The organism is Photobacterium sp. DNB23_23_1 (assembly GCF_052873815.1).
On the sequence record NZ_JBNNXT010000004.1, the window covers coordinates 57672 to 115342 of the forward strand.

Annotated in this window: 54 protein-coding genes (2 of these 54 cut by a window edge); 17 read left to right on the forward strand and 37 right to left on the reverse strand. The window is 46.7% G+C overall.

Going from position 1 to position 57671, the window contains the following annotated elements; translation table 11 throughout:
- Together ACVA53_RS04125 and ACVA53_RS04130 are read left to right on the forward strand one after the other, a co-directional pair.
- Nucleotides 1-306, forward strand: the 3' portion of a protein-coding gene (locus ACVA53_RS04125; protein ID WP_255041762.1) for an EamA family transporter. The gene continues 126 nt to the left of window position 1, outside the view; only the last 306 of its 432 coding nucleotides appear in the window; its start codon lies off the left edge, out of view; the stop codon is at nt 304-306.
- A 159-nt stretch (nt 307-465) separates the two neighbouring features.
- Nucleotides 466-1785: a ferredoxin reductase family protein gene (locus ACVA53_RS04130; protein ID WP_446504550.1), complete on the forward strand. Its 1320-nt coding sequence runs from the start codon at nt 466-468 to the stop codon at nt 1783-1785.
- Between the two features lie 38 nt (nt 1786-1823).
- Here ACVA53_RS04130 and ACVA53_RS04135 read toward each other — a convergent pair whose 3' ends face one another.
- From ACVA53_RS04135 to ACVA53_RS04145, 3 genes are all read right to left on the reverse strand, one after another.
- Entirely contained in the window at nt 1824-2732 is a 909-nt protein-coding gene (locus ACVA53_RS04135) for a LysR family transcriptional regulator (protein WP_255041766.1), read from the reverse strand.
- A 29-nt stretch (nt 2733-2761) separates the two neighbouring features.
- The gene (locus tag ACVA53_RS04140) at nt 2762-4126 is read right to left on the reverse strand and encodes an MATE family efflux transporter (RefSeq protein WP_446504551.1); all 1365 of its coding nucleotides are present in this window, start codon (nt 4124-4126) and stop codon (nt 2762-2764) included.
- A 113-nt stretch (nt 4127-4239) separates the two neighbouring features.
- Nucleotides 4240-5229, reverse strand: a complete 990-nt coding sequence (locus tag ACVA53_RS04145; protein WP_255041768.1) for a zinc-dependent alcohol dehydrogenase family protein — start codon at nt 5227-5229, stop codon at nt 4240-4242.
- 266 nt (nt 5230-5495) lie between these two features.
- Between ACVA53_RS04145 and ACVA53_RS04150 the strand changes: the two genes are divergently transcribed.
- The gene (locus ACVA53_RS04150; RefSeq protein WP_255041769.1) at nt 5496-6371 is read left to right on the forward strand and encodes a radical SAM protein; all 876 of its coding nucleotides are present in this window, start codon (nt 5496-5498) and stop codon (nt 6369-6371) included.
- Nucleotides 6372-6444: 73 nt separating this feature from the next.
- Complete coding sequence (locus tag ACVA53_RS04155) at nt 6445-6684, forward strand: RNA recognition motif domain-containing protein (RefSeq protein WP_255041771.1); 240 nt, start codon at nt 6445-6447, stop codon at nt 6682-6684.
- Nucleotides 6685-6751: 67 nt separating this feature from the next.
- On the opposite strand, the gene ACVA53_RS04160 is transcribed toward ACVA53_RS04155, so the two are convergent.
- From ACVA53_RS04160 to helD, 8 genes are all read right to left on the reverse strand, one after another.
- The gene (locus ACVA53_RS04160) at nt 6752-7528 is read right to left on the reverse strand and encodes a ribonuclease H1 domain-containing protein (protein WP_255041772.1); all 777 of its coding nucleotides are present in this window, start codon (nt 7526-7528) and stop codon (nt 6752-6754) included.
- A 176-nt stretch (nt 7529-7704) separates the two neighbouring features.
- A complete protein-coding gene (locus ACVA53_RS04165) occupies nt 7705-8385 on the reverse strand; it encodes an ABC transporter ATP-binding protein (RefSeq protein ID WP_255041773.1) in 681 nt (226 codons plus the stop codon).
- A gap of 84 nt (nt 8386-8469) precedes the next feature.
- Nucleotides 8470-9699 carry an ABC transporter permease gene (locus ACVA53_RS04170; RefSeq protein WP_255041774.1) on the reverse strand — a complete coding sequence of 410 codons (1230 nt, stop codon included), beginning with the start codon at nt 9697-9699 and terminating at the stop codon, nt 8470-8472.
- Between the two features lie 23 nt (nt 9700-9722).
- Nucleotides 9723-10709, reverse strand: coding sequence for an efflux RND transporter periplasmic adaptor subunit (locus ACVA53_RS04175; protein WP_255041775.1), 987 nt, complete (start codon nt 10707-10709; stop codon nt 9723-9725).
- A gap of 832 nt (nt 10710-11541) precedes the next feature.
- A complete protein-coding gene (locus ACVA53_RS04180; RefSeq protein WP_255044188.1) occupies nt 11542-12231 on the reverse strand; it encodes a pseudouridine synthase in 690 nt (229 codons plus the stop codon).
- Nucleotides 12232-12343: 112 nt separating this feature from the next.
- Nucleotides 12344-12634, reverse strand: a complete 291-nt coding sequence (locus ACVA53_RS04185) for a YkgJ family cysteine cluster protein (protein ID WP_255044187.1) — start codon at nt 12632-12634, stop codon at nt 12344-12346.
- A 365-nt stretch (nt 12635-12999) separates the two neighbouring features.
- The gene (locus ACVA53_RS04190) at nt 13000-13386 is read right to left on the reverse strand and encodes a hypothetical protein (protein ID WP_255044186.1); all 387 of its coding nucleotides are present in this window, start codon (nt 13384-13386) and stop codon (nt 13000-13002) included.
- Nucleotides 13387-13638: 252 nt separating this feature from the next.
- On the reverse strand, nt 13639-15726 hold the full coding sequence (gene helD, locus ACVA53_RS04195; protein WP_446504552.1) for a DNA helicase IV: 2088 nt from the start codon (nt 15724-15726) through the stop codon (nt 13639-13641).
- Between the two features lie 526 nt (nt 15727-16252).
- On the opposite strand from helD, the gene yccS reads away from it, so the two are divergent.
- Nucleotides 16253-18451, forward strand: a complete 2199-nt coding sequence (gene yccS / locus ACVA53_RS04200) for a YccS family putative transporter (RefSeq protein WP_255044184.1) — start codon at nt 16253-16255, stop codon at nt 18449-18451.
- A gap of 60 nt (nt 18452-18511) precedes the next feature.
- Here the strand turns inward: yccS and ACVA53_RS04205 are convergent, their stop codons facing one another.
- The gene (locus tag ACVA53_RS04205; protein ID WP_255044191.1) at nt 18512-18907 is read right to left on the reverse strand and encodes a DUF2391 family protein; all 396 of its coding nucleotides are present in this window, start codon (nt 18905-18907) and stop codon (nt 18512-18514) included.
- A gap of 75 nt (nt 18908-18982) precedes the next feature.
- Nucleotides 18983-19837, reverse strand: coding sequence for a MaoC family dehydratase (locus ACVA53_RS04210; protein ID WP_255044183.1), 855 nt, complete (start codon nt 19835-19837; stop codon nt 18983-18985).
- Between the two features lie 253 nt (nt 19838-20090).
- Here ACVA53_RS04210 and ACVA53_RS04215 point away from each other — a divergent pair, with 253 nt between their 5' ends.
- Nucleotides 20091-20729 carry a LysE family translocator gene (locus ACVA53_RS04215; RefSeq protein WP_255044182.1) on the forward strand — a complete coding sequence of 213 codons (639 nt, stop codon included), beginning with the start codon at nt 20091-20093 and terminating at the stop codon, nt 20727-20729.
- A 141-nt stretch (nt 20730-20870) separates the two neighbouring features.
- Here the strand turns inward: ACVA53_RS04215 and treC are convergent, their stop codons facing one another.
- From treC to treR, 3 genes are all read right to left on the reverse strand, one after another.
- Nucleotides 20871-22553, reverse strand: coding sequence for an alpha,alpha-phosphotrehalase (gene treC, locus ACVA53_RS04220; RefSeq protein ID WP_255044181.1), 1683 nt, complete (start codon nt 22551-22553; stop codon nt 20871-20873).
- 114 nt (nt 22554-22667) lie between these two features.
- Nucleotides 22668-24092 (reverse strand): PTS trehalose transporter subunit IIBC, encoded by a 1425-nt coding sequence (gene treB, locus ACVA53_RS04225; RefSeq protein ID WP_255044180.1) that lies wholly within the window; start codon nt 24090-24092, stop codon nt 22668-22670.
- A 234-nt stretch (nt 24093-24326) separates the two neighbouring features.
- Complete coding sequence (treR, locus tag ACVA53_RS04230) at nt 24327-25271, reverse strand: trehalose operon repressor TreR (protein ID WP_255044179.1); 945 nt, start codon at nt 25269-25271, stop codon at nt 24327-24329.
- Nucleotides 25272-25743: 472 nt separating this feature from the next.
- Here treR and ACVA53_RS04235 point away from each other — a divergent pair, with 472 nt between their 5' ends.
- Together ACVA53_RS04235 and ACVA53_RS04240 are read left to right on the forward strand one after the other, a co-directional pair.
- On the forward strand, nt 25744-26910 hold the full coding sequence (locus ACVA53_RS04235) for a Card1-like endonuclease domain-containing protein (RefSeq protein ID WP_255044178.1): 1167 nt from the start codon (nt 25744-25746) through the stop codon (nt 26908-26910).
- 284 nt (nt 26911-27194) lie between these two features.
- On the forward strand, nt 27195-27500 hold the full coding sequence (locus tag ACVA53_RS04240) for an isoamylase early set domain-containing protein (protein WP_446504553.1): 306 nt from the start codon (nt 27195-27197) through the stop codon (nt 27498-27500).
- 117 nt (nt 27501-27617) lie between these two features.
- Here the strand turns inward: ACVA53_RS04240 and ACVA53_RS04245 are convergent, their stop codons facing one another.
- From ACVA53_RS04245 to ACVA53_RS04280, 8 genes are all read right to left on the reverse strand, one after another.
- A complete protein-coding gene (locus ACVA53_RS04245) occupies nt 27618-28589 on the reverse strand; it encodes a LysR substrate-binding domain-containing protein (RefSeq protein WP_446504554.1) in 972 nt (323 codons plus the stop codon).
- A gap of 69 nt (nt 28590-28658) precedes the next feature.
- Nucleotides 28659-29063 carry a VOC family protein gene (locus ACVA53_RS04250; RefSeq protein WP_255044175.1) on the reverse strand — a complete coding sequence of 135 codons (405 nt, stop codon included), beginning with the start codon at nt 29061-29063 and terminating at the stop codon, nt 28659-28661.
- A 130-nt stretch (nt 29064-29193) separates the two neighbouring features.
- Nucleotides 29194-30384, reverse strand: coding sequence for a hypothetical protein (locus ACVA53_RS04255; RefSeq protein WP_446504610.1), 1191 nt, complete (start codon nt 30382-30384; stop codon nt 29194-29196).
- 29 nt (nt 30385-30413) lie between these two features.
- Nucleotides 30414-31097, reverse strand: coding sequence for an ABC transporter ATP-binding protein (locus ACVA53_RS04260; protein WP_446504555.1), 684 nt, complete (start codon nt 31095-31097; stop codon nt 30414-30416).
- Between the two features lie 41 nt (nt 31098-31138).
- Nucleotides 31139-32395: an ABC transporter permease gene (locus ACVA53_RS04265; RefSeq protein ID WP_446504611.1), complete on the reverse strand. Its 1257-nt coding sequence runs from the start codon at nt 32393-32395 to the stop codon at nt 31139-31141.
- A 1-nt stretch (nt 32396) separates the two neighbouring features.
- Nucleotides 32397-33626, reverse strand: coding sequence for an ABC transporter permease (locus tag ACVA53_RS04270; RefSeq protein WP_446504556.1), 1230 nt, complete (start codon nt 33624-33626; stop codon nt 32397-32399).
- Between the two features lie 23 nt (nt 33627-33649).
- Complete coding sequence (locus ACVA53_RS04275; protein WP_446504557.1) at nt 33650-34399, reverse strand: outer membrane lipoprotein-sorting protein; 750 nt, start codon at nt 34397-34399, stop codon at nt 33650-33652.
- A 26-nt stretch (nt 34400-34425) separates the two neighbouring features.
- Nucleotides 34426-35106, reverse strand: a complete 681-nt coding sequence (locus tag ACVA53_RS04280) for a TetR/AcrR family transcriptional regulator (protein WP_446504558.1) — start codon at nt 35104-35106, stop codon at nt 34426-34428.
- Nucleotides 35107-35367: 261 nt separating this feature from the next.
- Between ACVA53_RS04280 and ACVA53_RS04285 the strand changes: the two genes are divergently transcribed.
- Together ACVA53_RS04285 and ACVA53_RS04290 are read left to right on the forward strand one after the other, a co-directional pair.
- Complete coding sequence (locus ACVA53_RS04285) at nt 35368-35640, forward strand: hypothetical protein (protein WP_255044170.1); 273 nt, start codon at nt 35368-35370, stop codon at nt 35638-35640.
- Between the two features lie 18 nt (nt 35641-35658).
- On the forward strand, nt 35659-35970 hold the full coding sequence (locus ACVA53_RS04290; protein ID WP_255044169.1) for a hypothetical protein: 312 nt from the start codon (nt 35659-35661) through the stop codon (nt 35968-35970).
- A 254-nt stretch (nt 35971-36224) separates the two neighbouring features.
- Here ACVA53_RS04290 and udp read toward each other — a convergent pair whose 3' ends face one another.
- The gene (gene udp, locus ACVA53_RS04295) at nt 36225-36992 is read right to left on the reverse strand and encodes a uridine phosphorylase (RefSeq protein WP_107349594.1); all 768 of its coding nucleotides are present in this window, start codon (nt 36990-36992) and stop codon (nt 36225-36227) included.
- Nucleotides 36993-37391: 399 nt separating this feature from the next.
- Between udp and ACVA53_RS04300 the strand changes: the two genes are divergently transcribed.
- A complete protein-coding gene (locus tag ACVA53_RS04300) occupies nt 37392-38015 on the forward strand; it encodes a LysE family translocator (protein ID WP_446504559.1) in 624 nt (207 codons plus the stop codon).
- A gap of 6 nt (nt 38016-38021) precedes the next feature.
- On the opposite strand, the gene ACVA53_RS04305 is transcribed toward ACVA53_RS04300, so the two are convergent.
- Both ACVA53_RS04305 and ACVA53_RS04310 read right to left on the reverse strand, forming a co-directional pair.
- Nucleotides 38022-38786, reverse strand: a complete 765-nt coding sequence (locus ACVA53_RS04305; RefSeq protein WP_446504560.1) for a GNAT family N-acetyltransferase — start codon at nt 38784-38786, stop codon at nt 38022-38024.
- 63 nt (nt 38787-38849) lie between these two features.
- Complete coding sequence (locus tag ACVA53_RS04310) at nt 38850-39293, reverse strand: CopD family protein (RefSeq protein WP_446504561.1); 444 nt, start codon at nt 39291-39293, stop codon at nt 38850-38852.
- Between the two features lie 107 nt (nt 39294-39400).
- On the opposite strand from ACVA53_RS04310, the gene ACVA53_RS04315 reads away from it, so the two are divergent.
- Nucleotides 39401-39562 carry a CCGSCS motif protein gene (locus tag ACVA53_RS04315; protein WP_446504562.1) on the forward strand — a complete coding sequence of 54 codons (162 nt, stop codon included), beginning with the start codon at nt 39401-39403 and terminating at the stop codon, nt 39560-39562.
- A gap of 58 nt (nt 39563-39620) precedes the next feature.
- Here the strand turns inward: ACVA53_RS04315 and ACVA53_RS04320 are convergent, their stop codons facing one another.
- The 3 genes from ACVA53_RS04320 to ACVA53_RS04330 all read right to left on the reverse strand — a co-directional run bounded on the left by ACVA53_RS04320 (nt 39621) and on the right by ACVA53_RS04330 (nt 45195).
- Entirely contained in the window at nt 39621-39881 is a 261-nt protein-coding gene (locus tag ACVA53_RS04320; protein WP_446504563.1) for a hypothetical protein, read from the reverse strand.
- A 545-nt stretch (nt 39882-40426) separates the two neighbouring features.
- On the reverse strand, nt 40427-42550 hold the full coding sequence (locus tag ACVA53_RS04325) for a methyl-accepting chemotaxis protein (protein WP_446504564.1): 2124 nt from the start codon (nt 42548-42550) through the stop codon (nt 40427-40429).
- Between the two features lie 206 nt (nt 42551-42756).
- Nucleotides 42757-45195: a zinc/cadmium/mercury/lead-transporting ATPase gene (locus ACVA53_RS04330; RefSeq protein WP_446504565.1), complete on the reverse strand. Its 2439-nt coding sequence runs from the start codon at nt 45193-45195 to the stop codon at nt 42757-42759.
- A 196-nt stretch (nt 45196-45391) separates the two neighbouring features.
- Between ACVA53_RS04330 and ACVA53_RS04335 the strand changes: the two genes are divergently transcribed.
- The gene (locus tag ACVA53_RS04335; RefSeq protein ID WP_255044741.1) at nt 45392-45673 is read left to right on the forward strand and encodes a hypothetical protein; all 282 of its coding nucleotides are present in this window, start codon (nt 45392-45394) and stop codon (nt 45671-45673) included.
- Between the two features lie 55 nt (nt 45674-45728).
- Here ACVA53_RS04335 and ACVA53_RS04340 read toward each other — a convergent pair whose 3' ends face one another.
- The 6 genes from ACVA53_RS04340 to ACVA53_RS04365 form a co-directional block, all read right to left on the reverse strand.
- Nucleotides 45729-46202, reverse strand: coding sequence for a response regulator (locus ACVA53_RS04340; protein WP_255044740.1), 474 nt, complete (start codon nt 46200-46202; stop codon nt 45729-45731).
- Nucleotides 46203-46213: 11 nt separating this feature from the next.
- Nucleotides 46214-47536 carry an ATP-binding protein gene (locus ACVA53_RS04345; protein WP_446504566.1) on the reverse strand — a complete coding sequence of 441 codons (1323 nt, stop codon included), beginning with the start codon at nt 47534-47536 and terminating at the stop codon, nt 46214-46216.
- A 10-nt stretch (nt 47537-47546) separates the two neighbouring features.
- Complete coding sequence (locus ACVA53_RS04350) at nt 47547-48962, reverse strand: SLC13 family permease (protein WP_446504567.1); 1416 nt, start codon at nt 48960-48962, stop codon at nt 47547-47549.
- Between the two features lie 232 nt (nt 48963-49194).
- The gene (locus ACVA53_RS04355) at nt 49195-50598 is read right to left on the reverse strand and encodes an MATE family efflux transporter (protein ID WP_446504612.1); all 1404 of its coding nucleotides are present in this window, start codon (nt 50596-50598) and stop codon (nt 49195-49197) included.
- A 354-nt stretch (nt 50599-50952) separates the two neighbouring features.
- Nucleotides 50953-51369 carry a CBS domain-containing protein gene (locus tag ACVA53_RS04360; protein ID WP_446504568.1) on the reverse strand — a complete coding sequence of 139 codons (417 nt, stop codon included), beginning with the start codon at nt 51367-51369 and terminating at the stop codon, nt 50953-50955.
- 279 nt (nt 51370-51648) lie between these two features.
- The gene (locus ACVA53_RS04365) at nt 51649-52962 is read right to left on the reverse strand and encodes a DUF945 family protein (protein WP_446504569.1); all 1314 of its coding nucleotides are present in this window, start codon (nt 52960-52962) and stop codon (nt 51649-51651) included.
- A 269-nt stretch (nt 52963-53231) separates the two neighbouring features.
- Between ACVA53_RS04365 and ACVA53_RS04370 the strand changes: the two genes are divergently transcribed.
- The 4 genes from ACVA53_RS04370 (at nt 53232) to ACVA53_RS04385 (ending at nt 57569) form a co-directional block, all read left to right on the forward strand.
- Entirely contained in the window at nt 53232-55184 is a 1953-nt protein-coding gene (locus ACVA53_RS04370) for an ATP-binding protein (protein WP_446504570.1), read from the forward strand.
- Nucleotides 55181-55687 carry a response regulator gene (locus tag ACVA53_RS04375; RefSeq protein ID WP_446504571.1) on the forward strand — a complete coding sequence of 169 codons (507 nt, stop codon included), beginning with the start codon at nt 55181-55183 and terminating at the stop codon, nt 55685-55687. Before ACVA53_RS04370 ends, ACVA53_RS04375 begins: the two co-directional genes overlap by 4 nt.
- 133 nt (nt 55688-55820) lie before the next feature.
- Nucleotides 55821-56810 (forward strand): 2-hydroxyacid dehydrogenase, encoded by a 990-nt coding sequence (locus tag ACVA53_RS04380; protein ID WP_255044733.1) that lies wholly within the window; start codon nt 55821-55823, stop codon nt 56808-56810.
- 210 nt (nt 56811-57020) lie between these two features.
- Nucleotides 57021-57569 (forward strand): hypothetical protein, encoded by a 549-nt coding sequence (locus ACVA53_RS04385; RefSeq protein WP_255044732.1) that lies wholly within the window; start codon nt 57021-57023, stop codon nt 57567-57569.
- Between the two features lie 84 nt (nt 57570-57653).
- On the opposite strand, the gene dsdC is transcribed toward ACVA53_RS04385, so the two are convergent.
- On the reverse strand, nt 57654-57671 hold the 3' end of the coding sequence (dsdC, locus tag ACVA53_RS04390; protein WP_446504572.1) for a DNA-binding transcriptional regulator DsdC. Its footprint extends 885 nt past the window's final position; the window shows 18 of its 903 coding nt (coding positions 886-903); its start codon lies off the right edge, out of view; the stop codon is at nt 57654-57656.

A 57671-nucleotide genomic window follows, 5' to 3' on the forward strand; every position in this document is an offset into this window, starting at 1 on the left:
GTCATTCTGGTCATGGTCGGTGGCATTGCATTTTTCACCAAACAATTTCAATCACTAGACACCTTATCGACAAAAGGGTTGGTATTCTTGGTGCTCTCTGGCCTCGCTACGGGTGCTTCTTGGTTATGTTATTTTCGAGCGATGAGCCTAGGCCAAGCCGCACAGGTTGCGCCGGTAGACAAGCTAAGTGTGGTTCTGGTCGCTGTATTTGGCGTGCTGTTACTTGGCGAAAACCTCAGTACCATAAACTGGCTTGGAGTTGCCTTGATTACCCTAGGGGTCATATTGGTTGCTTGGCAAGCATAGCAAGCACTTAATCGTCTGATGACCATAACCACTTACATATCCAGCCTTACACTTCATGCAAAGGCTGGATATATTCCCCGCCCTTTACACACCTTTACGCCAACTGGCGTTATATTACATTCAGCGCGGTAAAGTATAAGCTTAACAGGAGCTTGTACTATGAAGAAACTCTATCTAACCGCTGCAGGGCTTGTTGCCTTATGCGCCCTTATCTGGCTACAAGCTGAGCCTAATTTATTCGATAACTCCACGTTAATGCAATGGCGGAGCTCCCTTATCCAATTCACAGGGATCACTTCGATCCTGCTATTGACTATGGTCATGGTCCTGGCGTTACGCCTACCGTTTATTGAGCGGTTAACTTCTGGCCTCGATAAGTCATACCGTTTACACAAATGGTTAGCTATTTATGGTGTTATATTTGGTACAGTGCACTGGTTGTTAGCTATCGTCCCCAAACAACTCGTTCGATTTGGTTTGCTTGAGAGAGGCGCAAAGCCTCGTTCTACGATAGATCCAGATTCTTTTTACAACGTTATTCGTGGTCTTCGAGGCGGAGCAGAATCATTGGGCGAATGGGCGTTGTACCTATTTATCGCCTTAACACTTATTGCCCTATTTGTGCCAATCAAATACAAACGATTTAAGCTGACCCATAAGCTAATGGCCATCGCCTTTATTGCTATAGCCTACCATTCAGTGATATTGCTAAAGCATTCCTATTGGGATCACCTCATTACACCCGTTGTCGTGGCTATTGCTTTAATTGGCGTTATTTCTGCGTTGATAAGCTTAATTGGGCTCATCGGTAAACAACAAAAATATCAAGGTACGATAGCGCAGATCCATTACGACGAGCTAAACAAAACCACTCTTATCGATATTGATGTACCAAAATGGAAAGGTCATAACTCTGGGCAGTTTGCTTTCCTAACCATCAAAGGGGAGGAGCCGCACCCCTTTACCATCACATCTGCGGGGGGCAAAAACAAAACCGTGCAGTTTTTGGTAAAAGCCTTGGGTGACTTCACCTCGAATATCCACAACCAAATACAGGTCGGTGAGCAGGTTGACGTAGAAGGTCCTTATGGACACTTTCACTTCAATGATAACAAGCCGCAGATCTGGATTGCTGGCGGTATAGGCTGTGCCGCTTTCAAGGCAAGATTATCCGAGTTGAAATCACACAATAGCAATAAACGGGTGATCTTTTACTATTGTACTGAGCACCCATCACCTCAGCTCATTCACGACTTAGAATCAGCGACCTATGGGGCGAATGTTGAGTTTCATGTTATTGATAATCGCCTAAATAGCTTTTTGACCGTCGCCGATATACAGCAACGCACCGACGATTTATTGAATTCGAGCGTTTGGTTCTGCGGCCCTACCGCATTTGGTAAGGCCATTACCCAGCAGTTGAATGGTGAAGGTTTCGATATGGCACATTTCCATACAGAGTTATTTGATTTCCGCTAGTGACATCAATCATCGAGGGCGAAGCCATGTTCTTGGCCCTACCCCTTCAATTCCAGATCCCAATAAGGTGGTGCACCGAAGTGCTGGGCGAAATAGTCGACAAATGCCCGCACTTTTGGCGCAAGGAGCTGTGAGCTAGGGTAAATTGCCCAAATAGCAGCTTCATCCACCAACGGGTAGTCTTCGAGAATTTGAACAAGATCTCCCCGCGTCAAGTGTTCGTAGGCTATCCAAGTCGCACACATTGCAATACCCATCCCGTGAACACTGGCATCACGCACCGCTTCGCCATGGTCGACTCTGATAGTGCCTTTCACCTTGATATTCTGTACACCTTCAGGAGTATCAAAACGCCACCCTTCCAATCCAGTATGATTAATACAAAGGTGGTTATTGAGATCTTTCGGTGAAGATGGCTTACCATGCTCAGCAAGATATTGCGGCGAGGCACACATGATGCGCTTATCAACGGCGAGTTTGCGGGCGATCAGACTCGAATCCTGTAGCTCAGCATTTCTAATGGCAACATCAAAGCCCCCTTCAACCAGATCAATAATGGAGTCGGTCAGCCTTATATCAACCGAAAGATCGGGATATTTAGCCAAAAAGCCTTTAAGTGCGGGAATAAGGTGCATGCGACCAAAAGACGCCGGGGCGGTAATACGTAATGTCCCATGCGGCAATCCACCAGCGGCAGTACCCACCGACGCACGGGCTGAATCGACACTTCGTAGCACTTCTTCGGCATGGGGCAAAAAGGCCATCCCTTCCTCGGTCAATGACACCTTGCGCGTTGTACGATGTATCAAACGCGCGCCCAAACTTTCTTCCAACTTACTGATATGCATGCTAGCCACAGGGGGCGAGAGGCCAAGCTCCTGCCCAGCCTGACTAATGTTATGGGTAGACGCTATCCGGACAAACAGCCGAAGGTGTTCAATATTCATTAATAAGAACCCAATACACGAAGATTTTATTAGCTTACAACAACATCCCCTGATCGCGGAATATCTCTTTGGGTTTGCTTAGCCAGGGTACTCCAAATAGCCAGCCCCGCCATTACCCCAGCCAAGACATTGGCCACAGATGCAGCGATGACAATATGGCTGACACTGCCGCTTATTACCCCAATCCAAATTGCGGGTATATACAAAATAAACAGCCGAGTGAAAGTGACGAGCAGCGCCCGGTGTGACAATCCCAAGGCATTAAAAGCCGAGACAGCCACCATGCACAGGCCCAGCGGTCCATAACTGTAAGGTAATATCGTTAAAGCAATTTCAAACCACGATTGAATATTATCTTGCTGACTGATTAACGGAGACAACAACGGTATAGCCAACGACAACACTCCACCTATCACAATATGAAACACCACAACAAACTTGGCAGTTGCCATCAGTACATCTGAAATTTCATGCCATGCACCTTCCCCAAGATAGCGCCCAATAAGCGGTGGGACTGACATGGTCAATGCAAGGGTAAAGACAATCGCAAAACTTTCAAACCGAATGAGTAAGCTCCAAAAAGCCATGGTGTCAGTGCCCATGTTCGTGATCAGCAACATGGCCATAAAAGCACTGACTGACGGTAACACCTGGTTTGCAGTGGTCATCAACGCCGTTCTCACCAATTCACAAAACACTTTCCCTGTTTCGCTACTAATATCTATGGCTGAAAACCACTGCCGACGTCTAGCGTTAACTATCATGTATACTGCCGTTGTGCCGTACCCCAAGATGGTTGCTAACGCTGCACCTGTAATCCCCATCTCAAAGGTAAACATCAGCAGCGGGTCTAGGATCAGATTTATCAGACTTGCGATAACAAACATCATGCCCGTGATTTTACTGTCACCGTGAGAGCGATAGACACAGGTTACCAAATAAAGAGCCGCCACCGAAAAGGCACTCAATAGCCACACTGGCCAATAGCGATTAAAAATTTGCTGCAGCATTACAGCCTGCGCATGCGGTATTTCCTCATTAAAGAAAGCAGCAAAAACCCAGTTGCTAGATAACCACAGCAGCAAACACACCATCGCAATCAATAAGCTTCCAAAACACACCGTCATCGTTGAAACAACAGCAGACTTATCTTTTTTATTTGCCCCTAGAGCCCTTGCAATAATCGACGTCGCCGCCACACCAATGCCGACCTGCAGGCCAACAAAAACCGTTTGGAAAGGGAGTGTCATTCCATGAACCGCCAGTTGGTTTAAACCCAGCAACCCGATAAACACAGAATCCACCAGTTGCACCAGCATAATAGCAAACAGTCCAACAGTTAGGGGGAGCGTCCTGCTAATGATCAACTTAAGTGTCGGTGAGGCAGAGAGCATATATCAGTTACCTTATGAGCAAGGTTGAAGCAAACGAGGTTGATAGGGGTATGAAAGGATGAAAAGGCTTGCACTTAGGCAAGCCTTAAAATCAAGAGAAGAGCCGCAGTCCTTTAAGCTATATCAATCATAACCTTGCCAATCGCCTGACCACTCGCGAGGTGATTATGTGCCGCAGCAACATTTTCCAGAGCAAAACGCTGAGCATCAACAACTGGCTTCAGCTCTCCGGCTTCAGCAATTTTAGCCAGCGCTTCTAGAATTTTGCCGTGCTCTTCGCGGCCTTTGTTGTGGATCATCGGAATAAGCATGAAGATCACATGCAGCGATAAACCTTTCATGTGAACCATCGAAAGATCCAACTCCAGGAACGACAAGGTCGTCGCAATCTGGCCATTGAGCTTTGCCGCCTCAATAGAATTATTGAGATTTGCACCGCCGACCGAATCAAAAACCACATCAAAACCGTCGCCATCAGTATGCTTCGTCACATAATCCGCTACAGATTCAGCTTTGAAATCAATCGCGGTTGCACCGAGTTCTTCGATAAGGGCTGCTTGCTCACCAGCGCTACCCGTACCATACACTTCAGCACCAAAGTGACGGGCAAGCTGAACGGCAACGTGACCCACACCACCAGCAGCGCCATGTACCAATACCTTCTGACCTTGACCGATACCTGCACGCTGCAAGCCTTCGAAAGCGGTAATGCCAACCAATGGTAGGGCTGCTGCCTCTGTCATCGATAAATTCTTCGGCTTGTGCGCAATCAGCTTAGCGTCCGCCAATATATACTCAGCCAATGTGCCTGGTAAATCGCCCAAACCACCGGCACAACCAAAGACTTCATCGCCGACGTTATACTCTGTGACACCCTCACCAACGGCTTCAACAACCCCTGCAAAGTCCATCCCAAGCACAGCTGGTGCTTGAGGTGAAAACGGTAGGCCCTCACCCATTTCACGGATCATCATATCGATAGTGTTCACACTGGTTGAGGCAATGCGCACTAATACATTACCGGCGCTTACCTCTGGTTTAGGTAGCTCAGCCTGCTCAAAACCTTCAACACCACCAAATTCACGAATGACCATTGCTTTCATGGAAAATAACCTCTTTATAGAATGCGTGATAAATGGCCCAACACACTTCAGTCAGGCTCATCATTGACTGCTTGGTGACAAGTATATGTGGCGTGGCGAAAATGATAATTCCACTCAACGACGAATGAGTTTTAAGTAATAATTAATAATTACTTTATTATTAAATTCTCATTAAGTGTCATTTCACGTCCAGCCCAGTTATCAACGCCATTACGTCTCGCTAAACTGCACCGCATCAATTCCGATACATGTTCGAGGAGTGTGTTATGCACTATGAAGGTAAAATTTATCGCCCTTGGATGGAGGCCGAGAGCGTACTTATCCAAACAACGCTCGGTTGCAGTAACAACCAATGTACTTTCTGTACCATGTTTGACGATAAGCGGTTCAAAGTCAGGGATATTCAAGACATATTCAACGATATTGATGAGGCGCGAGTGATTTACCCTCGTGTAGAATCAATCTTCCTTATCGATGGCAATGTAATGGCAATGAGAACTGACATGCTGCTGAAGATTTTGGACAAGCTCAAAACCACATTTCCAGAGCTCAAGAACATCTCGCTTTATTCTGGCTTCAATGATTTTCGTCGCAAAAGCATTGCTGAGCTCAAAGAAATGAAATCGGCAGGCTTGAGCATGGCCTATTCCGGTTTGGAATCGGGTGATCCGATTGTCCTAGAACGGATCAAGAAGCGCATGACCCGTGAACACGCTATCGAAGGGATGGATATGGCAAGAGAGGCGGGAATAAAGGTACTGGCATCATTTATTTTCGGCCTTGGTGGAAAAGCACGCTCTGTGGAGCATGCGGTCAATACCACTAGCCTGCTCAATATCATGCAGCCGGATGCCATTGCGCCGATGGCGCTGGCAGTACAACCAGGTTCTGAGTTAGAAAGGGAAATTAATCGCGGTGAGTTCACCCTGCCGACTCCCTTGCAAATACTGGAAGAAGAAAAATACTTACTGGAGAACTTGGTTGATTTCCCGTGTTACTACTGGGGCGACCACGGCAATAATATCTCGCCAATGCGCGGTATGTTACCAGCGGTACGACAGCCATTCTTGGACAAAATCAATCAGGATATTGCCCATAATCCCATCACCAAACAGAACATGATTCAGACGTTTGCTTGGTAGGTATTATTTATCTTGGTTTGCGTAGGCGAACCTGCGACAATCCGCACGTAACTTATCATCCAGATGGATAATCATGAAACTATTAGTTCGCAACCTAGCGCGCACCACTGCTGAGCATGAAATTCGTGCTCTATTCTCTACTCATGGTTCAGTAGCAGAATGCACTCTGGTTTTAGACCAAGAAACAGGCCAGTCAAAAGGCTTTGCATTTGTTGAAATGCCAAATGACGATGAAGCGAAAGCAGCCATCTCAGCCCTGAATCTGACCAGTTTTGCTAAAAGCAAAATTCGAGTTAAGAACGCTGACGCATAATTCAGCTTTCAACACTAAAAAGCCAGCGAGTGACACGCTGGCTTTTGTTTTTCTGGGTCTAGCTTGATTAGCCTGCTCGCAATGCGAGAATTTTTGAAATATCAGAGGTCTCGCGATACAAACTCAGACCTTCTTCTTTAGTATCAATGGCAACAATCGACATACGATCAGCCAGTTCATTACCTTCAATCCCGACGTGGCCATTAACATGATGTATCGTTATTTTCTTCTCAAGTTCTTGGTATAGCTCATACATAGGTTTGATAAGATCTAAGTTCTTAATCTCACCTCCAGGCCTCACCCATCCTTTCGATTTCCAGCCTTTCGCCCACTGTGTGATACACTGGATCGAATAATTAGAGTCACAATAAATAGCCACGGTATAACCTTTAGCTATTTTCTCTTTTGCCAGTAAAAATGCCTGATTTAAACCATTGAGCTCCGCGGTATTATTGGTGCCTAATGATTGATACATGCCGTACCACAACTCGGTCAATGTATTGTTTTGGTAAACGGCGATCCCTGAGCCAGCTTCACCGGGATTAGGATCACAGCCGCCGTCAGTGAATATCTTTATCTCAAAGGGCATATCATCAATTTGGGCCTGAGTCAGCGGTGCTTTTTTAGGCTTACTTGTCTTAGATACGGATTTAGCACTGCTTGGTTTCTGAGCCGACGGGTTACCCGCTCGCTGTCCCCCAAATGCACTCTCTGCTTCTTCTCTCGTTGGAAACGACTTATATTTTGCGCCTGCAAATTTATCAACTTGCGCCTTACACTCAGCCCAAGATGTAAAAATGCCTGTTTGCCGCCCTTTCCAGACGACATAATACTTTTTAGCCAACCCAATGATCTCCTAAGCAAGCTCCTTAAATCGACAACCAGTATCTATGGCAAAGATCATCAAGGCAAGCGACCAAACTGAAAAGTATGCATTTATACTTACGCCACGTCGGCCAATAATCTTGTTTATTTAAAGCTTTATATTAGACATACTCGATGCGGTGATCACCGGTAGGGTCAAAGGATCCGGCCATCTTGCATTTCAATTCGGCGACGAGCACGCTGTGCTTTTTCGAGATCATGCGTCACCATAACCACCGTTACTCCCTCAGCGTTTAGTCTTTCAATAATATGCATGATCTCTTCACCGGTCTTATGATCCAGGTTACCCGTCGGCTCATCCGCTAACAGAAGTGACGGCGAGCCAACCAACGCTCTGGCTATCGCGACCCTTTGCCGCTCACCACCTGAAAGCTCATGGGGTTTATGAAGGCCACGTTTATTCAAACCGACCTTGCCCAGAGCTTCTTTGACTTTTTTCTCGCGCTGCTGGCTTGTTAGTTTTCGGTAAAGAAGAGGCAGTTCGATATTCTCGCAAACATTAAATTGCGGCAGCAGATGAAAAGCTTGAAAGACAAACCCAATTTGATGGTTGCGTACATGGGAAAGATCAAAGTCTGAGAGTTCGTCCACCCGGGTACCATTGAGGACATACCGCCCTGTTGTCGGTGTATCCAAACAGCCAATGATCTGCAACAAAGTAGATTTGCCAGAACCGGACGTACCGGTTATCGCAATGTATTCCCCGGCACATATGGAAAGAGAAACAGCACTTAGCGCAGTGACATCCGTTTGGCCCATGGCGTAAATTCGGCTAACTGTGTCCAACTGCACCAATGACGATACACTTTCTCCCATGTACTCTTCCTCATGCTTTTTCGTATCGACAAAATTTATACCAACCTACATAAATATTTAATCAACTACTTATCCAGATTGGTATTACTCTCGCTTCAACGCCCGAATAGGGTCAAGCCGAGAAGCAACTAGAGCAGGATATAGCCCCGAAACAAGTCCGACTAAACAGGCTGAGCCAAGCGCTAATACAAGGGCGCTTGGAGTAATCATCACCGGAAAGTTACGCATCGTTGCAACAACAGACACTAACACCACCCCCAAAACGAGACCAGAAAGCCCTCCAATTGTGGTAAGACACGTTGCCTCAATAATAAACTGATTTCTGATGTCTTTATGCGTTGCTCCCAATGCACGACGCAGGCCAATTTCCTCGGTCCTTTCACGAACCGCTACCAGCATCACATTCATGATGCTAATTCCACCCACGACCAGCGATATGGCCGCCACGCATGCCAACCAAAAGGTCATAGAGCGAGTGGCATCGGCCATGCTCTCCTGAAGCTCGGTTAAATCATTAATGATAAAATCATCGGGTTTATTCTCTGGAAGTCGGTGCTGGCGTCTTAAAACACGCTGGATATGAAAAATACTGTCTTTGATCTTATTTTGATCATCAATACGAATATGAGCATAGTGGATAGACCCAGGACGCGTTTTGCTCAAGCCGATAATGCGTAGTTTGGCCGTAGAAAGAGGAATAAGGACCCTGTCATCTTGATCCATTCCCCCAGGGGACTGCCCCTTACGTTGTAACACCCCAATCACCTTAAATGGGGTGTTTCCAATGCGTATTGTTTTACCAATAGCACTCTCCCCCTCAAATAATGCTTTCTCGACGCTTTCACCAAGCACTGCCACTTTTTTTGCCCGGCTTTGTTCAATATCATTAAACATACGCCCTTGAGCGACTTTCCACTTTCTCAGCAATAGATAGTCGCGTGTCGTACCCTGTATCCGGCTTATCCAGTTACGCGCCTGGTAAATAACCCGCCCCTCTGCATATACAGACGGAGACGTTGCCACTATATTTGGGACCAAATTTTGTATAGCTGTAATATCATCGACGGTCAGTGTTGATGAATGGCCTTTCATTTGCACGCCACCGCTTTCCATTACATCGGGTTCGATAAAAAGTAAATCGGCACCTAAGCTCTCAACTTGCTGCAACACCTGATGCTGACTACCAGCTCCCACCCCGATCACAGTCACAACGGCCGTGACACCAATCATAATACCCAAGATCGTCAATGCACTGCGAAGTCGGTGGCGATATATAACTCTCAGCGCATTAGAAAGATACAACCAGTAGCTCATTGCGTTAGAACCCTAATAACCATTTAGCGTATCCAGCCTGACGTCATTGACTCCTCAATGCGTGAAGTGTAACTCGCATTTGTGCTATCAGATGTCTCATCGGTGGTGATCTCGACAACGGCGGTCATACCCGGCAGTAACGAATCGCCATTGTTTTCAGCGGATAAAACAACGGTATAGGTTACAACATTATCCACCACTAACGGGGCAACCCGAATTTGTTCGACTATTGCTTTAAAACGTCGATCTCCATAGGCCGGTACGGTGAATTCAGCCTTCTGACCTGTGCGGATCTGGCCAATATCCGCTTCATCAATTCTGGCGTGAATTTCCATTTCATTTAAGGTGTGGGCGATTTTAAATAACTTAGGCGCTTCGAGACTCGCCGCAACGGTTTGTCCACTCATCACTTCACGGGATAGCACCACACCATCAATGGGAGCGAGAATTTCGGTGCGGGATAAGGTCACTCTTGCTTCTTCCAACTCGGCCTCATGGCTAATCACAACAGCCAGTGCCTGCTCCAATTCAGCCTCCGCAACCCATACATTCGTCTCAGCTTCTTCCAAGCTATTCTGCGACACGGCTTTACGCTTATTGAGGGCCTTTATTCTCTTCAAAGAGCGTATAGATTGACGTAATGATGCCTTCTTCATTGCGACCAACGCCTTTGCATTGAGCAAGGAGGCCTCGGCTTGACGAATCTGAGCTTCAAAAAATTTCGGGTCGATACGTGCGATCGTTTGTCCCTTTTGGACAACATCATTAAAATCAACCAGTAACTCAATTATCCTGCCCGATACTTCAGAACCCACTTCTACTTCGCCTACTGGCTTCAAGGTTCCCGAAGCAATAACCAAGGGCTCCGGTTCATAAATGGAATCAGACTCATCCGGTTGCGTTAACCCAAGTGGTGAGGAATATTCCGGCTCATGGTTTACATCATTACAAGCCACAAGCAAAGGAAATAGGAGGAAAGTTATTAAGCGAAACCAATAAACTGAATACATCGATATAATAACTCCGAAATAAAAAGCATATATCACCTTAAAGAAAAAAAACCTTGGTATACAAGACAATGAGTTAGCGACAGCTACTAGTGCTGCCGCTAACATATATTTAGTTAGTAACCATAGTAATGGTCACACTTGGAGTAGCTGTATTTTGTCTTAGAACCGTAATAGTTTTTGCTCGATTTACAGGTTTTAGACTTATACGTAGCTTTTTTATACTTAACTTGAGGCTTGTAATCGGATTTGTGATATGACTTATAATCATGTTTATAATAGGATTTATAACTATATGCATGAGCACCAGATGTTGCTACTGCCAATGCAAAAGCAGTGAAAACGCCAACTAATTTAATATTCATTGGAATAGTATCCTGATTAATAGTACCGAAGTGTATTCCTGTTTTATGTGTCTACTTTTACAAACACGGTAATATTTATAGATACATAGCAATAAACATGCAAAAGATAAGGATAAACAAGCATCCTATTTTTGAGACAACATCTATATATTACTACAATTACAATCGGTTAATTTAACTTACCAACCAATAGCGATAAAACACGTAGTAACTCCATTATTACTACTTCGGTATTAACTAATAAGTATTAAAAATTAGACATCAAAAATTACCCTTAATAAGCTACTGAATATAATAGTTCTTCTGTGGACACGTGATGAATGTTCATTAGAAATTAAAACACAATATTTTTTCTTGATTTAGGATCACACGATCTTCAAAACAATGCCATGTCTACAAGCTTATAAATTTTCGCTGAACCAGTAGCTTAGGTATATATTTTCATTATTCTTAGGCATTTTATAATTCAATTACTTAACAAATGACTGCACTTCACTGTCGGTTAAATAGCGCCACTGTCCAACCTCAACATCAACGCGAACATCTCCAATAGCTTCTCGGTGAAGGGAAACCACTCGGTTACCAACAGCAGAAAACATCCGTTTTACCTGATGAAATTTACCTTCGGTAATCGTTAAAAGAACCTCTTTGGCACTAAGAATTTCTAAAGCCGCAGGGCGTGTCAATTGTTTCTCACCTTGTAACTGGATGCCAGCTTTAAACTTCAACACCACATCGTCTGCAATCGCACGAGACAAACCGACACGATAAACCTTACTGCACTCTTTCGTTGGCGTAGTGATATTAAATGACCAGCGTCCATCATCGGTGATCAATACCATACCCGTAGTGTCTGCATCTAAACGGCCGGCTATGTGGAGCTCGGAAATATTATCAACGTTTAAATGATTGAATAAAGAAGGGTAAAACTCATCAATATTAGAGCAAATCGTGCCCGCAGGTTTATGCATGAGGATATATCGAAAATCGCGCGCTTTTAACTTCACGTCATTTAACAATACCGTATTATTTTCATGAACCTGAGTGGCTTCATCTGTTACAACCATGCCATTAACATCAACCTCACCCGAATTGATTCGTTTGACGGCTTCGGCTTTTGTTAACTCAGTACTTTTACAAACAAACTTATCAAGGCGCATTACAGGTATTTCTCAGAGTGAGGAACGGTCGCCCATTATCCTTTCTTACTGCTAATTATCAATCATTCACAGGAAATAGGAGACTGTTCATTATTCACGGCGAAGGGCTGTTTTATAAATATTTCACTCGCTCATCGATGCACTCATAAGAGCCCATTTCAAACTCGCGACATATCCAAGGCCGATTCTCGTATATTGTGCACATGAGTGTTTCTCTATCTAAAGCAGCACACCAGCCATCATCCAAACGCTTCATCGTCTCGCCACCGTACTGGTCGCGTAAGATAAACTCTTCTGGAACGCCTGTATCTGAAATAATCATGACCTCAAGACGGCAGCAACATGCTTTACAGTTTGAACACAAGACCTCTGAGGGGGAAGAGCTTTTAATCGGTATATTCATGAGTAACTACAATTTGGTCAATTGTACATTTTACCTCAAATCGACCAAAACTATCCTCAATTTCTTGAAAACACTTGCTTGTAAGCCATAACGGATACACATTCCCCTCATCAAACTTAGTCGTTTGAAGTTTATATCATTGATTTTCATGTGTTTTACTTCATACCTTCAAGGCACAGACCATTATAATAAGGTGATTTTCACTAGGCCAATAACGTGGTCATACACCAGAATAATAGCGTCTAACTATGTCACGCTTTTCATGAAGAAGGCTAAGGAAGGGCCTTAACGAGGAGAGCGCCAACGCCGCAACGGAATCAGTCTCGGTAACCTACTGAAGTAAACGCACTGTCTTCGCTTATTTATTAGATGATAGCCTGCTTGACAGCATCAACCTGTTTTTCAAATATGGTTTTTGACTCAGCCTTACTTGAACCCGCTACCGACACCCATTGAACACCAGTCTCATCATTATGCTCGAACTCAACCTGTAGCTCATACTTTTTAATAGTGAAGATAGTCATAATAACACCTAGGACAAATGCAATCGGTGCCATAAATCTCCCAAAGCCTTCAGGGAAAATTACCCATACAATGCTTGAAACAATAGCACCCATTAAAAACAGTTTTAAGCTGTGATCTTTCATTGTATTTGATTTAAGTCTGGCGTTTTTTATTTTCGATAAAGGAAATTCATCTCGCCTGTATCGAAACGTAGTATTGCTAATTTCAAAATCATCCGTTGATATCATCTTACCTCCATTTACCAAACAACTTTTCACAAAACAACTTTCACTAAAAAATCAATAGAAAGAATCGCGCTTCATTACAATTGTTAATATCACATTCATCATTTGTGATAATTGATGTTCCTCTCAATTATACAACCGACATAACTATTTGATCAGTTTTGCAGGTTAAAATCGAACGCTAGCGACAAAAAAGCGAGCCAGCTAACAGTCACTGACTCGCTTATTAGGGAGTGGCAGAAAATGAAAGAAATATTACTTCTGCTTCGTCTTCACTCGCTTTATTTTATTCATTACCGGATAACCATCATCAATCAGCTCATTGACGAACGTTGATGGCTTCTCTGGCTCGGCGCAAACCCATACGTGTTTCTTCGCACGGGTGATTGCAACGTAGAACAACCGGCGCTCTTCGGCGTCGGTGAAGCTTTCGCCACGGGCTTGCAGGCAGGCCGCCAATCCGGTGTCACGGTCTGGTGCCGGAAACACACCGCGGTTCACATCCAAGATAAACACAAAGTCGGCTTCGCGACCTTTACTGGCATGGCAGGTCATGAAGTTCAGACCAAGATGCGGCCACTTCTCCTGCCATTGCTTGAGCTTTTCAGGTCGCTGGTTGTTATTGCGCCCCAATAGCAAGGTGGTCACGTCGCCTTTTTGTTGTGTCGCCAGTTGCGCCAATTCTTGATCGATCAAATCCTGACACAGCAAGGTCACGGCTTTGCGCTTTTGCTTCTTGAAGCTGGTGAGCTCTTTTTTCAGCTGGTTAGGGTTCTGCTGAATAAAGGCATTCGCCACTTCACCGATCATGTTATTAAAGCGGTAAGTGGTATCTAACTCGGTAATGTGGCTGGCACCAAATCGCTGCTCAAATCCGGTGGTCAGATTCACATCGGCACCGGCAAAGCGGTAAATAGCCTGCCAGTCGTCACCGACAGCAAACAAGGTCGGTCGGTGCGCTTTGTCACCCGCTTGGCAAAGCGCTTCAATTAACGCCAACCGGTGCGGTGAGATATCTTGGTATTCATCCACCATGACAAACTTCCAAGACGGGGTGAACTTGCCCTCTTTGACGTATTCTGTCGCCCGCTGGATCATGGTGTTGAAGTCAATCTGTTTGCTGGTCTTCAAGTGCTGCTCATAGGCACGGTAACACGGCCACAGCAACGCCAGCTCACTCTTCATCCGAGCACGCGCCGATTCGTTCTCGTGCTGTTCAATACTCTCGACCAACTGGGACTTGTTCGCACCGCGCTGGCCAATCAATTCAATATGACGCCACACCCAAGCAGCCAATTGCTCACTCTTGGCCTGCTTTTCCATCGAGTTATCCGATTTAAAACCAGGAATACGCCATTGGGTAAGGTGTTTCTGCCAACGTTTGGCTGAAGCGGCCGTTTCCCATTGCTCAGTCAATACGTTAGAAATCCATGCTGCACGGGCTTTTTCATCTAACGTAACCGGCGAGACGCTTGGCATCTCGCTCTCAACGGCTCTGATGATTTGTGTACCCAAACTATGGAAGGTAGCAACCTTGATACGGTCGCTGACCTTGGCAGCCAAGCGCTCGCTCATTTCTTCGGCGGCTTTGCGGCCAAAGGCCAACATCAGGATCTCTTCTGGCTGGCTTTGCTGATTGGCAATCAGATAAGCAGCACGGGCAACCAATACGCTGGTTTTACCGCTACCGGCCCCCGCAAGTACCAAGTTATGATCCTGGTTAATCAATACCGCTTCACGCTGAGTTGGGTTTAACGGCGAAGATTCAAACTTATCAAACCATGATGACCACTTTTCGGTTTCTTTTTCCAACCACTGGCTATTGGCCTCTTCCACCCATTCTTCATTCCCTTCAAGCCATGGCTCAACCTTCTCAAATGCCAACGGTCGGAAGGATGCCGCTAACTCACGGGTTAACCCGGTTGAGGCTAATGAGTTCTCTAGGTAACGGTGTAATTGGCGGTGGGAGGATTCACGCAGATACCCTTCGGCTTCAGCATAGCCATCAATACGGGTCAGCATTTCCGGTAGCATGTTATCCAGCTTTTCTACCCGGCCTTGCGCCCAGTTACGGTAGGCTTCAAGCAACATATTGGCAAATGCTTTACACTGCTGCCACGGCAGGCCATATATTGTCCAACAATACTCTTGATCAGCGGAGGTCAATTCAAAACTGCCCCACATCACACCACGATGAACCTCTATGGCACCATCCCATTCATCGAAGGGAATTTCTTCTGTTTCTGTCTGGCTATCAAGTACTAAACAATTATCACCAAGAGCGATACTGCAATAATCACCTTGGGCGAGCCATTGGGCCAGCCACCCTGCTGTTAAACGCATTCTGTCACCAACACTCAACTTACTTCTACTCACGCTAACTTTTGCGCACATTATTAGATATAGCTAACCTAATAACGAAAAAACGACTTGGACTTAGAGTATCAAGTTATATAACTTTACCCAAGCACACTCCCCCAGTGGGAGCTCACCAAGATTCATGCAACTCAAAGTCACTTGGGTATACAATAGCGTCCAAAAATAATTTATGCGTAAATTTTCTGCTAATTAATATGGTCAAACTGACCTTCTTAGATGATTTTCACCGTGAGTTGTTGGTATTTTATACAATACAAAGGCTTTGATGTGTCATTGAGTAACTTGATAAACCACTAACGCAATTAACATTGCCAAAAAACATTACCAATAAACGCAATCTAAAGGGTTCAGCTAGGCGTCCCCCTGGCGAACAATACTTAAGCGCAAAAGATCAGTTCGGCCTAGAAACATTGAATTTCATAAGGATTTATACCGCTTGATTACGGAAGTTTGCTATCTTTAGCGCTTCACTAGGAAGACCATAAAAACAATGACAAATAGCCGCTTACAATTGACTTTGCATCGTTACTGGGCGAACGACCGAATAAACTACAGCATACGCGTACTGATCGCCCTGGTTGGGGTAACCCTCCCCTGTTGGTACCTACAAGCAACGTCAGAAGTCACACCATTAGTCCTCGGTATCATTGCTTCTGCGTTGGCTGAAACCGATGACAACCTGACTGGGCGGATCAAGGCATTAATCACCACCTTGTTTTGTTTCCTTCTCGCTTCTTTTTCTATCGAAATATTATTCCCTTACCCACCATTGTTTGCCATTGGACTATTTACTTCCACTTTTGGTTTTATCATGTTGGGGTCAATGGGCGCCCGATACGCCAGCATCGCTTTTGCTTCGCTGTTATTGGCGGTTTACACCATGCTGGGTGCCGATCAAAGCACGAATTTATGGTATCAGCCCATGCTGCTGCTTGGTGGTGCAACGTGGTATGGCCTACTATCACTAAGCTGGCAGATCATATGGCCGAACCAACCGGTTCAGCAGAGCCTATCAAAAGTGTTTAACGAACTGGCCTGTTACCTTGATAGCAAAAGCCAGCTCTTCGATCCTGTTGCCGATTTGGTTCCGCAACCGCTTCGCCTGCAAGCGGCGACCAAGAATGCCAAAGTGGTTAGTGCACTCAACGATGCCAAAGCGACGCTGCTGCACCGTGCCCGCCGCGGCCACCCGAATGAAACCGGGAATAAGTTCCTCAATATCTACTTCTTGGTGCAGGATATCCACGAGCGTGCCAGCTCCTCCCATTACCGCTACCAAGATTTGGCCGCAGAGTTCCAACGCAGTGATGTACTATTCCGGTTCCAGCGCCTTCTCGCGCAACAAGCAAAAGCGTGTCGAGAAATCGCTCATGCCCTGGCAATGGGGAAACCCTACCGCCATGGCATTGATAGCGTCAAAGCACTGGATGAACTGCAAGAGTCCTTGTTCTACCTTAAGAGCCAGAACAATCCCAAACGCCGGGTGTTTATCAACCAGCTGGAGTACCTATTTAGCAACCTCGCGACGGTAGAGCGCCAGCTCTCAAACGTCAGCAACCCGGATGTGTCGACCACCGACAGCGCCCGCGACAACGAACTGTCGGATACCGAAGCGCGTAGCATGAAAGAGCGTTGGCAACGTATCCGCGCTCAGCTAAACCCTAGCTCAATGCTGTTTCGTCATGCGCTGCGGATGGCTATCGCCCTAACGGTTGGCTATGGGATCATTCTCGGGCTTGATCTCGAACGGGGATATTGGATCTTGCTGACAACCTTATTCGTCTGCCAGCCCAATTACAGTGCAACACGCCAGCGACTGAAACAACGTGTTATCGGCACCATTGCCGGTTTGCTCATCGGTATGCCGTTACTGTTCCTGTTCCCAGGACAAGAGGGCCAGCTAGTACTGATGATATTTACCGGTGTGATGTTCTTTGCCTTCCGTACCGCCAATTATGGGATAGCGACGATGTTTATCACCTTGCTGGTACTATTCTGTTTTAACCAGCTTGGCGAAGGGTTTGCGGTTATCTTGCCTCGTCTTGGCGACACCCTACTGGGCTGTTTGCTGGCGGTATTGGCCGTCAGCTTTATCTTGCCGGATTGGCAGGCTCGCCGTTTGCACAAAGTGATGTCGACTGCCGTAGAGAAAAACCGTGACTATCTAGCGCAAATTATTGGCCAGTACCGTATCGGCAAAAGAGACTGCTTGAGCTACCGTATTGCCCGCCGCGATGCCCACAACACCGATGCCCAGCTTAGCTCGGCGATCAGTAATATGTTGCTGGAGCCAGGCCGCTACCGCATGGCAACCGATGAGAGCTTCCGTTTCCTAACGCTAAACCATGCCATGCTGAGCTATATTTCAGCGTTGGGTGCCCACCGTATCCAACTGGAAGATGAAAGTACCCATCACTTGGTTTCGCTGGCCCACAGGCAAATCCACCAGCATTTAGATTGCTTGGCAGCCCAACTGGAAGGAAACCACTGCGCCCAAGCGCCAGGGTCTGATAGCGAGCTGGATCAACGTCTATCGTTATGGCGAGATGAAGATTCAACATCGGCCCGTATGGTGTTGCAGCAACTGCACCTTATTCAGCGCATGCTGCCTGAGCTCCATTCCCTTGCCAATAAACTCGCAGCGAGGACCGGTGAAGATATTGAGACTAAAAGCAAAGAAGCCGCTTAACTCAATGTGACAAGCTCCCTTGAAAACCAAGTATGGTTTGGGGAGCTTGCTCGTTTATGCTTATTCTTTATCAAAGCTATCAACAATGATCGCTCCCATCGAGGCGGGCATCGCGATAACGATAATGCGCTTGAATGAGATCAGAGGGTCTGAAAGTAGCGGTAATTTATCTAATGCCAATAAGATAAGAGAAACAACGACCGCGGTAATAATATAAGCAATCACGATACGGAAGATAAACCCCCCAAGCCGATGCTTTATATTTCGTTGAAACACGCTTTCGTACGTAAAAATACCGAGGAAAAATACCGCTAAACAGAACAACATCACCAAGTTTAACGTGGGTAACGTTTCACCTAAGCGCCATGCTTCCTCGGAAAAAGAGATTGGGACCGCAAGGGCAAATGCGCCAACACACACCTGACTTGCATCTTCCATATTAAAATTCAACATGATGTTATCCAGCAACATTAACGTACAACATCATGATGGCTCATTACGCCAGAAAAAGAGAATTTAGTTGTATCGCCATCAGCGGTACTGAGCCTCAACCAACGGCTTGCCTTCATGGTTAAGCAGTCTTAACTCCCCCTCTCTAGCTTCCAACTGCACGGTTGAGGGCAAAAAGGTTGGACGGCGAAAGGTAAATTTCACGTCACTGACTGGGGAGTCAATGGCAGCAAACAAACGGGCAACCGAGTACATGCCGTGGATGATCGGCGCCTTGAAGCCAAAGGGCTTGGCCGTCAGCCAATACAGGTGAATGGGATTATAATCACCAGAGACAGCGGCATAGCTGCGGGCTATTTTCGGTGTCAATGGCAAGGTATCAAGCCTTGTCCAAGTTGGCGCATCTCTTTCAAGGTCCAAGCTTTCAAGATCTTTACTTCCAACGTCATTAGCTTCAGGGGCTGACTGCCGTTTTCTCACTCGCTCTCGCACTAAACAGCGGCTGCGATAACTGGCCAGATAACTCCCATCAAGAGTGAAACGCCCTTCCAGCTCAAATTCCATCCCCTTCTCGGTTTGGCTACACGCTACGACTTCAAGCCTGAAGTCATACGGCTTACCTATTTCCAGTGGTGTTTGTTGGTGAAAACTAACATGAGTGTGGATCATACCCAATAGCTTCAACGACACGTCTGGATGGGTGAGCAACAGCAACTGAGCAGGTTGGGTCGCCACAAACAAGAAAGGTAACGGCAAACCACCATCAGGCAAGCCACAACTGGCGTTATAGCGATTAACGCGCTGGCTATCAAACACAAAACCATTAATTGAAACGGCTATCTGGGGTAAGGGCTTTCTGCCCTTTTTCAGCAACGCCTTCCCCAACAGTGAAACTGATGACGGAAGCTGGCTCTGCTGGAGGGTAATAGTAGTCATATGTTTTGTCATTATATACAAGGCAACAAGGCTAATTTGCTCAACAGATAGCATGACACTTGTATCAACAATCAACAATGGTTTTGGTTTACATCGCTATCAAGCATAGTGACTTGAGATACAACCATAGAACAAACAACAAACAAAACACCCACAATACAAATAAACACACCAAAAAATACGCCCAACACGTTTAAATCGACCACAAAAAGAACTAGAATCCAGCACCTTGTAAATCCAATGCCGACGTACCATGATTGATCTATCCGTTTTACCTGTTTATCTGACCGCTGTTATCGCCTTACTGCTCATTCCAGGCCCAGACATGCTGCTAATCGCCAGCTCCAGCCTGAGCTACGGTAAAAAAGTAGGGGTATTTGCCAGCTTGGGCAATGCAACTTCAGGACTGATCCTTACTCTGCTAGCTGCCATGGGCGTCTCGGCATTAATTGCCATGAACCCTATTGCCCTACAAGTCCTTCGCCTACTGGGTGGTGCCTACCTATTGAAAATGGGCTGGGACTGTATGCGTACCAACCCTTCTGACGCGCCAACAGTTGAACAAAGCACCAGCGTAGCCAAAACCCTTTATCGTCGCGCAGTGATCAGTAACCTACTCAACCCAAAAGCGCTGATTTTCTTCGTTTTGTTCCTGCCGCAGTTTGTATCAACTCAAGTTACAGCGACTTCCGGAGAACAGATGCTGGTACTTGGCCTACTTCTTAATGTACTCGGCTTACTGTTCAACCTGTTCTTGGTCACCATGATCGGTAGCCTAGGCCAGCCGCTACTAAAAAATGAGAAGTTCCGTACCAACCAGCACAAGTTCATGGGCCTGATCTTCTTTGTATTGGCAATCTGGCTGCTGGCATCTCAAGTTCCAGCAGTCTAAGTTACGGCTTATATGACAAGGCATCATAACGGGTGCTATTCCATTATAAAAAAGCGCCACTCGGCGCTTTTTTGATTAATACCAATCTGGATAAGTCGTTGTTCAAGTATTTATGTAGGTTGGTATAAACCACCTATATAATTAACCTTTGGCAATCACAATGATTCGTGTCTCATAAGGCTTCAACGTGACGTTGTTCTCTTGAACCGCTTTCATCGACTCACGGTAGTTCGACAGCAAGCAAGCGCCGCTATTGACATCTAACTCAAGCGGTAACTGACATTCCACTTCCTCACCGTAATAGTTATTCACACACAACAAGATCTGGCTGTCTGATTCTCGCTTATAGCAGTAGATACGATCGTGCTCTGGCATTAAATCAGTGTAATCACCATCGGTAATCACGGCGACTTCCTTTCGCAACTGGATAAGCTGGCGGTAGAAATGGAAGACTGAATCATCATCTTCCACCGCGGCTTTGGCATTGATCTGTGGATAGTTGTCCGCGACTTGCAACCAAGGCGTCGCTTTGGAGAAACCGGCAAACTCGCTATCGTCCCATTGCATTGGGGTACGGGCATTATCGCGGGACTTTTGTGCCAGAATAGCCATCATCTCGTCATGGCCTACACCTTGCTGGTTCACCATGATGTCGTACATGTTAGTACTTTCTACATCTCGGTATTGCTCTATCGAGGTATAACCCGGGTTGGTCATGCCAATTTCTTCACCTTGGAAGATATACGGCGTACCCTGCATCATGTGCACCGATGCCCCCAACATCTTGGCTGATTCGACACGGTATTGCTTGTCATCGCCCAATCGACTCACTACACGGGGTTGGTCATGGTTACACCAGAACAATGCGCCCCAACCTTTGCCATTCAACCCTAACTGCCAGTGGTTGAAAATCGATTTGAGCTGATGGAAATCGAACGGTGCTTTGGTCCATTTTTCGCCATTTGGGTAATCAACTTTCAAGTGATGGAAGTTAAAAACCATAGATAGCTCTTTGCCGTCCAGTGAAGAGTACTGCTGACAGTGTTCAAGCGTGGTGGAAGACATTTCACCCACCGTTACCGAGCCGTATTTTTGGAATACCGCTTCACTGATTTCCTGCAGATATTCGTGAACACGAGGACCATCAGTGTAGAAACGGCGGCCATCACCGATATCATCATTAGAGAAATCCTGTTGCTTGGAGATCAAGTTGATGACATCAAGACGGAACCCGTCGACACCTTTCTCTGCCCAGAAGCTGATCACATCTTTAACTTCTTCACGAACCTTTGGGTTTTCCCAGTTAAGATCGGCCTGCTCTTTGGCAAACAAGTGCAGGTAATATTGACCTGTGGCTTCATCGAACGCCCAGGCATTACCGCCAAATTTCGACTGCCAGTTCGTTGGCTCAGCGCCATCGACCGGATCTTTCCAGATGTAGTAATCACGGTACGGGCTGTTTTTATCACCCAGCGCCGATTGGAACCAAGCATGTTCGGTTGAGGTGTGATTAACCACAATATCCATGACAATTCTGATACCGCGCTGATGTGATTCAGCCAATAGCTGATCAAAATCCCCCATAGTGCCGAAGTCAGGGTTGATATTGTAGTAGTCAGAAATATCGTAGCCGTTATCAATCATTGGCGAGCTATATACCGGCGTTAGCCAAATCGCATCGACCCCCAACGTTTTGAGGTAGTCGAGCTTAGCAATAATCCCTTGAATATCACCGGTTCCCTTGCTGCCACTATCACAGAAGCTCTTTGGATAAATCTGGTAAATCGTAGCGGTACGCCACCATTCAAGTTGCTCTTTCAACATAATAACCTGCACACTAAAAAATCAGAAAAAAGTAGCTGGCCTTTGAAATCGTTCCGGCCAGCTACAAAATCACTCAAAGGTTTTCAATTGCTAGGCCGTGATTCCGGCCAGAAGTTAGGCTATCGCCTCACTCAGCTCGCCTTTCACTTCGGCACGCTTGTACATAAACAAGGTGAGTGACAGCGGAACCACGACCGCAACGACCATCGCGATAAAGTACACCAACCAGTACTGCGGCTGAATCGATAGGATGCCCGGCAGACCACCGACGCCGATACCGTTCGCCATCACACCCGCGCTGCCACAGATCGCGGCTGCAACCGCAGAGCCAATCATGGCGCTAAGCATTGGGAATTTGTATTTCAAGTTGATGCCATACATCGCAGGTTCCGTTACACCAAGGTAAGCCGAAATCGCTGCCGGAACCGAAATTTCACGTTCATTGGTTTTCTTGCTGATGATAATGATAGCCACTACTGCAGAAGCCTGAGCAATGTTTGACAGTGCAATCAAAGGCCAAATAGGTGTCCCTCCCATCGACTGCATCAACTGCAAATCCACGGCGTTTGTTGTGTGGTGGATACCGGTAATAACCAATGGGGCGTATAGGAAGCCGAAGATCATCGCACCGAAGATAGCAAAGTCACCGGTCATGGCAGCTTGTGCCGCGTAACCCACACCGTCGCCCAGCATACGACCAAACGGGCCAATAAATGCGTGAGCCAAAATAACGGCAGTAATGATCGAGACGAACGGTACAATCACCAGATATAGATAAGCAGGGATAATTTTCTTGAGATTGGTTTCAATCAGTGCCAACGCAATACCAGCCAACATCGCAGGGATCACCTGGGCTTGATAACCAACCTTCTCAATGGTGAAAAGGCCAAAATCCCACACTTCAGGCAGTTGTTGCCCTATCAAATAGGCATTCATCAATTGCGGGGAAACCAGTGTTACCCCCAAGACGATACCCAGAATAGGGGTGCCGCCCAACTTTTTCACCGTAGACCAACACACACCGACAGGCAGGAAGAAGAAGATCGCTTCACCAATCAACCAGAGAAAAGAGTGAACGGTTGCCCAGAACTGGCTGATTTCAGTCAGAGTCTGGCCATCGAACATCTTAATGTCGCCGATGACGTTACGGAAACCGAGGATCAAACCACCGGTAATAATTGCAGGAAGCAATGGGACAAAGATTTCAGCAAGATGGGAAATCCCACGCTCCAACAGGCTCATGTTCTGACGAGCAGCAACTTTGGCTTCTTCCTTGCTGGCCCCCGAGTTGCCGGTATGTGCATTTAGCGCTTTATATACTTCATCAACTTCGGTACCAATCACCACCTGAAACTGGCCTGCATTGGTGAAACACCCTTTCACCATACCTAGCTGTTCAATCTCTTTGATTTGTGCCTTGTCGGTGTCTGCCAATACAAAGCGCAAACGGGTGAGGCAGTGGCTGACGCTTGCTATGTTGTCCTTACCGCCGATTAACTCGACCAAACGTTCTATCTGCTGTTGGTTAATCTTACTCATGCCGATTGTCCATCGTTATTAAAATAGGAATGTGTTGGGCTGTCTGTTATTGTTAGTTCTAACACTATGGGAATGTTCCCAATTGATAATTAGAATACTCTCAGATCCCCTGACTGATGGAAATGGGAACATTCCCATTTCGTGAATCAGTTCACAACCTATGCTTGTAGGCTATTAACGAAAATGTGATTTAGATCCTACTTAATGGTCGATTAAACAACCTTATATTTCAACTCAATAAGAAGCTTGCTGGATCAGGTGGGTAATTTCTTGCTGGCCGGACAACTGCTTGATCAGCAAATGCGCCGTTACTTTTCCCGCCTCGAAATAGCCGGGATCGATACTGAACGTATTCGGGAATAAAAACGACAGTAGATCTGTCGCCCCTACGCCGGAGACTTGGATGTCGGTACGGCCAAGTTCCTGCAAACGCTTGGCAACACCCAGTGCCAAGGTGTCACTGGCACAGACAATCGCCTCAGTGCCTTCGCTTAGCACTTGGTCGGTAATTTGGTAGGCGCTGTCGTAACTGAGCTGCCCAGTTTGAAAGCGAGGTTCAATGCCCAGTTTACAGCAGCTATCAAGATAGGCATTGAGACGGAGTAAGCCCGTTGTCCGGTCAGACTCATCAACCCCAATATAACTGATAGCTTGTTTGCCATTTGAAACCAGCTTATCCATCGCCAGTTCAATCAAGCCTTGGTGATCGTAGTCTACCGAGGAGATGGAATCGGTATCCGTGGCGATCACGACCGCTTTGTGGCCGAGGTTTTCAATACTCGAAAGATCGCACCCCGAAAAACCAAACACTATCACCCCATCAACATTGCGCTTTTGCAACACGGCCAAGTGCTCGTTGGTCTTGTCGGCGCTGAACTGGCTTTCCATGATCACGGCGTCATAGCCCGCTTGGTAGATCACGTCGAGGATACCGCTGACCGCTTTGTTTTCAGACGGCGAATCCAAGCGAGACAGAATGATCCCCACCACCTTGGCACTTCCACCACGCATCGCTTGAGCTGACTTGGACGGCACATAACCAGACTCGCGGATCACCTGTTCCACTTTCTCCCTCGTCGCGGGTTTAACTTTCGGATCATTGGTGAGCACGCGGGAAACGGTTGATTTGCCAACACCTGCCAGCTTGGCAATATCTAGGATTGTCAGTTTTTGGGTCATAGTCATTCTGGTTATTAGGGTAACAGCCTATTGTCACCGACAGCGTAATTATTTCAATGCTTTTCCTGCTGCAAATCAGCAGGCTGCCGTAGGCTACACAATTTTCTACCATAATCTGCATAATATAGGGAACAAAACTTCATTTGTCCTGACAAACACTGACACAGCTCAGACATTTCTTTGAATTTATTCAATTAGTTTATCACTCAGCAATGTTCGCTAAACCAAGCACCTTGCAGTGACTTTGGAGTGCATATTCAATGACTTGGTTAGCCAAATGGCTCCCAAAACAGAATATTAAACTGAAAGAATATGGGCATACGCAACAGTGCGACTTGATTTTATTGAACACTGTCCGCATATATTAAGTATGATAAATAAAAAGCGCCACTGATTGACTATACGCTGGGCTAACTTTTGTTCCCCATTATCGATGAGCCAGCACAGTCACAGAAAACGCTTAAGGATAATTATGATTACACATGTTGGCATTATCGATCTGGACCCCGTAAGACTGATCACTCCTCTTCTCGATCACGGCGTCCCAGCCGATAAGATGATTTTTATTGGTACGGAAGCCCAGCAAGAACAATACGACCGCCTAGCATCTATTCTGCTACCGCGTAATATTGAAGCGGAATTTTTCATCATCCCAGACTCCATTAACATCACCAGCATTCGTGCGCGTATTATCGAACTGGCTGAAACACTCAAAGCGACACAAACTGAGATTTGGTTTAATGCCAGCTGCGGCTTACGTCACCGCTTGTTATCAGCCTATGAGGTCTTTCGCACCTACCACTGGCCAATTTATGTGATTGAACCATTCAGTGATGAAATGTGCTGGCTATACCCAGCAGACCGTGAACAACAGCAAGTCGAAGACCGCATCCAGCTAGCTGATTACTTAACTATTTTTGGTGCTCGCTGTGAATTACCTGAAAACCTGGTTCCTGAAGAGCTCAACGATCAACTGTGGGAGCTAGGCCAACGCTGGGCAAGCTCTGCCCTTGAGCTCGGTCCTGGTCTTGCCACCCTCAACTACTTGGCAACAACTTGCCGCAAGGAGCAAAAGCTCAATGTTAGGCTGAGCGAAAAGCAACAGGGCTACAAAGAGCTGGGTATGCTACTCAACGATTTGGAAGAAACCGGCCTTGCGACTTACCATGACGGTATCCTAACCTTTAAGCATGAAGAAGCTCGCCGCTTTGCCAATGGCGAATGGCTTGAGAATCTGGTGCACAGCACTGTCCGCGCTATCCAAAGTGATCTTCCTACTATTCAAGACCACTCACTAGGTGTTCAGGTTTACCGTCAAATTGGCGACCGAGAAGTCCGTAACGAACTTGATGTCGCAACTGTAGTGAACAACAAACTCCATATTATTGAATGTAAAACCAAGGGAATGCGTGACGATGGTGACGACACCCTATACAAACTGGAATCGCTGCGTGACCTACTAGGCGGCCTGCAGGCCCGCGCCATGTTAGTTAGCTTCCGTCCATTGCGCCACCATGACTTGGTGCGTGCTCAAGATCTTGGCCTTGCAATTATCGGCCCTGATCAACTCAGCGATTTACAGACCCATCTTCACCGCTGGTTCAAAGATGCTGGTGGCCAGAGCCACAATATTGCCTAGCTAACAACGAGCAAGAAAAAAGCTAATGACATAACAAGAGGGGGCGCGGTTGCAAAGACCACGCCCTTTTCTTTGCCCGGTAAACTACCTAGTGGCTAACTCTTGCTGTTCAGGCATGAAGACAAACAGTTATGATGCACAAATTCGGTGCAATAATGCACCACCACAGGGCAACCCTCTGCATATTAACCAATGCACACCCTGCCCCTTCTATCAACTAACCCTATGATTATTGGCATTTAATTTGCTTATTTTCTTTCAGTGGATTTTTTCAAGGAGTGAAAATGATTAAAAAGCGCTATTTTAAAACCAAAGATGAAGTGGAAGTGACCTTTGAATGGCCCAAAGGAGAAAAAACAACAGAGACAGTCGCAGTCTCGGGAGATTTCACTCAATGGCAAGCCACCCCGCTGAAGCTCAATAAGAAGAAAATCTTCAGCTTAAAGCTGCGTCTACCCAAAGATAGTCAGTATCAATTCCGTTATTTAATTAATGGATCACAATGGGAGAACGATCCTAGTGCAGATGACTATATTCCCAATGGTTTCGGTAGTGACAACGGGCTGCTATCAACACACAGCAACTTGTAATACCAATCTGGATAAGTAGTTGATCAAATATTTATGTAGGTTGGTATAACACTTAAAGGCATTTAACAATAAATACAAAGGGCTAAGCGTGATTTAGCCCTTTCATTATTACTAAATCTATTGATCAAAATCATTCCCCCTACCGAATGCTGGCTCAGAAAATTGATTGATAATAAGCTCCCTCAGCCATTTGTGGCTGGGATCATTGTCGAACTGTTTATTCCACAGCAAAAACTGGCCACCGGGCTCCAGATCTAATGGTAAGCGCTTGATCACTATATCTGCGCTACCGACAAACTCTCGCACACATTCATAAGGGTAAGTCGTTAGCAGGTCACTCTTTTCACACAGCCTTACCGCACTGGCAATATCCGACATATTCACCGCATTGTTAGTCTTCAACTGCTTAGAATCCAGCACTTCATGCAGCAGCCAGCTGGTAACCCCTCCGGTGACAACCTGGACATGACGGTATTTCAAAAATGTCTCAAGACTCCACTCTTCCTGCAGTGCAGGATGCCCTTTTCGCATCACACAAGCGGAAGCATCACGCACCAGCTCGACGTAACTGAGTGAATCAGGAATGGTCTGGACATGCGTTTTCGCCCGATTGTCCCACTCAAAAATACCGATACCAAAATCAACTTCTCTTCGCAGCAAACGCTGAATGCTACTTTCATTCCAATCTCGGCTGTTGATATTGATATTCGGTGCTTCGGCTAACGCCGCAGGCACAAAGCGGGGATAAATGGTTGAGTACGCGGTTTCTATCAAGTCGAAATTATATGACCGAGTGCTACTCTGCGGCTCAAAAAGATCTGGATCGCTAAGTTGATCGACCTGCAGCAGAATCTGTTGCAACTTTGCCTCTAGAGCCAGAGCTTTGGGTGTCGGCAATAGCCCTTTTGACTCTCGTTCAAACAGAGGGTCATCAAATACTTGGCGAAGCTTTGTCAATTGTTTACTCACCGCAGACTGCGATAAATAGAGCTTACCTGCCGCTCGGCTAACACTGCGTTCTTGCAATAGCACATACAGGCAAATCAAAAGATTCATATCATTTTTTAGTAAGCGCGATAGGTCAATCATGATATTCCTTTGATTCAGCTTATAAATAAAGAAGTGTGACTTCTAATCATATCATGAGGTCGCTATAGCTTATATCTTCGGCTTGATCTCCACGACATTTCCCTCGGGATCATGAATGTATAGCGAGCGGCCAAAGCCTTCGGCCCCATAGCGTTCGGCAAATCCTTCGCAAGGAATGTTGTTTAGGGAAAGATAATCAAGAATTACGTCTTCTGGGGCCGGAGTGATCTGCAAACAGAAATGATCGACATTACGGCCATTTTGACTTGGCGGTTTGCCGCCAAGTTGACCAAGCTGACTGTCGACGGTAACGAGGTCAATCAAGGCATTACCAGCACGAAGTTGCACCAACCCCATATCTGTTGGTAATTCACGCTCCACATGCGCGCCCAATACCTGGCAATAGAAATGGATCATGTCCGGAAGTTTAGTGGTTCTGAGTACCACGTGATCGATCCCTTCAAGCTTTATCATCACCTCTCCCGTTACCCTGTCATTGTTATGAGCAAAGCCCCGTATTAACCAGTTAGTGCTTGCCACTCCGATTATTCAGTTAACAGCGAGCTAAAACTGAATAGCGAGCCAATAATTAGTTTGGTATAAATCAGAAATTCCAGCGAATTTGGGCAAATAGCAAAGTACTGGCTGTTTCCCCAAACAAGCTATTGCCACTGCCATCAAAACGCTGAATCACTCCGAGCAATTGCCAGTCATCGGCCAGCGAGTAGCTGTTGCTTGCACCGACAAAATACGAGCCGTCGTCATAATACGACGCAGACAAGGTCAGGCGGCTTAGTGGCGTGATATCTAAACTGGCATCAGCATAAGCGGTCCAGCGGGTAAAGCTCAACGTTCTAGCGGTCAGAGGCAGATTCAAAAAGACGATGGCATTTTGTGGGTCTTGCGGGTTCGATATATACAACACCGCCCCCCGCGCCATCCAGTTTCGCTGGCCACCGAAACTGTAATCGGTTTCAAGGGTGGCGACTGCGGTATGCTCAAGCGCCTCTCCTTGCCGCTCGTCCTGATCTGGTTCAAACCAGCTAAATTCTCCTCTTACCCCTGCACCTTCAATATCGCCGGCAAAGCCCGCACCGATCACATTATCCAGCAAGGACTTTCCAGCCAATACCTGATAGTCCCAGCCGTTGTGATTAAACAAATAGCGCCCGGCATAACTGTTTAGGTCGCTATCTGAGTTTGGGTTGACGACCACATCCACTGAGCTGGCAAATCCTAGCTTGCGGCTGACCAACACCGCATCGGAGCCAGAGCGTTCTTCGTAATCAAAATCGTAAATAGAATAAGAGTTGAAAATATCATTCGGGTTCCACAACGTTGCCATTGCCCAGTTAATACGGAACCGCCCACCACGTACCTGCCAGTCATCACGTTGCCAATTCACATACAAGCGGTCAAACTGGCTATTACCCACCACCCCTTTCTTATCCAGCCAGTTCTTCGACAAGTCCATATAGCCGGTATCGATAGCAACCAAATCGCCGTAACCGGGCAATTCAGCGGTATCACCAAACAATAAACGGTTTCGCATACCGACGTTAAACCGCAACTGCTCATTAAAGCGATATTCGAAATTGAAACGCTGATGGATTAAGTGATCGAGACCATTGGAACCACTGGCCGGCAAGTTACCCGTTGCCATGTATTTCACGTAGCCATTAAGATCCCAATCCTTTTCCGGCTCTAGACCCGGGATCTGTGCATTTACCTTCGGGGATAACACGCCCAATAAAACCAGTAGCAGCGATACGTTTCTGATCGGGTATCTAGCCATGGCTTTGGACAGAGCACCTTGATAACGACTCACTGGCGGCGATCCTCTTTCAGCTTCCCATCTTCAAATACAATCACTCGTTTGGCACGTTTTATTACCCTAGGATCATGGGTAGAGAAAATAAAGGTTGTCCCTTCTTTTTCATTAAGCTGCTGCATGATATCAAGCAGCTCTGCGGTACTTTGCGCATCAAGGTTGGCAGTCGGTTCATCGGCCATGACAAAACGCGGGCGAGGAGCCAATGCCCTCGCCACCGCAACGCGCTGCTGTTGCCCACCAGACAGTTTACCCGGTCGTTTGTGCTGCTGACTCTCCAAGCCTACCTGTGTGAGAAGCTGTACTGCCCTTTGACGGCACGTCGCTTCATCATGCCCTTGCAGTTGCATCACAAACTCAACATTCTCTAACGCTGTGAGCACGGGCAGCAAGCTGTAATCTTGGAAGATAAATCCGATATGATCGCGGCGAAAAGCAATCAGTGCCTTTTCATCCAACTGGCAGATGTCAGAATCGTCAATATGTACGCTGCCCGAACTTGGATTATCAATACCACCGATCATATTGAGCAGCGTTGTTTTCCCCGAGCCCGATGGCCCCATGATCGCAACAAACTCCCCTTGCTCTACCGTCAAATCAAGGTTTTTCACCGCATGAACCGGAAAGTCACTGTCAGGATTATAGGTTTTACATAACTGGTTTATTGAAATGGTCATCCGTTTCTCGCTATCGTTGCTGTTCAGTCAGAACTTTTCGATTAATGCTTTTCCAACATAGCATCTACCGGTCTTCGCTTGAGAATTTGCCGTGCCGGGTAAAGCGCCGCAAGGAGGCTTGCCGCAACCACGGTGAAGAATATCATTTGGTATTCGGCAAAGGTGACGTAAGGGTACAACAAGGTATCAACACCAAATGCCCCTAGCCCTTCCGCCATCGCCCCGAGCGGGATCCCGGTGTACTGCAGCACACTAATCAACAGGATACTTGCCAGTAAGCCAAGTCCAGCCCCTGCGATCCCGAGCCACGCGGTTTCCAGCATGATCAGCACAAAGACCCGGTGTTTCTGCATGCCTACAGCCATCAATACACCAAATTCACGGGTGCGCTCAAATACCGACATCAGCATGATATTGACGATACCAAAGCCCATAGCAACAACGAATATACCCAACATAATGGCATTGCTCAGCCCTTGCTGATTGATAATCGAGGCCAGCATCGGCTGTACCTGCTGCCAGTCCCTGATGCGGTTTCCAATATCGTTGTTAGTGTTCTTATTTATCGGATTATTCGTTGTCAATAATGCTTCTTTCAGCCGTTTAGCTTGCACCATCGCCGCGTCGTCGCTATCGAGCAAAATAGCAACCTCATGGGCACCTTCAATCCCCGCAAGGGCGGTTAAATCGGCCCGACGAACAAAGACATTGCCATCATCGAAACTGGTCGAGGGAGTCTTGAACAGCCCCCTTACCCTGAACGCCGCCCCACTGACCTCGCCGTCCGCATCGGTAAACGTCAGCACCACTTTGGATCCAATACGCAACTTGAGACGAGATGCTGTTTTCTCTGACACTAAGACAGGGTTTCTCCCCTCTTCGCTTAGCCACTCACCTTGGGTAATATTCTCTGCCAACGGGGTGACAGTTGATTCGGCCTCAATATCTATACCATTGATACGAACGCCGCGGTTACTGCGCGCTGACGCCACCATGCCATCGGCCACGAACCTTGCTGACCACCCCTTTAGTCCAGGTAAAGTCGCTATGGCTTTTTCAACCTCGGCCAAATCAACAACCGTGTGTTTGATATCGGGATCATCGAGGTAACGTTGATTTTGGATTTGGATATGGCTAGTTTGCCAGGCAATGGCATTGTGGATCATGCTGCCGTACATGCCAGAAAGGAAACCCATCATAGCGACCACGCCCATCAGGCCAAATACCATTGCTCCCAGCATGATCCCGGTACGCAATTTATTACGCCAAAGGTTACGCCACGCCAGCTTGAACAACATATCAGTTCGCATGGCTGCCCCCTTTCAATGCACTGACCACATCCAATCGGCGTATCCGCCACATCGGGTAAAGTAGGCAAATCGCCAGTAGCACCAATACAATGAAGATTTGGTCAAGCATCAGCAAAGGATCCAGTGCCATCGGTAAAATGGGCTCCCAACCCATTTCCAACACCAACTCAGCGGTTTCACCGGTCAGCTCAATCGGGTTGAAATAGAACCACACCAAGATCGGCAGCGTGATCACCATACCGGCGACTATGCCCAAAATGCCTATCATTACCGACTCAAGGCTAACCAAAGCAATGATTTTGCGTTTGAGCATCCCGGTCGCCAGCATCACGCCAAATTCACGCTGTCGCTCTAAGGTCATCATCAGCAAGGTGGCGAATAAGCCAAACCCCACTACACCATAAAGCAAATACATAATGAAGATACCGCCGGCCTTATCCATTAATATCTGCTGAGCCATCTCCGGCGCCAGATCCTGCCAATCCCTGACATTCACCTCGCCGTTATAGTCATCACTCAACTGGCTTGCTGTAATGGGTAATTGCGCCAGTGGTTTAACATCCATCACCCATGCTGTCACTAGCTCTCCTGTGCTGTACAGGTTTTGGGCAAGCGATATTGGCATATACACTAATTGGTTATCGAGTTGGGCCACAGGAAAGTCTAGGATCCCTTTTATCCGGTACAAACCTGCAGCGGTTTGACCCCGGTATCCTTGTCCATACAGTACCAACTCATCACCGACATCCAAACCGAAATAGCGGGCAACACCTTCGCCAATCAACACTTGCTGATCACCAGGCGCCAAAAACTCCCCCTTCGCCAAGCGGTTGGAAATACCGGAGTAACGGTTTTCTGCTACCGTATCGACCCCAAGCACCATGACTCCTTTGGACTTATCCTCTGAGGCGGCCAAGGCAAACGACTCTATACGCGGCAAGATACGGACGATGTTCGGATGAGATGCAGCAGGCTGGAGAAAAGCGTCATCCATCGGCAACAAGTCATCAATGCTGTGGCTTTCGGCAAAGTCTGGGTGCTGAAGCTGGATGAGTCCGGTATAGAACCTCGCCGCATTTTCAATGTTATTAGCATACGTACCTTCTTGCAGGCTGCGCATGAACAGCGACAATGCCAACGTCAGCGCCAGAGCAGACGCAGTTAAAATGGTCCGCCTCTTCTGCCGCCAGATATTACGCCAAGCCAATTTAAGTAACATGGTCTTTCCTTGTGAAAATCACATTAGTCACGCAGGGCCTTCATCTGGCTTTGGGAGAAAAAACTCTCTTTGATCGGAAAATTAAACTGGGCCTTATGGGTAATGATCTCGGTTTTGTTTCCCGGTTTATCTGCAGGGATCATTTCCATTCGCGATGCGACCTGACGACCTCCCATCACCTTCACATCATAGGTATTCATGGTGTTGATCAGGTCATCGAACTCATCGTAAAACTCTACTTTACGTTGCAAGTAAGTCCTTTGTGAAACCCACAGCCTCACCTTACTCCAAACAACAGGGGCATTCGGCTTTGCTGTGGCATCTATCACCCAGCTCGGATCGTTATCGAACACCTCTTTACCCACCATTTTATGGGTGTAATCAACCACGATGGATGACTGGTTGATCAAATCATCATTGGTGAAATCCGAGCCCATCCACGACTGACCCAGCATCGAAGGGGCAATTTTAACGACTCGCTCGATACTCGGTAACCAATTCCACATTTCTCGGTATCGCTTGAGGGAGGCACTGCCTTTGTCTTTGGCTGGCGCGGTAATCAACACCAAGGACAAATCCTGCCCTTTGGTCCAGCTTTTCATGCTCATGGTACGGGTCCAATCCGGACGGACGATTCGCATCGTTGCCTCGGTATAGCTTGAATCACCACGCATCTGTTGATCGGACTTAGTAATAATGGATGTCGCCGTCTCTGCTGCAACCCAAGCCGGGAAGCTCAGCCAGATAACCAGTAAAGCGGTAAGTAATCGCATCTCTAATCCTTTTATCAAACTGAATATCAATCGGTGAACCACGCATGTAGCAGTTCGTCATCAATTAAAGGCATACTGCCTGCTTCTGCCCCTACCATTCGCTCTAGTGCTTGTTGAGTCGCTTTTACCTGTTCAACCACGTCTTCGAGCAAATCACCCACTCTTTCGGTCTTGAGCACCTTTCGGGTCAATGCTTCCGAAAAACCGTTAAGAACGGTTACCATTAATCTTGAAGTCACCGCAGGCGAAGGTACATCAAATACCTGCTCTTGATTGCCTTGGCGGAGGACGGCCTCGTAATAACCTGCCAACAGGACACTGACTTTTTGCATGAAGTTATGTTTTAGTTGAAGGTTTTCGTCCATGTTGATGATTTTTACAAACCCCAACATGATATCTTTCTGGCCGACTTCCCACTGATTACTGCGTCTTAGCAGGCGCTCCCACTTAGCTAAAGCTGTCAAGCGGGGATCATCGACCAACCCACCTATCATCTTGCGGTATTGTATCAGCATGTCATCGCTCCAGGCCTCTAACACTGCCTGCTTAGAATCAAAATGATGATAGAACGCCCCTTTGGACACACCGACGTGCTGAATAAGATCATTGACCGAGGTATTGGCATACCCTTTGGAGAAAAATAGCGCATTGGCCGCCGAAATAAACTCTGCCCGCCGCTCTTGCGGTGATTTTATCACTCTTACCATTACATACTCTGCCACAGACCGACCGACGGTCGGTATATATATACCTTATGCCTTACCCATAGATATCTCAAGTATTCAGGTCAATGCTTGATACGGTGTTTTGTTACATCGTATTGACTCAACATCGTTTGTTTTATCTCACTTTGGCCGCGGTACATTCCAGTCTTTAAACGGCTGCCTTTACATAGCTTTGCACTTCAGCAGATCACATTGACCTTGGCTGATTTACACTGCTTTAATGTCCTAACTTTGCTTATCATTATGAAACCGATCAGACCTAATTTAACCAACTATGACGTCACTCGCCTGCTTGAGCGGCACCTTGCTGAAATAGAACAAAGAATGTGGCGTAGAGTAGTCGTGGCGCTCGTTCTCGTGGTGAGTATATTTTCTGGTGTGAATTATCTTATCTATACTGATCTAAAGCAGCTATCTACCGACGCGATTCGCTACTCCATTGAAACCAAGCATCACCTTCTTTTGATTGAAAGTGTGATCAGTGAGGAAGGTGGTAACGCAACAATGTCAGGGTAAGTTGTCTGAGAGGTTTACATGACATTCACACAAGTAAGTATCGCAGCACTCATGTTGTCTGCTAGTTCACTAGCTTTTGCAGATATCCGTATTATTGACACCCAAGCAGGTAGTTGGGTGAAAGTGACGGAAAATGGCAAACCCGCCGCTAACGCAAGGGTCAGCGTTAACAATCCCGCCAACCGATGGAAAGTGTATAAAACCAATGAGCATGGCGAAGTATTTATCCCTCTGCGTACTCATCATTCAAGTACGCTAACTTATTCAATACTGACGGAAGAGTGGAATGAATATACTCGGCTAAGCCTGCATACTGATAGCTTTGATTAATACCAACCTACATAAATTTTTGATCAGTCTTGCAGGTTAAAATCGCTGTTCTCTGCGTTAGATATTTTGTAATTAGAGCCTCTAGTTACTGCAATATCTGCCTTGATAACAACGATTTTTCCAGTGCAAATACTTGATCAACTACTTATCCAGATTGGTATAAGCAGAAATGAGCATTTCTAAGAACATCAATGAGAAAAGCCAGCTCGATTGAGCTGGCTTCGCTATGTTATTTGGTTGAGTGGTTTATACCATTACTCTGCAAGCATGCGGCGAGCAGCTTCAACAACAACTTTGATTGAACGTGCTTCAGTTTCTTTCAACGTTGCGTGATCTGGCGTTTCTTTCTGGGTACGGTTGATAATAACGCCTGCAACACAACCCGCACGTAGACCAGAACTTGCACACATCGTTAGCAAGGTCGCTGATTCCATTTCGAAGTTCAGCACGCCCATTTCCTGCCACTCTTTCATTGAGCCTTGGAAACGACGAACAACGCGACCAGAGAATGTGTCGTAACGTTCTTGACCTGGGTAGAAAGTATCGCTTGATGCTGTCACACCAGTGTGAACTTTAGCGCCATCGGCAACACAGGCCGCTTTCATTGCAGTTGCAACATCAAAGTCAGCAACTGCTGGGAATTCCATTGGTGCAAAGTGCAGGCTTGCACCATCTAGGCGAACAGAGCCTGTTGATACAATCATATCGCCCACGTTGATGTGTGGCTGAATTGCACCTGTGGTACCAACACGAAGGAAAGTACGTACACCCAGTTGTGCCAATTCTTCAACGGCGATAGAGGTAGATGGGCCACCGATACCAGTAGAACATACAACAACAGATTTACCATCCAACTTAGCGCGGTACACCGTGTATTCACGAGAGCTTGCAAGAAACTCTGGGTTGTCCATTAGGTTAGCGATTTTTTCCACACGAGCAGGGTCGCCAGGAATAATTGCTAGTTCCGCACCGTTAAGGTCCGCTTTGTTCACACCCAAATGGAATACTGCGTTGTCAGACATAATCATATCCTTTCTATTCTATCGTTGCCGCCTGATAGGGAGTTTGAGGCCAGCGGCTGGTTAGTTTTGTTTATACCTAAATGATTTCAATACGCCGTTTTTAAAAGCTTAATCAATATATTGAAGACACTTGGGTATAAACACATACTCATAAAAGAGCTCGTAGAACACTTAATTACGATAGCCGATAAAAAAAAGCTTTTGAGTGACCAGTGTCACACTAAGAGAAATTGAAGCAATTTCACGTTGCACGAATTGGTGATACGGATCACCAAAAATCGTTTGCTCGTGCGGCTTATCACACTATTTTTTATTACTGAGTTAAACGATAATAGCCCCTTATTTTATCTATTTCCCACACTGCCCCGTCAGTATAGTTAACTGCAAGGACGTTATTTAATGATCGACTTCGCCATATTGGCTGTATTTATTCCTACTTTCTTTTTCGTCTCTGTCACTCCGGGTATGTGCATGACCCTATCGATGACACTCGGTATGACTATTGGGGTTCGTAGAAGCTTGCCGATGATGTGGGGAGAACTTATTGGGGTGGCGCTGGTTTCCATAGCGTCAGTGATAGGTGTTGCGGCTATTATGCTCAACTACCCTGCGGTGTTCTTATTCCTGAAATACATCGGTGGTGGCTATCTATTCTGGTTGGGTATTCAGATGTGGCGCTCTCGCGGCAAGTTGGCTATTCCAGATAACCTTGATAATGAGGTTGATACCTCACCAATAGGTTTGGCGATTCAAGGCTTTGTTACCGCTATCGCCAACCCTAAAGGCTGGGCGTTTATGATTTCGTTACTGCCCCCTTTTATCAATACCGACAAAGCATTAGTGCCGCAGTTATCAGTACTGATCACCATTATCCTAATCACTGAATTCAGCTGCCTATTGCTGTATGCCAGCGGTGGTCGAACCTTGCGCCGGTTCCTGCAACAGCGAGGCAATGTACAAATGCTAAACCGCATCGCCGGTTCACTGATGATGGGCGTCGGGATCTGGCTAGCAGCAGGGTAATCCCGTTTAGGGCTGGAATATGTAAGGCGTGGTTTTGGAGATAAGTACAAAACCATGCTTTTCAACAATAGGTCGGCTCATCTCCGATGCATCGATAATGAGGTATTGTTTACCTTGTGCCTTTGCTTCATTGATACGCTTATTGAGCAATAGCGAATAATGCCCTCGTCCTCGGTATCCCGGAATAGTACTACCACCCCAAATCCCAGCAAAGGGGCTATCGCCATTAAAGACAATCCAAGCGGAAGTGACTGGCTTGCCATCATCGTAAACAACGTAAATTGAAATTTCATCGGGGGATTGAGTTTTCACATTGAGTAAGTAGGTATATTGCCAATCATAATTTCCACCCCATACTTGCTCCTGCACGCTGACAGCATCCCTGATCCCTTTAGCATCAGAGACTTCAATAAACTGCCTGTCATCAAGTTGTCTTTCAACGGCTGTCGACAGATCCAAGGCCATGAATGACTCTGCCTCTTCTTGTACAAAACCACTTTCCAGCAATCGCTCACCGATATTATGCGGTGAGTCGGTACTATAGGTTTTCCACTCGAACGTTAAGCCTCGCTCAGTAAAGAAAGCCTTCTCCCGCTCAATGACAGATTTTGCATTATCTTCTGTCACAGAGAAAAAGGAAACATAGCTGCCCTCGGCGTTATCCGAAACGAACTTGACCACTTCGTCAGTCTCAATGACCTTTCCATTTACAGGCTTTATCGTTTTTCTTTCATGCTCGTTGTAAGCATGCATTACGTCCAATGTATCCATTGTGTCCTGAGATCTATTTTATCTGAAAGTCACGGTTATTCTCTCTGCCCTAGCCTGTTGTTATCATACTAACCACCCGACGCGGAAGGAAACACCGACCAGTGCAAACAATACCGATACCACTGTCACTGGAATAATATGCCAGGCCATATCCCATAAGTTATCAGGTGACAGTTTTGGGATCACCCTGAATCTTGCGTCCAACGCGAAGAGTACGGTTATTGCCAACAAGAATAACTTAGCCACAATTCCATGGGCTATTGGAATACTGGTGTCAAACCACAACGTGATATCTGGCAACATGCGATAAGCCAGCATTAGCCCCGTTACAACCTGAACGATTAACGCAGGCATACCGATTTTTTCATATACCTGCTCAAAATCCGTTAATTGCTGTGGGTTGTGATTTTTTAACACCGACGGAAGGATCACCAGCGATAACACAATATGCCCACCAGTCCAAATAGTTGCAGAAATAATGTGCAATGAAAGTAACAAGCCAAACATGCTTTCTCCCTAAAAGATCATTGACAGTCATGATTAACCCATCATAACACGCATCAAAAATACAACTTAGTAAATATATCACTCAACAGCATCAGGAGAGAAGTCGAATGGCTATTTCATTTACCAAGATTTTTAAGAAAGACACCGAGAAAGCCGAAGATAAAAAACTTGTTGAGCAACCTGCCTCAAGTGAAGCTCAGCAGGCTGAAGAGACTAAAACAGCGAAGAACCACGGTGAACCCGGTTTTTGTTGCGGCTCTTGCTCATAGCCTCGCAATGCGAACGAGGGGTATTTCCTGCGATGCTCACATCAGCAAATATCCCCGTTCACTTACCGATTTTTCGTTTAAAGCCTGAATATAGCGCCGTCGCCTTAGTTTTAGCGCCATCCTGATAGACGCTGAAAGCATCGGTACCTTTATACCCGGAAAGATACAACCAACCGTGTATCAGTGACGTAAAAAAGGAAATAACAATAATAAAAATCGGAAGTATACCCAGCGCATCTATCTGAAAGGCTGCTAGGCCGATAAGAAAAAACAGGCCTGAAATAATGGCAATTGATTTATTTCGGGAAGATGCTTTCATCTGTATTCACCTCAATTGAAATATACAATAAAAGCGTACCCTTTTCCTTTTACGCAGTTTAAGAAGCCACCTACAATTACGGCTAAAAAGCGTTCGGCTATTGTTTTACGTTAGCCTTACCCCCCCTCGAAGCTATATTGCCTCTTAACCTCAACCACTTGAACGGTATATGACTGGTACCATTTATCACGTCCTAACTGCTGGGCAACCGCGTGCTGACTGTCTTGATGCCAACGCTGAATATCGGCTTCAGTTTGCCAGTATGAAATCGCGATTTCCTGCTCACCTTCAGTAACGGCAATAAAATGACCGCAGCGAAAATATTGAACAGCAATAAAGGGGGACCTTTAACTCGAGCACGGCGCTCTCCTTGGCCAAAAATAAAATATCTATACCTTAGCGTGACGAGGCTTTTCTAGCACGTCATTGTTGGCGTCTGCAATATCTTAAGGCTAGAGGCTTACTGACATATTTCGTGCCATCTCACAATGTTTTGCTCTTCAATATAAAAAAGGCACCCGTAGGTGCCTATTGTTCACTGTAATCTAGCTTGCCGAAGAGACTTCAAACCGATCAACTAGCTGGTGTAATCGAATAATCGAGTTTTTCACCAAGGTTGTTCGGCGTGTTAACTGCTGAGAGGACAGTTCCAGCGATGACATACTGCTCTGTGCTTTTTCTGCTGTATCACTATGCCGCTCGCTGGTCGAAGCAATGACATTAATGGTTTGGAACATGGATTCCACCGCTTGCTGTAGCTTGTCACTGCGCTGGCTTGAGTCCAATATCATCGAGCTTTGCTCGACATTTTGTACGCCCTGCTCCATATAGCTGACCGCGGTTTTTGATTGGCCACGCAATTTACTTACCGTTTCACCAATATGATTGGCTGCGGTTGATGTTTTGGTGGCGAGGTTCCTCACTTCATCAGCCACCACAGAGAACCCACGGCCATGTTCGCCGGCTCTAGCCGCTTCGATAGCCGCATTCAAAGCCAACAAATTAGTTTGCTCGGTAATTTCCGAAATAAGTCGAACAATCCCTTCAATATGTTTCATCTCGTCGTTAATTTCATTCACGCTATTTGCAGACGCTTTAACGATATCTTTGATCTCTTGAGTATTGCTTACCGCTTGCTGATACTCTTCTTGTGCGGAATCGACCATATTCTGCATCAATTCTTGTAACTGCTGCGCTGATTGCTCTGCTTTGTGGATTTCAGCTTGCTGATGGTGGGTTAATGTTAACAGGGAGTCGATAGAGCCAGAGGTTTGAACGGTACAATCATCCACCACACTGCAGCGGCGCAACATTGAATTACTCACCTGTTCAACTTCACTTGAGGCAAAGATAATGCCGCCGACCACTCCCTCGAGGTTATCAATGAAGCTGTTAATCCATCGGCCTAAATCCCCCGTCTCATCGGGATGAAATTGCTGGCTATCAAGCCTGCGCTTTAGATCCCCATCACCTTCCGCAATGGTTTTTATCACCCCTGTCATTTGTTCAAGCTGCCTTACCATAGGCATTGCGAACATATACTTGAACACACCGTAGCCAATCAGCAGTGACATGGCCATCATCAGGCCGAGAGCTGGGATCCCCAATGACATAAAGTGCGAGAGAAACAAAGGAGGCACAACGGTAAACAGCCAAATCAGTAAGTACTTATTACTCAATTTCTTGGCAAGGGAACGGTGACGATAGACTTCTTCAAGATCGGCCTCGCACATCATCCCCCAGCGATCGGGAGAGCCACGAAGCTGGAATGTCACGCCCTTCCCTATCACCGGTATATGGCGATAGTCGGAATAACCTGGATATTCCACATACAGGTTTTCGCCTTTAGCAATTGTCTCCCTGACGCCTGGATGCAGCTTCTTGGTGGCCGGATCGGTGAATACAATTTCAAACTCGGTATGTTTATCGATCTTGACCGCCCCCCAATCAGTTCCAATACCCGATTTCAGGTTCTCGCCATGAGAAAACGTGCTGTCTTCAAAACGTGAACGAGAAAGGGCAATACCAGGCTGAATTGACGGTTCAAACTTCGAATCAACCATGAATATGTAGTTATCACCCGACTCACTATAAATATGCCCGGCTTCTCGCTGGATCAAATCTCCCAGCACGTCATTCGGAACGCGGCCACATAGGCAACCGATGAAAGTGCCAGACACTTCTATCGGCTGATAGAACATCAATGTGACTTCATCATGGAAGCTTGAGCTTGAAGGGCCCGGTGCCAACGTCTGCTTATCGATGTACGGCCCATGCAGAAATTGCTTTTCACGCCCTTGGGCCAATGCGTCTTGTTGGCGATGAACTTGACCAACATGAGCGGGAAAACTGCTTGCCGTGATCATGCCGTCGGCATTAACAATAAATAGTTCTGAAAAGTCATTATTTCGTTTTAGCAATTGACCCAGAACATTAGGCTGCTCTTGTGTTGGTTTTGTCGCGAGGTAGAACATCGCATCTTGCAGGAAGTCCCACTGTGTTTCTGTCCAAGTATGGAGCAGCCTTACCCGCGTATTCGAAATACTGTCGAATGTCTCTTCAAGGTAAGAGATCTTATCTCGGTTTAGCCAGCACGCTTTACGCATCGCCAGCTTACCATTAGGGCCCCAAATTGGGAGCCAGTTCTTTTCTTGCTGTGAGAGCTGCATTGTATCTATCCATATACATCATCCTATTGTTTTAAATGCAAAAAAAATACCAAACTCAACAGTTTGGTATTTTATGGTTTGATAGTGGATGATAGGGACAACACACTGAAATAAATGATAAAAAACTTAGTATGACCACTCCCGGTCAACATTGGTGCATCACATTGAAGTGATGCACCAATCTTGGGCGAATCGTTCAGAGCAATCTATTCCTTGTAGTTAAACGTCAACAGACGCAGCGCATTAAGGGTGACTAATGCCGTTGCTCCGCTATCGGCCAATACCGCAACCCACAAGCCTGTCATACCCAGCAAGGTGGTAATCAAGAAAACCCCTTTCAAACCTAGCGCCAGAAATACATTCTGTTTGATGTTGGCCAGCGTCGCTTTCGACAGAGCAATCATCATTGGCAGCTCTGAGACACGGTTATGGGTCAAGGCAGCATCGGCAGTTTCCAACGCCACATCTGTCCCTCCGCCCATCGCAATACCAATCGAGGCCGTTTTCATTGCCGGTGCATCGTTGATACCGTCACCGACCATAGCCACATTGGCGCGTTGGTTTGCCAACTCTACATGCTGTACCTTGTCTTCCGGAAGCAAACCTGCTTCAAACGCAATCCCGATTTCGCCAGCAATTGCGGCCGCAGCACGCGGGTTATCACCGGTCAGCATCACAGAGTGAATCCCCATCTCCTTGAGCTTCTGTACCGCTTTGGCACTGTCTGCACGCAAGTTATCACGCCAAGCAATGAGCCCTACCGGTTGCAAGTTCCGAAGAGCAACCACCAAGGTCTTCCCTTCTCCCTCTAGCCCATAAGCTTGCTCTGACTGCTGTGCTGTCAGCGATACATTTTCTGGCATGCGATCAGCAGCCACCAGCATCAAGGTATCACCGTCGCAATTCCCCTGAATACCTCGTCCAGGCAGCGCTTGACGCTCTTGCGCTTCTTCAACCTGCAAACCACGCTCTTTCGCGGCATTGACCACAGCCTGTGCCAGTGGGTGGGCAGATCCCACCTCTACCGCCGCTGATTGGCGCAACAAACGCGCTTCGTCGCCATCCCAGCTGACAATATCTGTCATTACAGGTTTACCTTCGGTGAGGGTACCGGTTTTATCAAAAGCAACGGTTTGAATTCTTCCTAATTGTTCAAGTGCAGCCCCGCCTTTAATCAGAGCACCACGACGTGTTGCCGCTGCCAAACCTGATGTAATCGCTGCTGGAATCGAAATCACCAGAGCACATGGACAAGCAATCAAAAGTAGCGTTAGGCCCTTGTACAGCCATTCATCCCAGTTTTGTCCAAACAACATCGGTGGCACAACAACCACCAAAGCAGCCAACACGATCATCGCTGGGGTATACCAGCGGCTAAACCGATCAACAAAGCGCTCTAGTGGTGCCTTACGCGATTCTGCATCCTCGATCAGATGCAAAATACGGTCAATAGCATTCGCGCCCTGCTCTGAAATAATACGTAGACGTACCACCTTATCCGCTACCAATGCACCCGCCATTACCTGCTCACCCGGCAAGCGTTCAACCGGTACGGATTCACCGGTTAATGCACTTTCATCAAAACTAGCCGCCGCATCCAATAGCTCTACATCAGCGGGCAAACGACCACCCGGTGCCACTTCGATGACATCACCTTGCTGGAGCTCACTGGCCGACACTTGCTCTTTGCTCCCATCAGGCAAAATACGGCTAGCTTTTTCCGGCACCAAGGCCATCAGCGATTTCACCCCACTGCGCGCTTTTGCTGAGGCGTAGCCCTCAAGCTGCTCACCGATAAGGAACAGCAGTAGCACCATGGCAGCTTCTGCGGTTTCCCCCAGATACAGAGCACCAATGGCAGCCACGCTCATCAGAGTCTCGATGGAAAATAGCGAACCGCTTTTTGCCAAATTGATGGCCTTGCGAGCGATGGGCAGTAGCCCTACCAAGGTGGTCGCCGTAAACGCCGCTAACCCCATGGCTTCAGACTGTCTACTGACCAAAAATGAAATAAGCATCATCACCGCAATCATCAGTACAGGAAGATTTTCCTTAAGCAAACTCGCAGGCTTGTCTTCTTCTGATGAACCGCCAGAGCTAAAGAGCGAAAAGCCAGTTTCACGGCTTTTCGCAACAATAGCGCCCGATATCTCAGAAGATTGACAATTAACGACCAACTTTTCAGTGGCAAACATCACTTTCGCGGAAACAACACCATCAAGGCCATTAATCGCCTTTTCTAATTTACTGGCGCAACTTGGACAGTCCATACCGCCGACTTTCCAACTTATCGTTGTACTGTGAGGGGCTGGAGAAACATCGTCACTTTGAGCGTCATCGCTCTGTTCTTCTACGCTCGCTGTACTGCTGCAGCCACCTGAACTGCAACATGACGATTCTGCCGCTGCCTCTGCGGAAGTGATTTTATTCACTGAAAACCCTGAGGAGGCGCCGGAGGCAGGATCGTCATCGCCCGGCGATAATTCCGATTCTTGCGAGGTTGCTGGTGTTTGGGTTGATTGGCAGCTGCTTGATGCACAGCACGATTCTGGGGTGTTGTTTTCAACCACAACAGAAGGCTGACCTACGCTGGCAGCTTTCACTGAATGAACATGTAACTTCTTATTATTGCATTGGGCACACATGGCCTTCTCCTTGTCTTTGTTATCTATGGTTTGCTCACAATGTCTATAACTATAAACCTTGGAGTTAAGTCTAAGGTCAAGTCACAAGGTATATAAGATTTCTTCTACACTGAAGGTAACCACAAATTGGTTATGGACATACCGCTATGTTTTTTTATACCCTCGCCACCCTGTTTCCCTATAGCACACATCGACAATGGCAAAGAAACCCGATCGCCGTACGGCAATGCTTCAGATCATCGAACAAGTTAAGTTAGAGCTGCCACTTTATGACTCTGATACTTTTGTCTGTGGCCCTGACAACAGTTGCATCGGTTGTCCAAAAAAGCTGATGGAATTGCTGGAATCGGAGGTTTCTTACTGGGAGTGTGCATTAGAGCGAGGCGATTCGCCGGATTTCGACGATATTTCGCGCTTTGGCAAAATGTGCCGGAACATCAAGCGCGGTTTGGTCAGAAACAATATTGTGGCAGCCTAGGCTATTCAGATACAAAAAAGCAGGCTGTGCCTGCTTTTTTGTTTTAATTACGTCCTTAACTCAAACGCCTGAACACCACACCATTATCAAGGATCTCCATCCACGGCTGGTAATCCATTCCCATATCAAAGATATATTCGGTGATAAGGCTACGTGCTGTCGTCAGCAAGCTCTCAGCTTTCCAAGGCTTTTCGAAATAACTTTCGATACGAGCGCGGTTAATTGCCACGATGGTGTCTTGGTGTGTTGCCTGACCGGTCAGCAGAACCTTCTTTGTTTTGTGAAAGCGGGTATCCTGCGAAACCTCTGTCAGAAGCTCGACACCAGTTTTACCCGGCATGACATGATCTGAGATCACCAACGCAATGAACTCGCCTTCGGCATCCAGTTCGTCCATCAATTCAAGTGCTTCATCCGCTGACTCACAATCTTCAACATGGAAGAAATCATTCAACGGCGACAAATCTTTCAATACAGCGCTGAGTACTTCCCTTTGATCATCTACACAGATAATGTTTAGTTTTTCCATGAACCATTCCCTTACGCGATTGGCAATTTAATACGAAATTTTGTTTTATCTAGGTCGCTCTTTAGTGCAATGGTGCCACCATAACTGTTGACTATCCGCTGTACTATCGAGAGGCCCAGCCCTAATCCGAACGACAACCCACCTTTTTTGGTTGTAAAGTTAGGTTGAAAAACTTTCCGTCGTGTCGCTTCATCGATCATCGGCCCATTATTACTGATGGTGATCAACAGACGGTTCTTTGAATGCCGCGTAATAATCTCGATCTGCGGCTCTGCAGTATGCTCCATGGCATCACAGGCATTCTTGATAATATTGACCCATACCTGCACCAGCTCTGTGGTACTGGCGGTAATGGTCGGCAATACTGCCGGACGCAATACCACATTGACCCGCCTTAAATTACTTTGCAGCAGAGCCAGTGATTTGTGGATCGTATCGTTTACATCAACCTCTGGCTGACGAGCATTGTCAGTGCCGCCAAGCTGTTTCACCGAACGGACAATACTGGCAGCATGCTTCGAGGCCAACCGCATATCATGCAGATCTCGGCCGATATCCCAATACTGCAAAGCCTCATTGAGGTTCTCGAGCCAATATGCTGGTACCTCACCCTCTGGCACCGCACGGGCAAGCTGTCTAGCCGGCTCCCTTTCGAGGCCAAGATCTTGCTGTAGCTGCTTGGCACGTTTGCGAGCCTGAGCCGAGGTAACGGCTTGACCATCGCAAATACCGAGATCAAGAAACGGACTGACTTCCGGCTTATTTTCTTCCAGAAAGCGGCAAATTCCCTGCTGCAACCCTTCGGTTTTACTGCTCAATACACCGACCGCATTATTGAGCTCGTGAGCAATACCAGCCGCTAACTGACCCAAGGTTGTCATCTGCTCGGCTGCGTAGAGTTTTTGCAAAGCCTTTTCTTTTTCAATCGCCTGCAGCCCAGTCATCATCTGGCGCTGGGCCAACTCATGAACCATAACCGGCATAAACTGCTCGGCCAGAGAACCGAACGTTTCAGGTTCAACAGGCTGAGTTTTGAGATCTATCCACGCGATTTCGCTGTCTTTTTCTGCCACCACAGTAGTCGATGCCATCAATGTTTGAGCAAAGAAGCTATGAACACCAAAAAACATCCCCTGCTCAACCCTGAACACTTTTGCTGTTACATCAGCGTCGTTCTTGAGGTAACCAGACAACTCACCTTTCTTCACCCAATACAGTTTATCGTTGTAACCATCTTGCACCAGTATCTGTGTCCCAGCTTTAACTGCTTCGGTCCGAGCTGGGTCACAGAAGTACACATCGATGATACGCTGCATGGCTTTTGGTTGATGCATGGAGGCTCTCTTAAATGTGGTCAATCAAGTGCAGAATCCAGATCATAGCAAAACTAAGCACCACACCAACGACCCCGATAATTACCCCAACTCGGGCCATCTGATTACTCTGAACATTGCCGGTTGCGTGGGCAAGAGCATTGGGGGGAGTACTAATAGGCAGAGACATTCCCAGCGAAGCGGCGAACGTTACCACCAAAATCAAGGTAATTTCGCCACCTAGCGGTACAAGCGACACCATCGATGTACCCAAAGCGGCCATGATTGGCATTAACAAGTTCGCCGTCGCAGTATGAGACATAAAGTTTGCCATCACCAAACATAGCAACGCCGCCCCACCAAGAACAATGTATGGCGAGAAGCTATCAAACGGAATACTGTTTACCATCAGCTTTGCCAACCCAGTTTGGTCTAACGCCAAGCCAAGAGCGATACCGCCCGATACCAACCAAAGCACATCCCAGGAAATCTTTTTCAGATCTTCCTTGTTAATAATGCCGGTCAAAGAGAATACAGCAACCGGGATCAGTGCAACGGTGTAAGAGTTCATGCCATGGGACGATCCCATTAACCAAAGAATAATAGTCAGGGCGAAGGTGACATAGACGGTAATCGCCTTCGGCGTCATCAAGAACTTACCTTTGATGGTCAACTCAATTTTTTCTTGCTTGGCAGGGTAAAGCGCATTGAGCAGCACCCATGCAAAGACCAGCAAGACAGCCACAAACGGCACACCGAAGAACATCCACTCCCCGAAAGTGATCAGGTTGTCACCGGTTAGATATTTCAGCGCAATAGCGTTGGGCGGGGTACCGATTGGAGTACCGATGCCCCCAATGTTTGCCGCCACAGGAATACACAGGGCAAAGGCGACTTTTCCTGGATCCTTGGCCCCAAATAGCGCAATCACCGGTGCCAAAATCGACAGCATCATCGCCGTCGTCGCCGTGTTCGACATGAACATGGAGAAAATCGCGGTGATCAACATCAGTCCGAACATGACATATTTCGGCTGAGTACCAAACGGCTTTAGCAGCACACGCGCCAAGTTGACATCAAGGCGGAATTTGGTAGCAGCCATGGCAAGAAAGAAGCCCCCCAAGAACAGCATAATGATCGGACTGGCGAAGGTCGCCATGATATCGCTGTAGCTAAGCAACTTGCCAAAATGCGGCTGCCCTTCTGCCGAACGGAACAAGTACAATCCTTTATCGGAGAGCAACATGAGTTCCAAAACGATAATAACGACAGACGTTGCATAAATCGGAATTGGCTCCAACACCCAGCACAAGGCCGCCAACAAAAAGATCGCGATGACACGCTGCTGAACAACAGTTAACCCTTCAACGGGAAACGCAGATGCCGGTATCATCAGAATGATGAGTGGGATGAGAACGGGTATGATCACCCTTAGATATTGACGCATGTTTACATTATTCCCTTAAAAACACAGAATCTTTGTGTCTGTCACTGCTATTAGAAATATTTCATCAATGAATTAATGCAGCAGGATCAGAGATACCGATAGCGCTTTTGTCTACCGGTAAAAAACTAGATTGAGTAATTGTGCGTCTAAAGGTAGGAAGTTTCACCGAAACAGATCAATAAACCAGTGAATTATAAATCTTTTTGATGGTTGACATTGGCCAAAACAAAAATCAAACCTTGGTTTCTATAGCGAGCGCCTCTTCAATCACATCTTCATGCCCCATATAGGTCCGTGATGAACAGAACGGGGTTAATGGCACACTTGGCTCGAGTATTTCTTGCTCTTCCTGTTTTTGTTCATGTTCAGCGGCCATTTTTCTGACCTGATTAACCACTAACATGCCACTGATGATCCCGAACACTATGGTTCCCGCTGCCTGACCAATCAATACCCCTTCGGCTCCGCCAAGTTTTCCGCCCAGCCAGACAAAAGGAATCGTCCCCAAGGTCGCTTTGCCCATATTGAGTGCCGTCGACCATGTCGGCCGGTTGAGGTTATTGAAGGCCGCATTGGCGACAAACATTGCACCATTGAAAATAAAGGTTATCGCAACATAGCTACAAAACACCGACAGTATGCTGGCAGCGTCGCCCTGCAAACTAAATGCCGCTATCAGCCAATCCTGCGAAGACCACAGTATTATAGACACCAGCACGCAGTAACCACTGACAAACAACAGCGCATCTGATAATGAGCGTAAAATACGATCCCACCGCTCGGCACCAAAATTTTGACCAATGATCGGGCCAATCGCCCCAGAGAGAGAGAACACCAGTGCAAAGCTCACCGGCATGATTCGCCCTATCACCGCGTATCCAGCGACAAAACTCTCGCCAAACTGCGCGATGTTGCTGGTCACGATGGCATTACCTATCGGCGTTGCGGTATTGGTCAGTATTGCCGGTAAGGCGATCGCCGAAATGGGTAACAAGGACGAGAAAAACGCCGAGAACTTGGGGCGGGAAACTAAGTCGTGATGGACAATAATGGCATGGAGGGAGAACACCATCACCGCCAATCTGGCAAATACTGACGCTATCGCAGCCCCTTCAACACCCATTGAAAAGCCGAAAATAAACAAAGGATCAAGCACGGCATTCACACCGCCACCAATTAGTGTGGCATACATCGAACGGCGGGCATCGCCGATACCACGCAATGCCGCGCCAGCCGACATGGAAATCGCAATCATCGGTGCGCTTGGCAGGAGAATAGTCAGATAATCCGTCGCAGCTTCAGCCACCCTGCCCTGCGCCCCAATCATAGATAACAAGGCCTGAAGGTTGGACATCATGCCATAGACAAGAATCGCGCTGAATATAACAGCAAAGATCATGACATTGACAGTGACCAAGCGGGCTTTATCCCGTTGGTTGGCACCCAAGGCTCTGGATACCAAGGCCCCCATGGCAATAGAGGTACCAATTGAGGCTGAGGTCGAGAAAAATATCAAAGTGCCGGCAAAACCAATCGCCGCTGCTAGCTCAATCTCACCAAGTAAACTGATGAAGAACATATCGAGCAAGTCAACCAAAAACAGCGCCATCAAACCAACAGCACCAGTACCGGACATCACCACGATATGCTTCATGGGCGTACCGGTGACGAATTTTGCATCTTTAGGGGGCTGAGCTTTGCGAGCTTCTGCAGAGGGACGGGGCTGCTTGGGCACAGGCTCTCCTTGCTATTATACCAACCTACATAAATATTTGATCAGTCTTGCAGGTTAAAATCGCTGTTCTCTGCGTTAGATATTTTGTAATTTGAGCCACTAGTGACTGCAATATCAACCTTGATAACAACGATTTTTCCAGTGCAAATACTTGATCAACGACTTATCCAGATTGGTATAAGGCGTTACCTAACTATGGGTGAATAAGAAAGACGCGATGTGCGCCTTTCTTTACTGTCATCACGGGAATAGTGATTAAACGGGATGCTTGAAACAATCCCCAATCTGGTTGCTGATCGCCGTTAGCACATCACGTCTCGTAATAACCCCCGCCAAACGACCGTTTTCTACAACAGGGTAGATTTTCGGTTTTTGTCCAGCCATGGTATCGGCCAGCTCAATAATCGAGTCTTCAGGCGATACAGTCAGCACTTCAGTGTGCATACACTCTTCAACCGTATGGGTGTCTTGACAGTAATAACCCACTTTGAGAAGTTTGTGAATCATGTCCTGTTCGGAAAGAAAACCAACCACTTTGCGAGACTCATCAATAACCGGGCCACCGATCTGCTTGGCTGAAAGTAACTTATCCAGAGCCTTAGAAAGAGACATCTTTGGCTCAAATGTCACCGGACGTACATTCATATAATCCTTAACCTTCAACGACTCCATACATCCCCCTAATTCATGCCTGTCAGACAACCTACTACTCTGCTGATTACCCTGACCATAATTTTTTCGATTGGCTCTCCCACTCCGGGAGCTCCCCTTTTGATATAAGTGTCGTCTATTTCCTTGAAATTACTAAATTGAAATAAGCGATTTTATCAATAGATCTTACCTATCATCATACCAAAACACTTTAAAACCGCTGTTCTCTGAGTGAAAGAGAAAACAAAAAACCGCCGTTAGGAACGGCGGTTTTTTTGTTATGGAGGCCCAATATAAAGATTACATGAATAGCATAAACAACATCGCAAACGGCAGTTGGTCACCATTGGAGAGGATCACCTTGTCACCATCAATCTTCATATTAAGGAGGTAATGAGTGGCATTGCGTTCCACAATCAAGCTCTGCTCCAACATATCAACACGCTCGCTCAGCAGCGGATCGGCTTCAACGAGCTCAACAGGCAAGCTAAGATGAATATCACCGCCGAGTTTCTCGGCAATCTGACCGATATTTTGCGAAATATTGCTGATACCCGGCTCGACAGCCATGTTCAAACTGCTAGTGACCTGACCTTCCGGGGCCAAAACACTTAAATCACCAATAGAAAAGGTAAGTCCTTTAGCTACCAACGAATCCAATGCCGCAGACACTTCCATTGCTTGTTGTTCAGTCAATGGTTCTTCCAGGTCATCAGTCATATCTCCCAATAGGCTCAACGACGGGTAATCAAGCTCAGAGAAAGCCATCTGGAAGTTGAAGTTTTGGTATTCGCTGCCGTCCAGCATTACCAGCTTACCCACCTGAATATGGTTTGAGTTAGAAAGCTGAAGTTCAGGCTTTTCCTCTCCCTCAGGCGTTTCAGGCTGAATAAGCACATTTTCCATACCAACGATGAGCTGCGCCACATCCACACTCTGCTCGGAATTCAAATCGCTAAAGCGCACTTCATCAAGGGTCAGAGATTGGTCACCAATCCAGAACTGACCATCCAGATACCCTTTACCACCGCCTTTTAGGCCTTTCAGCACCATCTCTTCATGGGCTGTTGTGGTGAGATTAGCGGATGGAAGTTGGTATTGGAACTCCCCAGCACCTTTCGCATTCACCGTTCCCTGCATAACAAACGATGACAAGGCAACATTGGTTCCGCTGATTTCTTTCTCTTCAATAGGGTTGATCTGGAAGGTAAAGTCCGTTTTACGGGTCATCGCCGTGTTGGTCGTAAAGGTAACAGGCGCAACACCTTCACCCCATAATGTATCCGCCATAGGCTTAAGTTCGTCATCCACCTGCAGCTCACTGGTAGAGGAAACGCTCAAAAAACCGTGATTTACATGATGCTTAACAAACCAAACGGTTGGTAGGCCTTCATCTTCAAAAAGAAATTTCAACTCATCTTTTAGCTCAATTTTTGATACCGCTTCGGAAGTTAGATATCCGCGCTTATAGGTGTCATTGGACACGGCAAGATACGGATTTTCATACTGACCAAGCGTATCAAGATAAATACGCTCGCCAATTTGCCCCGTGGCAAAAGGCCAGCACAGTGCCACAGCCACTGCACCACCAACCGCACCGATTTTTCCTAGCATTTTTTTTAGGTCCCAGATCTGAAGATGAAAAACTCAGTCTATCATAGCTTGCTGAACAATAAATTTATCAATATTCATTGATTTAAAGGGCATTTTTATCAGAGCCCCAACAAATTAGCTTAGAATCACACCTTCAACAATCTGTAATACTATTCTCACGTGATTGCTAGATGGCTCTCAGTCAAGTGTGTTTGATTCTTATACACTAAAATACAAAGTATCTAATCATAACAGCAACATAGCAGTATTTTGACGTGAAGGGTGTAACGGTGAATAGTTTTGCGATTGTCTGTTTGGACGACGACCCACTTGTTGTGGAAAAGCTCAATCAGGATTTATCGGCCTTTGCCGACCTGTTCGACATTTATAATGCCTACAGCATTAACGAAGCCAATAAGGTTCTGGCTGATATCGAAGCTAAGAATCAGCGGGTTGCAATGGTGATTTGCGACAACGAACTCGGTGATGACCGAGGTGTTAACTTTCTGGTTTCGCTCGACCAGTACCCAGCCAGCAAGCAGGCTCGCTCAGTACTACTCAATGATATGCCGCAGCTTGATGTCATCATGCAAGCAGTCAACGAAGGACGTCTGCACTATTGCCTCACCAAACCGTGGAAGCCACAAGAGCTCAAACAAGTTCTCGTAAAAGAACTCACGCACTTCGTATTGAAACATCCGGATGAAGACTGCCTCAAGTACAGCCAACTGCTTGATCACCGTAGGATCCTCAATGCCCATATAGAACGACAGATGTCGCGGTTCCGCTCAGGGTTTATCCAGCATAGTCACACCCTCGACGATACCACCTTGGCCACACAGGTGATCGATGCCCTGCATGATTTCTTTGCCAGCAACGATGACACCCGCGCTTGTCGCAGCTACAGTGCCAACCATATCCTTACCCAGGAAGGCGAACCCAATGACTTCCTCTGGTTCATCACCAGTGGTGAGGTCGCGCTATATAAAAAGGATGAGCATGGGCGTCGCCATGAGGTGGTAAGGGCCGGACCCGGTCATCTCGTCGGCGGGATGTCGTTTATCTCTGGGGAAACATCGTTTTCAACCGGCGTGACTCTGTGCGGCACCGATGTCATCAAACTTGACAGAGAGCTCTTTAATAAAGTCATGAACTCACGCAGTGAGTTGCTTCCCCTGTTTACCAACCTTCTCTTGCGCAACTCCAACCGCCGCCTGAAAGGGAGTATCCAAACCGAAATGCGGTTGCAACAAACCCTAAAATCATTGGATGAAGCCTATCACCAGTTGATCGACAAAGAAAAAATGGCGATGCTCGGTCAGTTGGTAGCTGGTGTGGCCCATGAGCTGAACAACCCTGTTTCTGCTATCTTGCGCGGCAGTGATACCCTCAAACAAACCATCGGCAGCATTACCAAAACCACACTCAGTCATGAGAACCAAGATCGTGGTAACGACATTATGCAACAAGCAATGCTATCAAGACCGCTGTCTACCTCTGAAGCCCGGCAACGTGCCAAGCAATTAACCAATGTGCTCGGTGATAGGCAGCTTGCCCGTAAGGCGGTACAGATGGGAATTGATAACGACGACTATATCCGTGAATGGTTGCTCCCTCAAAAAAACAAACTGCCAGAAGTACTTGCCGAGTGGGAAAATTACTATCAGATGGGTAACTTCCTCCGATCTATCAATGTCTGTGCTCAGCGGATTGCGGATCTGGTCAAAAGTCTGAAAAGCTATGCGCGGCAAGATGATGAGTCAGTACACTCTGTCGATATCCATGAAGGGCTGGAAGACACCTTGGTGATATTCGAAAATAAGCTCAAGCGCCACCAATTAATTAAAGATTACAGCTCGCTTCCACCGCTGCGTTGTCAGCCTATCGCATTGCAGCAAGTGTGGACTAACCTGATCTCCAACGCGCTTGATGCCGTTGACGAACCGGGGCAAATTAAAGTGATCACACGGCAAGTCACACTCGATGGACCAACCAAGCAGGGGATTGAAGTCATGGTAGAGGATAATGGCAAGGGGATCCCGCCAGAACAACAAGACAAAATTTTCGAGCTCAATTTCACTACCAAGCGAGAAGGCAACTTCGGCCTTGGGATCGGGTTATCGGTTTGCCAACAGATAATCCACCAACATAATGGCAGTATCAGGGTCGAATCCGAACCCGGCCTGTTTACCAGAATGATAGTTACTTTGCCTTTAGGCGAGGCACTTAAGGAGAGCCTATGAACAAATACCTGATCCTTTGCGTAGATGATGAGCGGGAAGTACTTGATAGCGTCATCAATGATCTGCGCTCGCTGGAAGAGCATTTCGTTATCGAAGCAGCTGAATCGGTCGACGAAGCCAAAGAAGTACTCGCTGATACCATTGCCGATCATACCCCACTGGCACTGATCCTGTGTGACCACATTATGCCAGGAGAAACAGGTATCGATTTTCTCATTGAGCTCAAGCACCAGGAAGAATCTTGCCATGCCCGCAAGGTACTGCTGACCGGGCAAGCTGGCCTCGAGGAAACCGTACAAGCGGTCAACAACGCCAGCTTGGATTACTACATCGCCAAACCTTGGAACGGTGATCAGCTCAGACAGATCGTCATTGATCAGCTGACCACCTTTGTGATCGACAATGAATCAGACTCTGGGTTGATGGCATGGATCCAGATCCTTGATGCCAACCGGATCATGGAAGCCTTGAGTCACCGCAGGTTATCGCTGTCCGACGTATAACCCTATAAATTTAATTGTCATACAAACCTTTTCGGGTTAGGGAATAAAGTGTTATCTTGATCACAAAATAACAAGATCAATTACACTAATCCAAGGCTTATGCCGAGGAAGAGTCAACCCGAAAAGGTGATCCATGAAAGTTGCAGTCTTCAGCACCAAAAAGTATGACCAAAACTCCTTCGAACTGATTAATCAACATTATCACCATCAGCTCGACTTCTATGATTTTCGCCTGACGCAACAGACAGTCAAAATAGTTCAGGGCTATGATGCGATCTGTGCCTTCGTCAACGATGATTTGAGCCACCCTGTGCTAGAAGCTCTTGCACAAAACCAAGTAAAGCTTATCGCCATGCGCTGTGCCGGCTACGACAAAGTCGACCTTGAAGCAGCAAAATCACTGGGTATTCAAGTTGTCCGCGTTCCTGCCTACTCCCCCGAGGCCATTGCCGAACACACCCTTGGCCTGATGCTGAGCCTCAACCGTCGGATCCACCGGGCTTACCAACGTACCCGCGATGCCAACTTCTCGCTGGAAGGTCTGACTGGCTTCAACTTCCATGGCAAAACGGTCGGAGTGATAGGTACGGGAAAAATAGGTATTGCAACAACCCGTATTCTAAAAGGACTCGGCATGAATATTTTGGCCTATGATCCGTACGAAAATCCTATTGCTATTGAATTAGGCGTGAAATACACCAGTTTGGAAGAGATATACCACCAAGCGGATGTTATCACTTTGCATTGCCCAATGACTGAAGAAAACTACCATATGCTCAATGCCAACGCGTTCGCCAAAATGCGAGATGGGGTGATGATCATCAACACCAGCCGTGGGGAGTTACTCAATTCCAAAGATGCTATCGAGGCATTAAAAAATAGCAAAATTGGCTCCTTGGGCATTGATGTCTACGAAAACGAAAAAGATTTGTTCTTTGAGGACAAATCTAATGATGTGATAAAAGATGATGTCTTCCGTCGTTTATCAGCCTGCCATAATGTTCTCTTTACCGGACACCAAGCCTTCCTGACCGAAGAGGCCTTGGGCAACATTGCGGATACGACATTGAACAACATCAAACAGTTCGAACAGGAACAACAATCAGGCAATGAGCTGGTCTGATTCATCCAAGCCCGGCAGGCTATAAGCCTGCCTTTAGTAAACATAAAGTGATAATTAAAATCGACGATCACAAAATATTACTAATTTTGTCGACTTTTACGTCTATTACCTTACTAACAACACAGCAAATTTCCACAAAACCGCTATGAACACTCGCTTTTGTCCATTAAAATAGTTCAATTATTTTTTAGCCCATTGGACAAATTTGTCATGCGTAAAACTCTAATTGCTTCAGGTCTTGTCCTGGCATCTGTTTCAGCGGTACAGGCGAATGCCCAGCCGACAATGAGCAATTTCAGCTACGACTACACTGAAGCGCGTATTGGTATTAGCCCGCTGACTTACGGTGCTGGTTTCAGCACTTCAATCCACCCGAATGCCCACATCACCGGTAGCATCGACACTGAATTCGAAAGCGATTGGGATGCAACACTCGGTGTAGGCTTCCACGCCCCTGTTAACAATTGGGCTGATATCACCGGTGAACTTAAAGCACGCAGTGCTAAAAACAAAAGTGCACTGAAAAGTTCAAGCGGTAAGTTTGGTGTTGAAGTGAACTTGGGTGTTCGTCAATGGCTGGGTCCACAGCTAGAAGTTGGCGGTACTATCGGCCACATTAACATTGACGATTTCGAAGAAGTCACTGGCAGTGTTTACGGCCGCTTCCACGCAACAGAACTATTTTCTGTTGGCGTTACCGGTCGATTCAACGAACTGTACGGCGATCAAGTAATGCTGTCTACGCGATTCAAGTTCTAATCTTCGTTAAAATAGACACCGCAGATAATAAGCGCCCTGCTAATGCAGGGCGTTTTTCTTTGTAACCGTTAGCTGTATACGCAACTACTGCACTTCAGCCAA

Bases quoted from the DNA above. Each gene is read 5' to 3' on its own strand.
- ACVA53_RS04130 (WP_446504550.1), top strand. From the start codon at position 466: ATGAAGAAACTCTATCTAACCGCTGCAGGGCTTGTTGCCTTATGCGCC.
- ACVA53_RS04135 (WP_255041766.1), bottom strand. From the start codon at position 2,732: ATGAATATTGAACACCTTCGGCTGTTTGTCCGGATAGCGTCTACCCAT.
- ACVA53_RS04140 (WP_446504551.1), bottom strand. From the start codon at position 4,126: ATGCTCTCTGCCTCACCGACACTTAAGTTGATCATTAGCAGGACGCTC.
- ACVA53_RS04145 (WP_255041768.1), bottom strand. From the start codon at position 5,229: ATGAAAGCAATGGTCATTCGTGAATTTGGTGGTGTTGAAGGTTTTGAG.
- ACVA53_RS04150 (WP_255041769.1), top strand. From the start codon at position 5,496: ATGCACTATGAAGGTAAAATTTATCGCCCTTGGATGGAGGCCGAGAGC.
- ACVA53_RS04155 (WP_255041771.1), top strand. From the start codon at position 6,445: ATGAAACTATTAGTTCGCAACCTAGCGCGCACCACTGCTGAGCATGAA.
- ACVA53_RS04165 (WP_255041773.1), bottom strand. From the start codon at position 8,385: ATGGGAGAAAGTGTATCGTCATTGGTGCAGTTGGACACAGTTAGCCGA.
- ACVA53_RS04170 (WP_255041774.1), bottom strand. From the start codon at position 9,699: ATGAGCTACTGGTTGTATCTTTCTAATGCGCTGAGAGTTATATATCGC.
- ACVA53_RS04175 (WP_255041775.1), bottom strand. From the start codon at position 10,709: ATGTATTCAGTTTATTGGTTTCGCTTAATAACTTTCCTCCTATTTCCT.
- ACVA53_RS04180 (WP_255044188.1), bottom strand. From the start codon at position 12,231: ATGCGCCTTGATAAGTTTGTTTGTAAAAGTACTGAGTTAACAAAAGCC.
- ACVA53_RS04185 (WP_255044187.1), bottom strand. From the start codon at position 12,634: ATGAATATACCGATTAAAAGCTCTTCCCCCTCAGAGGTCTTGTGTTCA.
- ACVA53_RS04190 (WP_255044186.1), bottom strand. From the start codon at position 13,386: ATGATATCAACGGATGATTTTGAAATTAGCAATACTACGTTTCGATAC.
- helD (WP_446504552.1), bottom strand. From the start codon at position 15,726: ATGCGTTTAACAGCAGGGTGGCTGGCCCAATGGCTCGCCCAAGGTGAT.
- yccS (WP_255044184.1), top strand. From the start codon at position 16,253: ATGACAAATAGCCGCTTACAATTGACTTTGCATCGTTACTGGGCGAAC.
- ACVA53_RS04210 (WP_255044183.1), bottom strand. From the start codon at position 19,837: ATGACTACTATTACCCTCCAGCAGAGCCAGCTTCCGTCATCAGTTTCA.
- ACVA53_RS04215 (WP_255044182.1), top strand. From the start codon at position 20,091: ATGATTGATCTATCCGTTTTACCTGTTTATCTGACCGCTGTTATCGCC.
- treC (WP_255044181.1), bottom strand. From the start codon at position 22,553: ATGTTGAAAGAGCAACTTGAATGGTGGCGTACCGCTACGATTTACCAG.
- treB (WP_255044180.1), bottom strand. From the start codon at position 24,092: ATGAGTAAGATTAACCAACAGCAGATAGAACGTTTGGTCGAGTTAATC.
- treR (WP_255044179.1), bottom strand. From the start codon at position 25,271: ATGACCCAAAAACTGACAATCCTAGATATTGCCAAGCTGGCAGGTGTT.
- ACVA53_RS04235 (WP_255044178.1), top strand. From the start codon at position 25,744: ATGATTACACATGTTGGCATTATCGATCTGGACCCCGTAAGACTGATC.
- ACVA53_RS04240 (WP_446504553.1), top strand. From the start codon at position 27,195: ATGATTAAAAAGCGCTATTTTAAAACCAAAGATGAAGTGGAAGTGACC.
- ACVA53_RS04245 (WP_446504554.1), bottom strand. From the start codon at position 28,589: ATGATTGACCTATCGCGCTTACTAAAAAATGATATGAATCTTTTGATT.
- ACVA53_RS04250 (WP_255044175.1), bottom strand. From the start codon at position 29,063: ATGATAAAGCTTGAAGGGATCGATCACGTGGTACTCAGAACCACTAAA.
- ACVA53_RS04255 (WP_446504610.1), bottom strand. From the start codon at position 30,384: ATGGCTAGATACCCGATCAGAAACGTATCGCTGCTACTGGTTTTATTG.
- ACVA53_RS04260 (WP_446504555.1), bottom strand. From the start codon at position 31,097: ATGACCATTTCAATAAACCAGTTATGTAAAACCTATAATCCTGACAGT.
- ACVA53_RS04265 (WP_446504611.1), bottom strand. From the start codon at position 32,395: ATGTTGTTCAAGCTGGCGTGGCGTAACCTTTGGCGTAATAAATTGCGT.
- ACVA53_RS04270 (WP_446504556.1), bottom strand. From the start codon at position 33,626: ATGTTACTTAAATTGGCTTGGCGTAATATCTGGCGGCAGAAGAGGCGG.
- ACVA53_RS04275 (WP_446504557.1), bottom strand. From the start codon at position 34,399: ATGCGATTACTTACCGCTTTACTGGTTATCTGGCTGAGCTTCCCGGCT.
- ACVA53_RS04280 (WP_446504558.1), bottom strand. From the start codon at position 35,106: ATGGTAAGAGTGATAAAATCACCGCAAGAGCGGCGGGCAGAGTTTATT.
- ACVA53_RS04285 (WP_255044170.1), top strand. From the start codon at position 35,368: ATGAAACCGATCAGACCTAATTTAACCAACTATGACGTCACTCGCCTG.
- ACVA53_RS04290 (WP_255044169.1), top strand. From the start codon at position 35,659: ATGACATTCACACAAGTAAGTATCGCAGCACTCATGTTGTCTGCTAGT.
- udp (WP_107349594.1), bottom strand. From the start codon at position 36,992: ATGTCTGACAACGCAGTATTCCATTTGGGTGTGAACAAAGCGGACCTT.
- ACVA53_RS04300 (WP_446504559.1), top strand. From the start codon at position 37,392: ATGATCGACTTCGCCATATTGGCTGTATTTATTCCTACTTTCTTTTTC.
- ACVA53_RS04305 (WP_446504560.1), bottom strand. From the start codon at position 38,786: ATGGATACATTGGACGTAATGCATGCTTACAACGAGCATGAAAGAAAA.
- ACVA53_RS04310 (WP_446504561.1), bottom strand. From the start codon at position 39,293: ATGTTTGGCTTGTTACTTTCATTGCACATTATTTCTGCAACTATTTGG.
- ACVA53_RS04315 (WP_446504562.1), top strand. From the start codon at position 39,401: ATGGCTATTTCATTTACCAAGATTTTTAAGAAAGACACCGAGAAAGCC.
- ACVA53_RS04320 (WP_446504563.1), bottom strand. From the start codon at position 39,881: ATGAAAGCATCTTCCCGAAATAAATCAATTGCCATTATTTCAGGCCTG.
- ACVA53_RS04325 (WP_446504564.1), bottom strand. From the start codon at position 42,550: ATGCAGCTCTCACAGCAAGAAAAGAACTGGCTCCCAATTTGGGGCCCT.
- ACVA53_RS04330 (WP_446504565.1), bottom strand. From the start codon at position 45,195: ATGTGTGCCCAATGCAATAATAAGAAGTTACATGTTCATTCAGTGAAA.
- ACVA53_RS04335 (WP_255044741.1), top strand. From the start codon at position 45,392: ATGGCAAAGAAACCCGATCGCCGTACGGCAATGCTTCAGATCATCGAA.
- ACVA53_RS04340 (WP_255044740.1), bottom strand. From the start codon at position 46,202: ATGGAAAAACTAAACATTATCTGTGTAGATGATCAAAGGGAAGTACTC.
- ACVA53_RS04345 (WP_446504566.1), bottom strand. From the start codon at position 47,536: ATGCATCAACCAAAAGCCATGCAGCGTATCATCGATGTGTACTTCTGT.
- ACVA53_RS04350 (WP_446504567.1), bottom strand. From the start codon at position 48,962: ATGCGTCAATATCTAAGGGTGATCATACCCGTTCTCATCCCACTCATC.
- ACVA53_RS04355 (WP_446504612.1), bottom strand. From the start codon at position 50,598: ATGTCCGGTACTGGTGCTGTTGGTTTGATGGCGCTGTTTTTGGTTGAC.
- ACVA53_RS04360 (WP_446504568.1), bottom strand. From the start codon at position 51,369: ATGGAGTCGTTGAAGGTTAAGGATTATATGAATGTACGTCCGGTGACA.
- ACVA53_RS04365 (WP_446504569.1), bottom strand. From the start codon at position 52,962: ATGCTAGGAAAAATCGGTGCGGTTGGTGGTGCAGTGGCTGTGGCACTG.
- ACVA53_RS04375 (WP_446504571.1), top strand. From the start codon at position 55,181: ATGAACAAATACCTGATCCTTTGCGTAGATGATGAGCGGGAAGTACTT.
- ACVA53_RS04380 (WP_255044733.1), top strand. From the start codon at position 55,821: ATGAAAGTTGCAGTCTTCAGCACCAAAAAGTATGACCAAAACTCCTTC.
- ACVA53_RS04385 (WP_255044732.1), top strand. From the start codon at position 57,021: ATGCGTAAAACTCTAATTGCTTCAGGTCTTGTCCTGGCATCTGTTTCA.